The sequence below is a fragment of the Nocardiopsis chromatogenes YIM 90109 genome, from assembly GCF_000341185.1.
In the GTDB taxonomy this organism is placed as follows: domain Bacteria; phylum Actinomycetota; class Actinomycetes; order Streptosporangiales; family Streptosporangiaceae; genus Nocardiopsis_A; species Nocardiopsis_A chromatogenes.
Genome location: NZ_ANBH01000344.1, coordinates 1 through 41,921 on the forward strand (window position 1 = coordinate 1; position 41,921 = coordinate 41,921).

At 73.8% G+C, this 41,921-nt stretch carries 34 protein-coding genes and 1 pseudogene; 21 read left to right on the plus strand and 14 right to left on the minus strand.

Going from position 1 to position 41,921, the window contains the following annotated elements; translation table 11 throughout:
* Positions 1–529: 529 nt before the first annotated feature.
* The 4 genes from rimO to D476_RS0129455 all read left to right on the plus strand — a co-directional run bounded on the left by rimO (position 530) and on the right by D476_RS0129455 (position 3,556).
* The gene (gene rimO, locus D476_RS0129440) at positions 530–1,954 is read left to right on the plus strand and encodes a 30S ribosomal protein S12 methylthiotransferase RimO (RefSeq protein WP_017627468.1); all 1,425 of its coding nucleotides are present in this window, start codon (positions 530–532) and stop codon (positions 1,952–1,954) included.
* Positions 1,951–2,538 carry a CDP-diacylglycerol--glycerol-3-phosphate 3-phosphatidyltransferase gene (pgsA, locus tag D476_RS0129445; protein ID WP_017627469.1) on the plus strand — a complete coding sequence of 196 codons (588 nt, stop codon included), beginning with the start codon at positions 1,951–1,953 and terminating at the stop codon, positions 2,536–2,538. Before rimO ends, pgsA begins: the two co-directional genes overlap by 4 nt.
* Positions 2,539–2,588: 50 nt before the next feature.
* Positions 2,589–3,041 (plus strand): CinA family protein, encoded by a 453-nt coding sequence (locus tag D476_RS35045; RefSeq protein ID WP_017627470.1) that lies wholly within the window; start codon positions 2,589–2,591, stop codon positions 3,039–3,041.
* A 158-nt stretch (positions 3,042–3,199) separates the two neighbouring features.
* On the plus strand, positions 3,200–3,556 hold the full coding sequence (locus D476_RS0129455) for a helix-turn-helix domain-containing protein (RefSeq protein WP_017627471.1): 357 nt from the start codon (positions 3,200–3,202) through the stop codon (positions 3,554–3,556).
* Positions 3,557–3,629: 73 nt separating this feature from the next.
* On the opposite strand, the gene D476_RS0129460 is transcribed toward D476_RS0129455, so the two are convergent.
* The 5 genes from D476_RS0129460 to D476_RS0129480 form a co-directional block, all read right to left on the minus strand.
* Complete coding sequence (locus D476_RS0129460) at positions 3,630–4,082, minus strand: RrF2 family transcriptional regulator (protein ID WP_026123967.1); 453 nt, start codon at positions 4,080–4,082, stop codon at positions 3,630–3,632.
* Between the two features lie 260 nt (positions 4,083–4,342).
* Positions 4,343–5,812 carry a glycoside hydrolase family 3 N-terminal domain-containing protein gene (locus D476_RS0129465; protein ID WP_026123968.1) on the minus strand — a complete coding sequence of 490 codons (1,470 nt, stop codon included), beginning with the start codon at positions 5,810–5,812 and terminating at the stop codon, positions 4,343–4,345.
* Between the two features lie 118 nt (positions 5,813–5,930).
* Positions 5,931–6,860 (minus strand): carbohydrate ABC transporter permease, encoded by a 930-nt coding sequence (locus D476_RS0129470; protein ID WP_017627474.1) that lies wholly within the window; start codon positions 6,858–6,860, stop codon positions 5,931–5,933.
* Positions 6,857–7,855, minus strand: a complete 999-nt coding sequence (locus tag D476_RS0129475; RefSeq protein WP_017627475.1) for a carbohydrate ABC transporter permease — start codon at positions 7,853–7,855, stop codon at positions 6,857–6,859. Before D476_RS0129475 ends, D476_RS0129470 begins: the two co-directional genes overlap by 4 nt.
* Positions 7,856–7,977: 122 nt before the next feature.
* The gene (locus D476_RS0129480; RefSeq protein WP_017627476.1) at positions 7,978–9,264 is read right to left on the minus strand and encodes an extracellular solute-binding protein; all 1,287 of its coding nucleotides are present in this window, start codon (positions 9,262–9,264) and stop codon (positions 7,978–7,980) included.
* Between the two features lie 258 nt (positions 9,265–9,522).
* Here D476_RS0129480 and D476_RS0129485 point away from each other — a divergent pair, with 258 nt between their 5' ends.
* Positions 9,523–10,752: an ROK family transcriptional regulator gene (locus D476_RS0129485; RefSeq protein WP_017627477.1), complete on the plus strand. Its 1,230-nt coding sequence runs from the start codon at positions 9,523–9,525 to the stop codon at positions 10,750–10,752.
* A gap of 31 nt (positions 10,753–10,783) precedes the next feature.
* On the opposite strand, the gene D476_RS35050 is transcribed toward D476_RS0129485, so the two are convergent.
* Complete coding sequence (locus D476_RS35050; protein WP_017627478.1) at positions 10,784–11,215, minus strand: GNAT family N-acetyltransferase; 432 nt, start codon at positions 11,213–11,215, stop codon at positions 10,784–10,786.
* 1,720 nt (positions 11,216–12,935) lie between these two features.
* Positions 12,936–17,628, minus strand: a pseudogene (locus D476_RS35055) (ATP-dependent helicase).
* 233 nt (positions 17,629–17,861) lie between these two features.
* Between D476_RS35055 and D476_RS0129500 the strand changes: the two are divergent.
* The 5 genes from D476_RS0129500 to recX all read left to right on the plus strand — a co-directional run bounded on the left by D476_RS0129500 (position 17,862) and on the right by recX (position 21,789).
* On the plus strand, positions 17,862–18,095 hold the full coding sequence (locus tag D476_RS0129500) for a DUF5957 family protein (RefSeq protein WP_017627480.1): 234 nt from the start codon (positions 17,862–17,864) through the stop codon (positions 18,093–18,095).
* Positions 18,096–18,259: 164 nt separating this feature from the next.
* Complete coding sequence (locus D476_RS0129510) at positions 18,260–19,471, plus strand: MFS transporter (protein WP_026123969.1); 1,212 nt, start codon at positions 18,260–18,262, stop codon at positions 19,469–19,471.
* A gap of 5 nt (positions 19,472–19,476) precedes the next feature.
* A complete protein-coding gene (locus D476_RS36865; protein WP_083939693.1) occupies positions 19,477–19,671 on the plus strand; it encodes a DUF3046 domain-containing protein in 195 nt (64 codons plus the stop codon).
* Positions 19,672–19,979: 308 nt separating this feature from the next.
* Entirely contained in the window at positions 19,980–21,143 is a 1,164-nt protein-coding gene (recA, locus tag D476_RS0129520; RefSeq protein ID WP_026123970.1) for a recombinase RecA, read from the plus strand.
* On the plus strand, positions 21,136–21,789 hold the full coding sequence (gene recX / locus D476_RS35060) for a recombination regulator RecX (RefSeq protein ID WP_017627484.1): 654 nt from the start codon (positions 21,136–21,138) through the stop codon (positions 21,787–21,789). The genes recA and recX overlap by 8 nt, the downstream gene beginning before the upstream one ends.
* Before the next feature lie 468 nt (positions 21,790–22,257).
* On the opposite strand, the gene D476_RS0129530 is transcribed toward recX, so the two are convergent.
* Positions 22,258–24,450, minus strand: coding sequence for a S9 family peptidase (locus tag D476_RS0129530; RefSeq protein WP_017627485.1), 2,193 nt, complete (start codon positions 24,448–24,450; stop codon positions 22,258–22,260).
* A 512-nt stretch (positions 24,451–24,962) separates the two neighbouring features.
* Between D476_RS0129530 and D476_RS0129535 the strand changes: the two genes are divergently transcribed.
* The 4 genes from D476_RS0129535 to miaB all read left to right on the plus strand — a co-directional run bounded on the left by D476_RS0129535 (position 24,963) and on the right by miaB (position 30,317).
* Positions 24,963–25,922, plus strand: a complete 960-nt coding sequence (locus D476_RS0129535; protein WP_017627486.1) for a TAXI family TRAP transporter solute-binding subunit — start codon at positions 24,963–24,965, stop codon at positions 25,920–25,922.
* Between the two features lie 109 nt (positions 25,923–26,031).
* Positions 26,032–26,520 (plus strand): DUF1850 domain-containing protein, encoded by a 489-nt coding sequence (locus tag D476_RS0129540; RefSeq protein WP_017627487.1) that lies wholly within the window; start codon positions 26,032–26,034, stop codon positions 26,518–26,520.
* Complete coding sequence (locus D476_RS0129545) at positions 26,517–28,736, plus strand: TRAP transporter permease (protein WP_017627488.1); 2,220 nt, start codon at positions 26,517–26,519, stop codon at positions 28,734–28,736. Before D476_RS0129540 ends, D476_RS0129545 begins: the two co-directional genes overlap by 4 nt.
* A gap of 105 nt (positions 28,737–28,841) precedes the next feature.
* Entirely contained in the window at positions 28,842–30,317 is a 1,476-nt protein-coding gene (gene miaB, locus D476_RS0129550; RefSeq protein ID WP_026123972.1) for a tRNA (N6-isopentenyl adenosine(37)-C2)-methylthiotransferase MiaB, read from the plus strand.
* Positions 30,318–30,437: 120 nt separating this feature from the next.
* Here miaB and D476_RS0129555 read toward each other — a convergent pair whose 3' ends face one another.
* Together D476_RS0129555 and D476_RS0129560 are read right to left on the minus strand one after the other, a co-directional pair.
* Positions 30,438–31,715 carry a cytochrome P450 family protein gene (locus D476_RS0129555; protein ID WP_017627490.1) on the minus strand — a complete coding sequence of 426 codons (1,278 nt, stop codon included), beginning with the start codon at positions 31,713–31,715 and terminating at the stop codon, positions 30,438–30,440.
* Positions 31,716–31,779: 64 nt separating this feature from the next.
* Positions 31,780–32,514: a TetR/AcrR family transcriptional regulator gene (locus tag D476_RS0129560; protein ID WP_017627491.1), complete on the minus strand. Its 735-nt coding sequence runs from the start codon at positions 32,512–32,514 to the stop codon at positions 31,780–31,782.
* Between the two features lie 454 nt (positions 32,515–32,968).
* On the opposite strand from D476_RS0129560, the gene D476_RS0129565 reads away from it, so the two are divergent.
* Positions 32,969–33,655 (plus strand): class III extradiol dioxygenase subunit B-like domain-containing protein, encoded by a 687-nt coding sequence (locus D476_RS0129565; protein WP_017627492.1) that lies wholly within the window; start codon positions 32,969–32,971, stop codon positions 33,653–33,655.
* Between the two features lie 39 nt (positions 33,656–33,694).
* On the opposite strand, the gene miaA is transcribed toward D476_RS0129565, so the two are convergent.
* On the minus strand, positions 33,695–34,726 hold the full coding sequence (miaA, locus tag D476_RS0129570) for a tRNA (adenosine(37)-N6)-dimethylallyltransferase MiaA (protein ID WP_017627493.1): 1,032 nt from the start codon (positions 34,724–34,726) through the stop codon (positions 33,695–33,697).
* A 127-nt stretch (positions 34,727–34,853) separates the two neighbouring features.
* Here miaA and dapF point away from each other — a divergent pair, with 127 nt between their 5' ends.
* From dapF to D476_RS39485, 3 genes are all read left to right on the plus strand, one after another.
* Complete coding sequence (gene dapF / locus D476_RS0129575; protein ID WP_017627494.1) at positions 34,854–35,696, plus strand: diaminopimelate epimerase; 843 nt, start codon at positions 34,854–34,856, stop codon at positions 35,694–35,696.
* Positions 35,693–36,664, plus strand: a complete 972-nt coding sequence (locus D476_RS0129580; RefSeq protein WP_017627495.1) for an ABC transporter permease — start codon at positions 35,693–35,695, stop codon at positions 36,662–36,664. The genes dapF and D476_RS0129580 overlap by 4 nt, the downstream gene beginning before the upstream one ends.
* An 800-nt stretch (positions 36,665–37,464) precedes the next feature.
* Positions 37,465–38,490 carry an ABC transporter substrate-binding protein gene (locus tag D476_RS39485; protein WP_017627496.1) on the plus strand — a complete coding sequence of 342 codons (1,026 nt, stop codon included), beginning with the start codon at positions 37,465–37,467 and terminating at the stop codon, positions 38,488–38,490.
* 97 nt (positions 38,491–38,587) lie between these two features.
* On the opposite strand, the gene D476_RS0129590 is transcribed toward D476_RS39485, so the two are convergent.
* Complete coding sequence (locus tag D476_RS0129590) at positions 38,588–39,040, minus strand: ATP-binding protein (protein WP_017627497.1); 453 nt, start codon at positions 39,038–39,040, stop codon at positions 38,588–38,590.
* Between the two features lie 3 nt (positions 39,041–39,043).
* A complete protein-coding gene (locus D476_RS37740) occupies positions 39,044–39,397 on the minus strand; it encodes a hypothetical protein (protein ID WP_152529466.1) in 354 nt (117 codons plus the stop codon).
* Between the two features lie 243 nt (positions 39,398–39,640).
* On the opposite strand from D476_RS37740, the gene D476_RS0129595 reads away from it, so the two are divergent.
* The 3 genes from D476_RS0129595 (at position 39,641) to D476_RS0129605 (ending at position 40,937) form a co-directional block, all read left to right on the plus strand.
* Positions 39,641–40,486: a helix-turn-helix domain-containing protein gene (locus tag D476_RS0129595; RefSeq protein WP_017627498.1), complete on the plus strand. Its 846-nt coding sequence runs from the start codon at positions 39,641–39,643 to the stop codon at positions 40,484–40,486.
* A complete protein-coding gene (locus D476_RS35825; RefSeq protein ID WP_051061877.1) occupies positions 40,476–40,658 on the plus strand; it encodes a DUF397 domain-containing protein in 183 nt (60 codons plus the stop codon). The genes D476_RS0129595 and D476_RS35825 overlap by 11 nt, the downstream gene beginning before the upstream one ends.
* Positions 40,659–40,748: 90 nt before the next feature.
* A complete protein-coding gene (locus tag D476_RS0129605; RefSeq protein ID WP_017627500.1) occupies positions 40,749–40,937 on the plus strand; it encodes a DUF397 domain-containing protein in 189 nt (62 codons plus the stop codon).
* Between the two features lie 14 nt (positions 40,938–40,951).
* On the opposite strand, the gene D476_RS38080 is transcribed toward D476_RS0129605, so the two are convergent.
* Positions 40,952–41,921 (minus strand): hypothetical protein (locus tag D476_RS38080; RefSeq protein ID WP_160167459.1); only part of this gene is annotated, 970 nt, incomplete at its 5' end.

The window sequence follows — 41,921 nt, forward strand, 5'->3', positions numbered from 1 at the left end:
GGAACCGCCCGGCTCACCCCGTCGCCGCCCTCTGCCTCACACCCCGCCGACCAACCGCCCGGCCGGGGCCCATGAGCGGGGCACCTGCTGTGCCGTTGTTGCTGATCAGGGTGACCATCCACGCGCCGGGCGGCCGACAGCGCTGCCGGAAGGGGGCCTGGCCTTTCCTTGTCGTCGCCCTCTCCCTTGCACCCCGGCTGCCTGCCGACGGCCGGGGCCGGCGAACGGGGTACCTGCCGAGCCGTCGCCTTCCCGGGCTGTGAGGGGCCCGCGTTCCCGGGCTGTGCAGGGCCCGCGGTCCGGTCGTGGCCGGGCCGCGGGGGTCAGGTGTGGGGCGGGGGCGGAGGCGGCCGGGTGACCGGCCGGTTGGTGAGGGGGTGCGGGCAGGCCGTCGGGGGACCGGCGGGCCTCGCCGACCGGTCAGGGTCTTATGCTGTATGTGACAGGAGTCAACCGAACCGCCCGCGTTGGACACCTGTCGCGATCCGGCGACCCCGGACACGTGAGAATCCCTCGAACCTTGGAAGCCATGTCATCCCGACGTACCGTCTCTCTCGTCACCCTCGGTTGTGCGCGCAACGAGGTCGACTCCGAAGAAATCGCCGGCCGCCTCGCCGACGGGGGCTGGGAGCTCGTCGACGGTGATGGGGCCGACGTCGTCGTGGTGAACACCTGCGGCTTCATCGAGGCCGCGAAGCAGGACTCCATCGACGCCCTGCTGAGTGCCGCCGAAGGCGGGGCCAAGGTGGTCGCCGCGGGCTGCATGGCCGAGCGCTACGGCAAGGACCTGGCCGAGGCCATGCCCGAGGCGCAGGTGCTGAGCTTCGACGACTACGGCGAGATCTCCGGCCGCCTGGACGACGTCGTGCAGGGGCGCCCGCTGGTCCCGCACGACCCGCGCGACCGGCGCACACTGCTGCCGATCAGCCCTGCGCAACGGCAGGACTCCGATGTGCAGGTGCCCGGCCACGGCGGGTTCGAGCCGCTGCCCGAAGGGGTGGCCCCGGCGTCGGGCCCCCGGGTGCCCCGCAAGCGCCTGGCCGGGGGGCCGGTCGCGAACCTGAAGATCGCCTCCGGCTGCGACCGGCGCTGCACCTTCTGCGCCATCCCGGCCTTCCGCGGCGCCTACATCTCGCGGCGCCCCGACGACGTCCTGCGCGAGGCCGAATGGCTCGCCGGGCAGGGCGTCCGGGAGCTCTTCCTGGTCAGCGAGAACTCCACCTCCTACGGCAAGGACCTGGGGGACCTGCGCGCCCTGGAGTCGCTGCTGCCGCGCCTGGCGGGCGTCGAGGGCATCGAGCGGGTGCGGGTCAGCTACCTGCAGCCCGCCGAGGTCCGGCCCGGCCTGGTCGACGTGCTGACCGGCACGCCCGGCGTGGTCCCCTACTTCGACCTGTCCTTCCAGCACGCCAGCGGGCCGCTCCTGCGGCGGATGCGCCGCTTCGGCGACCGGGAGCGGTTCCTGGAGCTGCTGGGCGCCGTCCGCGCCCAGGCCCCCGAGGCCGGGGCCCGCTCCAACTTCATCGTCGGGTTCCCCGGCGAGACCGAGGAGGACTTCGCCGAGCTCACCGCCTTCCTCCAGGAGGCGCGGCTGGACGCCGTCGGCGTCTTCGGCTACTCCGACGAGGACGGCACCGAGGCCGCCGACCTGGACGGCAAGGTGCCCGAGGAGGTCGTCGCCGAGCGCGTCGACCGCCTCAACCGGCTGGCCGAGGAGCTCATGGCGCAGCGCTCCGAGGAGCGCGTCGGCACCCGCGTGGACGTGCTCATCGAGACCGACCTGGGCGACGGCACCTACGAGGGCCGCTCCGCCCACCAGGCGCCCGAGGTGGACGGGAGCACCCTGGTGCACGGCACCGGGCTCGCCCCGGGCGACATCGTGCCCGCCACCGTCGTCGAGGCCATGGGCGTGGACCTGGTCGCCGACGCCGCCGACCGTTCGGACGCCCGATGAACGCGCAGGAATCCGTGCCCGCCCCCGCACCGCCCGTGTGGAACATCGCCAACGTGCTCACCATGGTGCGGCTGGTGATGGTCCCGCTGTTCGTGGTGTTCATGTTCCTCCCGGAGACCGGGTGGCGCTACGCCGCGTTCGCGGTGTTCGTGGTGGCCGCCGTCACCGACCGCGTCGACGGCGAGCTGGCCCGGCGCCGGAACCTGGTCACCGACTTCGGCAAGATCGCCGACCCGATCGCCGACAAGGCCCTCACGGGCTCGGCCCTGGTGGTGCTGTCCCTGCTGGGCGACCTGTGGTGGTGGGTGACCATCGCCATCCTGGTGCGCGAGTTCGGCATCACCCTGCTGCGGTTCGCCGTCATCCGGTACGGGGTCATCCCCGCCAGCCGGGGCGGCAAGCTCAAGACGGTGCTCCAGGTCGTCGCCATCGCCGTCTACCTGTTCCCGCTGCCCGGCCCGCTGCAGATCGTGGCGCACATCATCATGGGCGCGGCCCTGGCGGTCACCCTGTGGACCGGCGGCGACTACGTCTTCCAGGCCCTCCGGCTGCGCCGCAGGACGCGCGCGGGGGAGCAGGACTGACCCCGGGCGACGGAGAGCTGTACGCGGCCGCCGAGGCCGCGCTCGCCGCCGTGGGCGGGGCCGGGGGGACGCTCGCCATCGCGGAGTCGCTGACGGGCGGCCTCATCGGCGCCTGCGTCACGGCGGTGCCCGGTGCCTCGGCCGTGTACCGGGGCGGGGTGGTCTCCTACGCCACCGGGGCCAAGGCCGGGCTCCTCGGGGTGCCCGCAGACCTGCTGGCACGGGAGGGGGCGGTGCACCCCGACGTGGCCGCCGCGATGGCCGAGGGCGTGCGCTCCGCCCTCGCGGCCGGATTCGGTCTCGCCGTCACCGGGGTCGCCGGACCCGAGCCGCAGGACGGCCGCCCGGTGGGCCGGGTGTACGCGGCCGTGGCCGTCCGCGGGGCCGTGACCAGGGTCGAACGCTTTGATCTGGACGGCGGCCGGGATGCGGTCCGGCGGTCCACCGCGCTGCTGGCACTGCGCGCCCTGACCGGCGCCGCCGAACGGGAACGGCCACAATAGGCGGCCTCCGGCCGTTCAAGACGCTTCAGCCGGGGAACAAACCGACACCAAGATCGTGTTACCCCTCCAGCGAACAAGCTGGCCGCGAGGTGCGACGATCAGGCAGCGGACAGGTACGGTGTTTTCATGATGGTCGCTACCGCTGGGAGGGAGCGCGAATGATGGTCCTGCTTCGTCACCTGCTCGGTGACGTGCTACGGCGGCTTCGGCAGCGACAGGGCCGCACCCTCCGCGAGGTGTCGGCAGAGGCCCGGGTCTCCCTCGGCTATCTCTCCGAGGTCGAACGCGGGCAGAAGGAGGCCTCCTCGGAGCTGCTCTCCTCGATCTGCACGGCCCTCGGCGTTCCCCTGTCCCAGGTGCTGCGGGAGGTCGCCGACCAGCTCGCGCTCGCCGAACTGCAGGAGGCGGCGATGCTCGGCGGTTCGGTCCCGGCAGAGCCCGTGCCCGACGACCGCCTCGACATCGAGCAGGTCCCCGACCGGGTCCCCGACGTCGTGGACATGGTCGGCGTCTGATCCCGCGCGTCCCCGACGTGATGACGGCGGCGCCCCCGAGGGGTCGGGGGCGCCGCCGTCGTGTGCGTTCGGGTCAGCTCATCCAGGCGTCGGGGTCCTCGGCCAGGCGGCGGACGCTGTCGGGGAGCTTGCCGGTGGACAGGTGCTCCAGGTTCACGCTCTCCAGGATCGACCGCTCGCTGGCGCGCAGCGCGATCCACACCATCTGCAGGCTGCGGGCCGCGCCGTCGTAGTCGACGTCCTCGGGGCGCTCCCCGCGCACGTTGGCCAGGGGGCCGTCCACCGCGCGGATGATGTCGGCCAGGGAGATCTCGGCCGCCGGGCGGGCCAGCCAGTACCCGCCGACGGGGCCGCGCTGGCTGCGCACCAGGCCGGCGCGGCGCAACTGGGTGAGGATGTTCTCAAGGAATTTTCCGGGTATGGCCTGGGAGCGCGCGAGCTGTTCGGCCGTCACCGGTCCGCCGCTGGCGGCGGAGAGTTCGGCTGCGGCGCGCAACGCGTAGTCGACCCGGGCAGAAAGGCGCATGCTGCGATTATGCCGTGAATCGCGGGGAGACCGGTTCAAAGGGGCGGCGGTGTGGCGCCGCCGCGGGCGTGGTCGGGGCCATGGGGCGCCTCCAGGGGTCGTCGTCGGGTCCGCGCCGACCGCGGGCGCGGTGGGGGCCCGGGGCGCGGTGCGGGACGGCCGGAGGGGCGTCTCAGGCCCGCGCACCGGAACCGGTCCGCATTCCACCCTAGCCGAGCCGCGGACCGGGCGAGGGGCCCCGGCCGGGCCCCCGCCGATGGTCAGCGGACCGGGGCCGGGACCCCGCCCAGCAGCTCGGCGACGCTCTGGCCGTTGACCCGGGCCGCGCCGTGGCTGCGGATGTGGGTGCGGCACTCGGGGCGCCAGACCGGCAGCCCCATCTCCACGACCACCGCGTCCGGCCGCTCACGGCACAGCGCCGCCACGAACTCCCGGGTGGCCGGGTAGCGGTGGGCGTCGCGCACCACGGCCACCAGGGGGTGCCCCGAGGCCCGGGCCAGCACCCGGGAGGGGGAGTCCTCCTCGGCCGTGATCCGCTCGGCCTGCGGGAACCACGGCGACAGGCCCCACGGCACCTCGCCCACGGCGATGCCGGGCGGGGCGTCCAGCTCGACCACGACCGGGTCGGCCAGGTCCGCGGGGGAGGGCGGCTCGCCCACCACCCGCACGGCGCGTCGCGCCCCATCCAGGCCCAGGTCGGAGGGGATCTGCGGGGGAGCCCCCCGGGCCGCGGTCCACCGGCGCACGGCCACCGTGCGCTCGGCGGCCTCCTCCAGCCGTTCGGCGGGCATCCGCCCCGAGCGCACCGCCTCGGTGATGGCCGCGCGCACCGCCGCCACCTCGTCGGCGTAGCTGTACCGCCCCAGGCACAGCAGGTCGCACCCGGCCTCCAGGGCGCGCACCGCCGCCTCGGGCATGCCGATCGGTCGGCGCACCCCGTCCATGTCCAGGGCGTCGCTGATGACCATGCCGGTGAAGCCGAGCTCGCCGCGGAGCACCTCCACCAGGGCCCGGCGGCTGAGCGTGGCCGGGCCGTCCACCCCCAGGGCGGGCAGGGTGATGTGCGCGGTGAGCACGGCCAGCGCGCCCGCCTCGACGGCCGCGCGGAACGGCCGCAGCTCCCGCTCGCGCAGCAGCTCGGCGGGGGCGTCCACGGACGGAAGGTCCAGGTGCGAGTCCAGCTCGGTGGCGCCGTGGCCGGGGAAGTGCTTGGCGGCGGCGGCCACCCCGGCCGCCTGCAGGCCCCGCACGGCGGCGGCGCCGTGCCGGGCCACCAGGGCGGCGTCGGAGCCGAACGAGCGGGTGCCGATCACCGGGTTGTCGGCGGCGGTGTTGACGTCCACCGACGGCGCCAGGTCCACGGTCAGGCCCAGCCCGCGCAGTTCGGCGCCGAGGGCGGTGTGCACCGCCTCGGTCAGCGCGGTGTCGTCCACGGCGCCCAGGGCGGCGTTGCCCGGGTAGCCGCTCCCGGCCGCCTGCCCGATGCGGGTGACGTCGCCGCCCTCCTCGTCCAGGGAGATCAGCGGGTCCCCGCCCGCCTCGGCCAGGGCGCGGGTGAGGCCTTTCAGCGCCTCCGGCCCGTCCGACAGGTCGATGTTGTTGTGGAACAGGCACACCCCGGCGATCCCGTCGGCCAGGCCGTCGAGCAGCCAGCGGGGGGCGGCCGTCGACTCGAAGGGCACCAGGAGGGTGGCGTTGGCGAGGCGGTCCAAGGTCGGATCCGCAGGCATGAGGGCTCCGTTCGTTGCGGGTGCGCCGCACGCGGGCGCGCAGAGTGAGCGGGTGCGGACAGGGGAGGGCGCCCGCGTGGGGCAGAGCCGCGCGGGCGCGGCCGGACGCGGCGGGGGGTCAGCCCTTGACCGCGCCCATGGTCAGGCCGGAGACCATGCGCCGCTGCACGAAGAGGAAGAAGACCATCACCGGGATGGTCAGCAGTGTGGAGGCGGCCATGATGGCGCCCCACTCGGTCCCGGTCCGCCCGAAGTAGTAGGACAGGGTGAGCGGGAGCGTGTAGTCGTCGGTGCTGCGCCCGAGGAACGTCAGCGCGACGATGAACTCGTTCCAGGCGGTGATGAAGGCGAAGATGCTGGCCGCCACCAGCCCCGGGGCCACCAGTGGCATCAGGATGCGCCAGAAGATCACCATGTTGGAGGCGCCGTCGATGGCCGCGGCCTCCTCCAGCTCCTTGGGCACGGCCGCGACGAACCCGCGCAGCATCATGATGGTGATCGGCAGGGCGACGGCGGTGTAGACGATGAGGATGCCGGTGAGGTTGCCGAGCATGGTCACCCCGGTGCCGTCCTGGATGCGCCGGAAGTTGATGAAGATGGAGATGATCATCGCCTCCATCGGCACCATCTGGATCACCATCAGCAGGATGATGAAGGCGGTGCGCAGCCGGAAGCGGAAGCGCGCCACGGCCACCGCGGCCAGCAGCGACAGCAGGGCCGCCACGGCCACCGACCCCAGGGTGACGGTCAGGCTGTTCACCAGGAACGTCCAGAAGCTCACCCCGGGCAGCAGCTCCCCGTTGACCACCCGGTCGAAGTGCTCCAGGGTCACGGTGCGGGGGAACACCGACTGGTCGCGGGAGAAGATCTCGCCCTGGGAGCGCAGCGCGGTGGCGACCATCCAGTAGACGGGGAAGACCGAGAAGAGCAGTACCGCCGTCCCGGCCAGGTACAGCCCGGCGCTGCGCAGGCGGGCCGCGGGCGAGCGGCGGCGCGGCGCCCGGCGGGTGCGGGGGGCGCTGGGTGCGCGGGTCGCGGTGGCGGTCATCGGGTCTCCCCCTGGCGGATCATGATGCGCAGGTAGTAGGCGGTGACGATGAGGATCATGACGGTCATCACCACCGCGATCGCCGAGCCCATGCCGTAGTTGGGCGGGCTGGCGCTGAAGCCCTGCTGGTAGATGTAGTAGCTGAGCAGGTAGACGGACTTGTTCTGGAAGCCGTTGGCGAGGATGTAGAGCTGGGTGAACACCCGCAGGTCCCAGATGATCTGCAGCACCAGCAGCAGCGCGAACAGCGGCCGCAGCATCGGGAAGGTGACGCTCCAGAAGCTGCGCCAGGGCCCGGCGCCGTCCACCCGGGCGGCCTCGTACAGCTCCGAGGGGATGCTCTTCAGCCCGGCCAGCACCGAGACCGCGATGAACGGGAACGACTGCCAGACGATCACCAGGATGAGCACGCTGAACAGCGACACCGGTTCGAGGAACCAGTTGTACTCCCGCCAGCCCGAGCCCACCAGCCAGTCGGGCAGCGCGTCCAGGGCGACGTTGACCAGGCCCCGGTCGGGCATGAACAGCCAGCGGAAGATCAGCGAGGCGCTGATGGCGGGGGTGGCCCAGGCGAGCATCATGCCGACCGCCACGACGGCGGAGAACCATTTGGGCAGCTTGTTCAGCAGGAGGCCCACCAGGGTGCCCAGCCCCATGGTGATACCGACCATCAGGACGGTCACCGCGACCGTGTTGCGCAGGATCGTCCAGAACTCCGGGTCCGACAGCAGCCGCCCGTAGTACTCCAGCCCCTTGAACTCGGGGGCGGGGGCGTTGGGCAGCAGGTGGCGGGTGGTGAACCCGTGCACCGAGTACCAGACCATCTGCACGATCGGCCAGAGCAGGACGATGGCGAGGATGACCAGGGTCGGGGCGATGAGCAGGTAGGGCGCGCCGATCCTGAGGCGCGGGCCGCGGCGGGGCCCGGACCCGGAGCGGGTCTCGGGCTCAGGCGCCCGGTCGTCGGGCGGCGCCGTTTTCACGGTCTGAGCCATGGCGGGACTTCTCGATTCGACGGTGGCGTGGCGGTCCGGGGCGGTGGGGCGGGGGTCGGCGGGGCGGCCGTGAGGGGTGGCNCCTGTGGGAGGGCCCATGCGGGCCCGGGAGGGCCGGGGCGCTACTCGACTTCCTCGTTGAGGGTCTCGGTCAGGTCGCTGTTGGCCTGCTCCATGACCTCGTCCACGTCACCGCCCTGGACGATCTCCAGCACCGCCGAGGGCAGGATCGCCTGGTCCTGGTCGGCGGCGTTCCAGCGCGGGGTGGCCGGGAAGAACTGGGTGTGCTCCATCTGCTGGGCGCCCGCGGCCTTGACGGGGTCCTCCTGGTAGGCCGGGTCGTCCAGCAGCTCCGGGTAGGCCGGGAAGTAGCCGGCGGCGTCGGCGTAGCCCTTGCCGCCCTCCTTGTCGCCCATCACCTTGAGCAGCTCGACGGCGTGCTCGGGGTACTCGGTGGTGGAGAACACGCCCAGGGCCGATCCGCCGGCGAAGGCGGGGGCGATGCCGTCGGCGCCGGGCATGGGGGCGGCGGAGATCTCCTCCAGCAGGGCCGGGTCCTCGGCCTGCTCCTCCATCTGGCCCATGGCCCAGCTGCCGTCGATGTACATGCCGAGTTCGCCGTTGGCCATGTCGGCCAGCGGGACCAGCTCGTTCTCACCGACGTAGGACTGCGGGGAGATCTCCCGCTCGGAGGTGAGCCCGGCGTAGAACTCGACGGCCTCCTTGGCCTCGTCGCTGGTGAGCTGCCCCTGCCACTCGCCGCCCTCCTGGGTGGCGATCTGGCCGCCGTTGCTCCAGATGAAGCTGGCGATGCCGTTGGTGAAGTCGGTGGGTGCGGCGAATCCGGGAACGCCCTGCTCCTCCTCGATGGCCTCGGCGACCTCGACGAGCTCGTCCCAGGTGGCGGGCGGCTCCATGTTCATGTCGCTGAGCCAGTCGGAGCGGTAGTACAGGGTGCGCACGCCGGCGAACCACGGGATGCCGTACTGGGCGCCGTCGTACTGGCCGTACTCCAGGGCGCCCTGGTCCAGGTCGCCGGTGGTCTCCCAGTCGGCGATGTGGTCGTCCAGCGCGAGCAGCGCGCCCTGCTGGGCCCAGTTGGAGGTCTGGTCGTTGCCGACCTCCAGGACGTCGGGGGCGTCGCCCCCGGCCATCGCGTTGGTGATGGACTCCTGCGCGTCCTCCCAAGGGACGAACTCCACCTCGACGGCGGTGTCGGGGTAGGTCTCCTGGTAGCGCTCCTCGATCCCGTCGAAGTACTCGACGAGGGGGTCCTGGGCGGTGCCCATGACCCACACGGTGAGGCTGTCGGGCGCCTCGGAGGGGTCGGCTCCGCCGTCGCCCCCTCCACCGCAGGCGGCCGCGAGGAGAACAACCGCCGGAACGGCTGCGATCTTCGGGAATCTCACTCGTACTCTCCCTTCACGCGTCGCCACGCGCGCGACGTGCGTCGAAGAAGACGCCCCCGGTCATCTCTGGGTCGGCTACGAACGCTGTGCGGGCTTCGTCCTGAGTGCAAGCTGGTATAGCTCTGATACGCCGTTCGGTCGCGTCCGGCTCCCGGCCCGCGGAGGTCCCGGGGACGGGGCGTGAACGAGACCTGGTTCACGTTGGCGATAAACTAACAGGAAACTTTCTTAACTAATAGGGATGGGGGTGTCACGGTTATGTCTCGACGCCCGGGGACCCCGCGGCTGCTGCGGCAGCTCAACGACCGTGCCGCGCTGGAGCTCCTCCTGACGTCGGGGCCGGTGACGCGCACCCAGCTCGGGCGGGAGACGGGGCTGTCCAAGGTGACCGCCTCGCAGTTGCTCTCCCGCCTGGAGGAGCGCGGCCTGGTGCGGGTCGCGGGGAGCAAGGCCGGCGGCCGCGGCCCCAACGCCGCGCTGTACGAGGCGGTGCCCTCCGCCGCCTACGCGGTCGCGCTGGAGGTGGGGGCCGCCGAGGCCACCGCCGCCGTCGCCGACATCACCGGCACGGTGGTGGAGCAGGGCAGCGTCGACCCCTCCACCGCCTCCGACCCGGTGGGGGCGGTGTGCGGCCTGGTGGCCAAGCTCGTGGAGAGCGCGGGCGTGCCGCCCGAGCGGCTCAACGCCTGCGTCATCGGCACGCCGGGCGTGGTCGATCCGCGCACCGGGGCCGTGCGGTTCTCCTTCGACCTGCACGCCTGGCTGGAAGGGGTGTTCGACGCGCTCGGCGCCGAGCTGGGGCGGCCGGTGCTGATCGAGAACGACGTCAACCTGGCCGCGATGGCCGAGCACGCCGAGGGGGCGGCCCGCGACGAGCGGGACTTCGCGCTGATGTGGCTGTCCGGCGGCGTGGGCATGGCGATCATGCTGGACGGGCGGATCCGCAGCGGCCGCTCGGGCGGCGCGGGCGAGATCGGGTACCTGCCGGTGCCCGGCGCCCCGCTCCCGCGCGAGGTGGGGCGGCCCGGCGGGTTCGCGTCGCTGCGCCTGCAGGACGGCGGCATCGACCACGGGTTCCAGTCACTGGTCGGCGGCCGCGAGATCGTGGCGCTGGCGGGCGAACACGGCCTCACCGGCGGCGGATCGGGGGCCGGGGCCGCCGAGGTGATCGCGGCGGCCCGCGCGTCGGCGGCCGAGGAGCCGGAGGGGCCCGGCGCGGCCTTCCTGGACGAGCTGGCCGACCGCATCGCGCGGGGCGTGGCGTCGGTGTGCGTGGTGCTGGACCCGGGGCTGGTGGTCCTGGGCGGGGAGGTGGCCCGCGCGGGCGGCGAGGAGCTGGCCCGCCGCGTCGCCGAGTCGGTCCCCGCGATCGGCCCGAACGCCCCCGAGGTCGGCGTCGGCCGCGTGGAGGACCCCGTCCTGCGCGGGGCGCTGCTGCTGGCCCTGGAGAACGCCCGGGAGGAGCTGTACACCGCCGTCGCCGAGTGAGGCCGCACCGGTCCCGATCGCGGCGGCGGGACTAGTGCCGGTCCAGGAGGCGCCGCATCGCGATGCGCGGGGCGACGAGGATCCCTGCCTCTTCCTCGGTCCGCCATTGCGCGGCGAGTTCGGGGCCCCACGCCTCGCGGGGCAGCTCGGAGAAGCCCCGGCGCGCGTACCAGGGGGCGTTCCACTCCAGGTCGCGGAAGGTGGTCAGGGTGAGCGCGCCGAACCCGGCGGCCCGGGCACGGGTGCAGGACGCCTCGAGGAGGGCCCCGCCGATCCCGCGCCGTCCGAGGTCGGGGCGGACGGCGATCTGCTCCAGGTGGGCGGCGCCGTCCACCTCGACGAGGGCGGCCAGACCGGCGACCCCGCCCCCGTTTCCGTCCCGGGCGCCGGAGGCCCCGGCGACGAGCACGGCCCCGAACCGTTCGGGCGCCCACCGGCCCCAGCACATGGTCGAGGAGTTCACGGGGGTCGTCCGGGGGCAGCGCGAGTCCGGCGTCGGCGAACATCCGGTCGGCGGCAAGGCTGACCTCGACGACCCGGGGGGCGTCGGCCTCGTTCATGTCCCGGACGGCGGGGGAGGGCGGGGTGGACACGGTGGTCGGCTCCTGTCGCTGCGGGGCGCGTTCACTACGGGCCGTGGCATGATCCCGCAGGGCGGGAGCCGGACGCACACCGTTTTCCGATGGCGTGGGCCGCCGGGGCATCGACGGGCGCGGAGGGGCGGCGACGACAAAGGTCGGCGGCCCGACCTGCAGCGCTGTCGGGTGGCGGGCGTGCGGATGGTCGGCGGAGAGGGCAGCGACGGCGAGAGCGGGGCGGTCCCCGGCCCCGCCTGCCGGGCGGCGGGCCGCCGGGATGTGAGGGGAGAAGGCGGCGACGACTGGCCGGGGCGGGGGTCCGGCCAGCCGCCGGGCGCATCTCGGCGGAGGCCGGTGCGCGTTCGGTCTCTGGACTCGCCCGGGAAGCGGACATACCGGGCGTGTGAGGGGTCTCCGGCGATCCTGCGTGGTGGAATCGACACATAATCGCTGATCAGGTGGTGGTTCCACCACGCAGGATGGCCCCGGGGCGCTTGCGGGGCCGGAAGGCAGGTTCCGGATCCGCCGTTACCGGCCCGGTGTTCGCCTCGCCCCGGTTTCCCGGCCGCCGGGACCCCTCCAGCGCGCTGTTCGGCGCCCCGGGCGGCCTGGCGGGCGGTGCGGGTGTGCGTTCATCGCGACCCGTGAGCCCGGTCCGGCCCCCGGAGGCCCTCAAACGGCACACTTGGGCCGTTTACCGGGCCCGGAGTCACCCTATGTAGCCGATTCCGGTCCAGTGCGGGGGTCTCGGTGGTCGGCGGGGGGTGCCTGGACGGCCTCACTCCCGCTTCCGTAGTCGACCGGAGCGCCCGAACAGGCATGAACCGGGCATTCCGTTTCCAGAACCTGTTCTGGAATCGTCGTGTTCGTCGCCCGAGGGCCTCCACGGGCGTCGAAGGGCGCGCATCCCGGCCCCGCCTGCACCTAACGCGGAGTGTTCGCCCAGGTCACGGTGCTAACGGGTGTCGTGGTGCGGGCCCGGCGGACGCCTCAGGTGTCGAAGACCGCGAACCCTGGCGCCACGCCGCCTGCCCGGACCGCCCGGGGCCCCGCCGGACGGCAGGCAGGGCCGGGGAAGCGCCCCCTTTCTCCGTCGCCGCCTGCCCCGGTGACCATGCACACGCGCTGCGGCCGACAGCGCTGCCGCGAGGGCCGCTGACCTCCGTCGTCGCTGCCTTCTTCCTCGCGCTCCGCCGACCTTCCGCCCGGCCCGGGGCCCGTAAGTGGGGTACCTGCCGAGCCGCCGCCTCTTCCTTGCGCTCCGGTGCCCCGGTGCCCGGCCGGGGTCGGTGAGTGGGGTACCAGCTGGGCCCGCCGATCACCTGGACTGCGAGTGGCCCGCCGGACGGCGGGCGGGGTCGGGGAAGCGCCCCGCTCTCACCGTTGTTGCCGAGCACATCGACCACGTACACGCCGGGCGGTCGACGGCGCTGCCGCAAGGGCCGCCGACCTTCGTCGTCGCCGCCCCTCCACCCCACACCCCACCGGCCCGTCGCCCGGCCGGGGCCCGTGGGTGGGGGACCGGCCGAGCCGCCGCCCGCCCGGGCCGCGAGCAATGCGCCGCCCCGCAGGCATTGCCGGGGAACCGACCCGCCACGCCACCGCCTACCTCAACCGCAGCCCCTTCGGGGTCGGGTGGAAACCTGCGCCCTTCAGGGCCGGTTCCAAAGGGGTCCCGAACACCTCGCCTCCATCCGCGCGTTCCACGGTCAGGGAGGCCAGACCGCCCTCGCGGACCGCCTCTGCCAGCGCCGATGCCGCCCTCTCCAAGGCCGCCTCCCCGGAGCCGAAGGTCACCGCCGTCCTCCCGCCGCGCTCCAGGTACAGTGCCGGCGCCCCGTCGTCCAGGACCACCATGGCCCCCGCCTTCCTCGACGGGCGGCCGCCCTCGCTCTCGGGCCACGCAAGCGCCGCACCGTACGGGTTCGCCGGGTCGGCGGCGGCCAGAACACGTGTGGATCCGTCACCGGGCGGGGGCCCGGATCCGTCCCTGGGCGGAGTCCCGGAGCCTTCGGGAGACGGCGCGGAGTCCCCGGCGTCACCGGCGAACGACCGCAGGCGGTCCACCGCCCCCGGCGGGGCGAACTGGGCCGCGCCCAGGCCCTCCACGAAGTAGCCGCGCCGCGCCTTGCCCGCCTCTTCGACGCCCCGCAGTACCGGGTACACCGCGCTGAACCCGCCGCCCGAGCGCTCTCCCGTGCGCCGCCGCACCTGCTCGGCCACCACCGGGCCGCGTGTGACCACCCCGTACCGGTCCAGCAGCGCCGTCGCCGCCGCCAGCCCCCGCCTGGTCGCGTCCGCCTCCCGTTCCGGCAGCCGCCACCACCGCCCCGCCACCGTCGGCGGCCCCATCCTGCTGGGCATCACCGGGCGCCGCGTCCGCCTCCGGTGGGCGGCCGAGCCCCCGGAGCCAGTACGACCCGGGCCCGAGCCCCCGGTGCCCGTGCCGCCCGCGCCCAGGAGCGCGCGCAGCGGGCCCAACGTGTCGTTGCCCAAGCGTCCCGCCCACACCAGGTCCCACACCGCCGCCACCAGGGCGGCGTCGGAGACCGCCGCCGTCCCCAGCGCGCGCTGGGCCCGGTCGGCGATGTCCCGGAAGAACAGGGCGCCGCCGCCGTCCAGTGCCTCCGCCACGGCGTCGTGCAGCGGCGACCCCTCCACATCCGCCGGGTCGGGCAGCAGCTCGGGCGCGTCCTCGGCCGGGACCAGGCACACCCACCCGTCCTTGCCGCCGATCGGGCCCACGCCCGCCCACACCACCTCGCCCGCGAGGGTCAGCTCGTCCAGCATCGGCGGCGTGTACCCGTGCACGCGCGCCGGGAGCACCAGGGTCTCCAGGGCGGACGCCGGAACCGGGCATCCGCGCAGCGACTCCACCGCCTCGAACACCGCGTCCGGTCCCCGCAGCGGCGACGACACGTGCTGCCACGCCGGAAGGAACCGCCCCAGCGCGCGCTGNCGGCACCGGCTCGGCCTCCTTGCGGAGCCGCAGCACCGACCCCTTGCGCAGGCGGCGCAGCACGCCCGTGTCGCACCACTCGCTCCCGCCGCCGCCCGGCCGGAACCCGCCCTCGACCACCCGGCCCTCGCCCGCCAGCCGCCGCAGCACCTCGCGCACCGCCGCCGGGCCCAGCCCGAAGCGGCGCGCCGCGTCCTCGGCGGTGAACGGCCCGTGCGTCCGCGCGAACCGGGACAGCAGGTCGCCGAGCGGGTCCTCGACCGGCCGGGTGAACGCGGCCGCGGTGTCGGGGAAGGGCGAGTCGGCCCCCAGCTCCAGCCAGTCGGGCAGCTCCGCTCCCAGGCCGTCGCGCAGGCGGGCCGCGTCCTCCACGGCCGCCCACCGCTCCTGTCCGGCCACCCGCACCCGGACCGCCCGCCGGGCCCGCTCCAAGTCCTCCAGCCACGCGGCCCGTGCCCCGCGCTCGGCCGCCTCCGCCCCGGTCAGCGGCCCCAGCTCGCGCAGCAGGTCGGCGGCGCCCTCCGGCCCGCGCCCGTCCACCCGCCGCTCGGGGGTGAGCCGCTGCAGCGCCGCCTCCACGTCGGCGAGCACCCCGGCGTCCAGCAGCTCCCGCAGGTCGGCCTGGCCCAGCAGCTCGGCCAGCAGCGCCGAGTCCAGGGTGAGCGCCTGCGCGCGCAGCTCCGCCAGCGGCGCGTCGCCCTCGTACAGGAACGCCGCCGTGTACCCGATCAGCAGCGACTGTGCGAAGGGGGAGGCGCGCGGCGTCTCCACCTCCACCACCCGCACCCGCCGCGCCCGCAGGTCGCCCATCAGCGCGGCCAGCCCCGGCACGTCGAACACGTCCCGCAGGCACTCGCGCACCGCCTCCAGCACGATCGGGAACGACCCGTACCGCCCGGCCACCGACAGCAGCTGGGCCGAGCGCTGCCGCTGCTGCCACAGCGGCATCCGGTGCCCCGGCCTGCGGCGCGGCAGCAGCAGGGACCGCGCCGCGCACTCCCGGAACCGGGCCGCGAACAGCGCCGAGCCGCCCAGCTCCGCCGCGACCGCGTCCTCGGCCTCCTCCGGCGGCAGGTACAGCAGGTCGGCGATGCGCAGCCGCTCGGCGTCGTCCACGTCCGGCAGCCGCAGCACGATCCCGTCGTCGCCGTGCACCACCTGGGCGTCCAGCCCGTAGCGCTCGCGGATGCGCGCGCCCAGCGCCAGCGCCCACGCCCCGTGCACCCGGGCGCCCAGCGGCGAGTGCACCACCACCCGCCAGTCGCCCAGCTCGTCCCGGAACCGCTCGACCACCACCGTGCGGTCGTCGGGCACCGCCCCGGTCGCCTCCCGCTGCTCCTCCAGGTACGCGGCGAGGTTGTCGGCCGCCCACGCGTCCAGCCCCAGACCGCGGGCGCGCTCCCGCGCCGCCTCGGGCCCGGCCTCCCCGAGCTCCCGGGCGAGTGCGCCGATGGCCCGCCCCAGCTCCGGCGGGCGCCCCGCCGCGTCGGCCTTCCAGAACGGCAGCCGCCCCGGGCGGCCCGGGGCGGGCGCCACCAGCACCCGGTCGGCGTCGATCGACTCGATCCGCCAGGCCGTGGCGCCCAGCACGAACACGTCGCCGACCCGCGACTCCTGCACCATCTCCTCGTCCAGCTCGCCCACCCGGGTGGGCCCCGAACCGGCCGCCCCCGCCAGGTGCACCGCGTAGGTGCCCCGGTCGGGGATGGTGCCGCCGCTGGTGACCGCCAGCCGCTGGGCCCCCGGGCGCCCGGACACCGTGCCCTCCTCCCGGTCCCACACCAGGCGCGGGCGCAGGTCGGCGAACTCATCGGACGGGTAGCGCCCGGAGAGCATGTCCAGCACCCCCGACAGCGCCGAGTCGGGCAGCGCGGCGAACGGCGCGGCCCGCCGCACCACGGCCGCCAGGTCCTCCACCCGCCACTCGTCCACCGACGCCATCGCCACGATCTGCTGGGCCAGGACGTCCAGCGGGTTGGCGGGAACGGCCAGCTCCTCGATGGCCCCGGCGCGCATCCGCTCGGCCACCACCGCCGACGCCAGCAGGTCGCCCCTGTACTTCGGGAAGAACACCCCGCGCGACACCTCGCCCACGCGGTGCCCCGCGCGCCCGACCCGCTGCAGCCCCCCGGCCACCGACGGCGGCGACTCCACCTGCACCACCAGGTCCACCGCGCCCATGTCGATGCCCAGTTCCAGGCTGGAGGTGGCCACCACGCAGGGCAGGCGCCCCTCCTTCAGGTCGGCCTCGATGGCGGCGCGCTCCTCCTTGGAGACCGACCCGTGGTGGGCGCGCGCGACCACCCGCTCCGCGCCCCGGCCCTGACCGGACTGCCCGGGTACCTCGGCGGGGGCCGCATCCGGCGGCAGCCCGCCCTGCGCGCGCTCGGTCGCCAGCTCGTTCAGCCGGGCGCACAGCCGCTCGGCGACGCGGCGCGAGTTGGTGAACACGATGGAGGAGCGGTGCTCCTCCACCAGGTCGAGCACCCGTTCCTCCACGTGCGGCCAGATGGAGGTGCGGGCCTTGGCGTCGGCCTCCCCGGTGCCTGCGGTGCCGCCCGTACGCCCCGGCGCGGCCGAGGCCGCCAGGTCGGCCATGTCCTCCACCGGCACGGTGATGCTCAGGTCCAGCCGGGGCGCCGACGGCGGCGCGACCACGGCGGCGGGGCGCGCCCCGCCCAGGAATCCGGCCACGGTCTCGTGCGGGCGCACGGTCGCCGACAGCCCGATGCGCTGGGCCCGCCGCCCCAGCAGCGCGTCCAGCCGCTCCAGGGACAGGGCCAGGTGCGCGCCGCGCTTGGTCCCGGCCACGGCGTGCACCTCGTCCACGATGACCGTCTCCACCCCGGCCAGTCCCGCGCGCGCCTGCGAGGTCAGCACCAGGAACAGCGACTCGGGCGTGGTGATGAGGATGTCCGGGGGAACGGCGGCCAGGCCGCGCCGCTCGCTCTGCGGGGTGTCCCCGGTGCGCATGCCGACCCGGATGTCCGGCACCTCGGCGCCGGAGCGCTCCGCCTCGCGCCGGATCCCCGACAAGGGGGCGCGAAGGTTGCGCTCGATGTCGGCCGCGAGCGCCTTGAGCGGCGACACGTACAGCACCCGGCAGCGCTTGGCGGGCTCCTCGGGCGGGGGAGTGGTGGCCAGCCGGTCCAGCGACCAGAGGAACGCCGCGAGCGTCTTGCCCGACCCGGTCGGGGCGACCAGCAGGGTGTCGCCGCGCTTCTCGATCTGGGTCCAGGCACCCTCCTGGGCGGGGGTGGCCCCGTCGGGGAAGGCGGACCGGAACCAGGCGCGGGTGGCGGGCGAGAACCGTTCGACCGGGTCGTGCGGGTGTGCCATGCCCCAAGTGTGCAACGCGGCCCCGACGGTTCTCCGGAGGCGGGCGGCGGGTCCCCGGGCGCCTCCCGCGGGGGACCGACCTTGGGACGCCCCTCGCGGCCGCCGCGTGCATCCGGGGATGTACACGGGTTCGGTCCCGCAGGCCGACGCGGTGCCCGGCACCTGCTCCGTACGGTCGCAGACGCCCGGGAGAACACGACTCGCGGGCGGCATGGAACCGCACAGAACGGACGATGACGATGAGGATCGCCGGGACCGCACTGCTCGGCCTGTTCGGAGGATGGGTCGTCGGCTTCGCCCTGTCGGCGCTGGTGCACATCCCGATGGGGATGCTCGGGGTGGACGACGCGGCGGCGTGGATGGTCGCCGTCGGACTGCTGCCCTACGCCTTGGCGCTGGTCGGCCTGGTGGCCGTGCCGATCATCGTGGCGCGCAGGGGGCGTGAGGACGCGGAAGGCGAGGGGTGAGACCGGCGGCGGGGCCCGATGCGGTCGGATTACGCCTTGCCCGGCGCAGGGCGCACGCTTAGGCTGCATTCATGACCTGGCGATGTTGACCTTCCCACCGGGCCCGGCTGGCGGGCAGCCTCTACCTGTACGCCTTCCTGGTCGAACTGATCCCGCTCTACCCGCTGTACGCGCTGCTCTTCGCCGACAGCGGGCTGTCCACCGCGCAGATCTCCACCCTGCTGATCATCTGGTCGCTCACGAGCGTGATCGTGGAGATCCCCTCCGGTGTGCTCGCCGACCTGGTCCCCAGGCGCCGCCTGCTGGGTGCGGCCCCGCTGCTGGCCGCCGCGGGCTTCGCCCTGTGGATCCTCGTACCGGCCTACCCCTCCTTCGCCGTCGGCTTCGTGCTGTGGGGCACCGGGCTCTCGTTCGCCTCGGGCGCGCTCCAGGCGCTGGTCTACGACGAACTCCTCCGTGCCGGGGCGGCCCGCGACTACGCCCGCCTCATCGGCCGCTCGCGCGCGCTGGGGACCGTCGCCATGGTGGTTGCGGGCGCCGCGGCCGCGCCGTTGATGGCGTTCGGGGGGTATACGGCCGTGGCGGCCGTGAGCATCGTGTCCGCCCTCGCGGCCGCCCCGCTCGGCTTCACCTTCCCTGAGGGGCCCCGCCCCACCGAGGATGCGCCCGCTGGGGACGCCCCTGCCGAGGACGCCCCCGCCGAGGACGTCCCTGCCGCGAAGAAGGCGGCGACCGGGACGGCGCCGGACCGGGGGCCGGGCCCCGGTCCACTCGCCCGAATCCTCGCTCCGCACATCGCGGTGGCCCGCACCGCGCTGACCGAGGTGCGCCGAGTGCCCGGCGCGCGCAGGGCCCTGCTCGCCTTCGCGGTGCTCACGGGCCTCACCGGCCTAGAGGAGTACCTGCCGTTCCTCGCCCGCTCCACCGCCGACGGCATCGGCGGCACGGCCCTCGTGCCCATCCTGCTGCTGCCCTTCTTCGCCGCGGTCGCGGCCGGGGAGTGGTTCGCCGGGCGCGGCACCCGCCACGCCGCCGTCCTGACCGCCGCGGGGGCGGTCCTGCTGGCCGCCGGGGCCCTCACCGGCCACCCCCTGGGCATGCTCCCGGTCGGAGCCGCCTTCGGGGTCCTGGCATGGGCGTCGGTGGCCGCGGAGACGCGCCTCCAGGACGCGGTGTCCAGCAGGGCGCGGGCCACGGTGCTGTCCATGTCCGGGCTCGGAGCCGAGACCGTGGGCATCGCGCTGTTCGCCGCCTACGGTCTCGGATCGGCGGTCGCCGGGCCCGGGACGCTGTTCGCCGCCGCGTCCCTCGGGCTCCTGGCCGTCGCCCCGGCCCTGCGCCGACGCGAACGCGGTCCCCGTGCAGGGCGATACTGAAGGGGATGAGACTGACGCTTTTCTGGGACCGCATGCACGAGCAGTTCGGCGAGTCGTATGCGGAGAGCCTCGCCAAGGACTACGTGATCGAAGGGCTGGGCTCGCGGACCGTCAACCAGGCCCTCGCCGAGGGCGCTTCGGCCAAGGAGGTGTGGCGGCGCGTCTGTGACGCCTTCGACCTGCCCGAATCCGTGCGCTGACCCCGCGCCCCGCACCGGCGGCGGGCCGCCGGGCGGACCCGCCCCGCGACACGCGTTCGAGGTGGCGGCCCCCCGCTCGAACAGAAGTTCGGGTAAGGTGGTCGGTGAGTCAGGGGTGCGCGGATGTGGCGCGCGATACCCCGAGGGCCGGGAAGGCCCGCCGGGACGCGGGAGCCGTCGGCCCCCGCGGTCAGGGGGACGGCGCGAGCCGTCCACAGTGCGGCCGGCGCCGTCGCGGAATGTCGCGGCGAGCGCATAGCGTCGCCTTCGAGATGAAGAAGAAGACACCGACCCAACAGGGGTTCCCCGTGGCAGCAGCAGACCGAGACAAGGCCCTCGAAACCGCGCTCGCGCAGATCGAGCGCCAGTTCGGCAAGGGCTCCGTGATGCGCCTGGGCGACGATGACCGCCCGCCGATCCAGTCGATCCCGACCGGCTCCATCTCGCTCGACGTGGCCCTGGGGATCGGGGGCATCCCGCGCGGCCGCATCGTCGAGATCTACGGCCCCGAGAGCAGCGGTAAGACCACGGTCGCCCTGCACGCGGTGGCCAACGCCCAGCGGGAGGGCGGCATCGCGGCGTTCATCGACGCCGAGCACGCGCTGGACCCCGAGTACGCCAAGAAGATCGGCGTCAACACCGACGACCTGCTGCTGTCCCAGCCCGACACCGGCGAGCAGGCCCTGGAGATCGCCGACATGCTGATCCGCTCCGGCGCGGTCTCCATCCTGGTGGTGGACTCGGTGGCGGCGCTGGTGCCGCGCGCCGAGATCGAGGGCGAGATGGGCGACAGCCACGTGGGCCTGCAGGCCCGGCTGATGTCGCAGGCCCTGCGCAAGATCGCCGGCGCCCTGCACCAGACCGGCACCACCGCGATCTTCATCAACCAGCTCCGCGAGAAGGTCGGCGTGATGTTCGGCTCGCCCGAGACCACCACCGGCGGCCGGGCCCTGAAGTTCTACTCCTCGGTGCGCTTGGACGTGCGCCGGATCGAGACGCTCAAGGACGGCACGGACGCGGTCGGCAACCGCACCCGCGTCAAGGTGGTCAAGAACAAGACCGCCCCGCCCTTCAAGCAGGCCGAGTTCGACATCCTCTACGGCGTGGGCATCTCCCGTGAGGGCAGCCTGATCGACCTGGGCGTGGAGAACGGCATCGTCCGCAAGTCCGGCGCCTGGTACACCTACGAGGGCACCCAGCTCGGCCAGGGCAAGGAGAACGCCCGCAACTTCCTGCGGGAGAACGCCGACATGGCCCTGGAGGTCGAGAAGAAGATCAAGGAGAAGCTGGGCGTGCCCATGAAGGGCGACGACGCCGCCGGGGCGGGTGCCGCGCCCGACGCCGCCGACCCGGCCAAGGACGCCTCCGCCAAGGGCGCCGCCGCCGGTGCGCCCGCGGACGCGTCCACGGCCAAGGAGCCCGCCGCCAAGCGCACCGCCAAGGCCAAGAGCGCCGCCGCCACCGATGCTTGACCCTGGGGGCCCCGGCACCGCCCGGGGGCCGCACGACCCGGGTCCGGACGCCGCCGCGGCGCCCGACCCCCGCTCCCCGGAGGAGCGGGCCGCCGGCGACCCGTCCGGCCCGTGGGGGCCGGACGGGGAGAGCGCCGGGGCCCCGGACCAGGACCCCGAGTCCTACGCCCGCACCGTCTGCCTGCGCCTGCTCACCGTCGCCCCGCGCACCCGCGCCCAGCTCGCCGAGGCGCTGCGCACGCGGGGCGTTGAGGAGCCGGTGGCCGAGACGGTGCTGGAGCGCTTCGGCGAGGTGGGCCTCATCGACGACGCCGCGTTCTCCGCCGCGTGGGTGGAGTCCCGGCACGCCGGGCGCGGCCTGGGACGCCGCGCCCTCGCGGGGGAGCTGCGGCGGCGCGGCGTGGACGAGGAGACCGTGCGCGACGCGGTCGACGACATCAGCGCCGACCAGGAGGAGGCCACCGCCCGCGACCTGGTCCGGCGCAAGCTCGCGGCCACCCGGGGCCGCGAGGACACCGTCCGCGTCCGCCGCGCCATGGGCATGCTCGCCCGAAAGGGCTACCCCGCCGGTCTCGCCTACCGCGTCATCCGCGAGGAGCTTGAGGCCGAGGGCTCCGACCTGGAGCTGCCCGACCCCGACCTGTGACCGCGCGTGCCACGGGCACCGCCGGCGGATCCGGACGACAGGGGCGGTGCATCCGCCCCCTCGCGCCCGAGCACGCGGCGGAACCACGCTCCCGATGCACGTCCGCCGAGACGGTGTGACCGCCGTCCGACCAGGCCGGTCAGTGCGACCGCCGCGACGCCGCGGGCGGGCCTTCCCGCCTGCGTCAGTGTCCCGACCGGCCCGTCGGCGGGCCGCCCGACCCCCACGGGGTCCAGGTGTGCCGGGCGTAGGGGAGCGGTCCGGGCGGCCGGGGCTGCTTCGTCCGCCTGAAGGGGGAAGAGGCGGTATCGCCCTCGCCCTCGCCCTCAATCGCCCCGGAGCGCCTGCGGGGACGTGGACCCGGCGCCCGGCGAGCGCGCCTCCGGGTTCTCCGGCAGCCTTGAGGAAGGCCCCCGTCCCGCACGGTCCGGGCCGCCCCGTGGACCCTGTGACCGGCCGCGACGGTGCTCAGGGGTGCGGGCGGTCCCTCTCCCGGCCCTGGGAGCCGTCGGTCGGCTCCGTCCAGGGGATCAGGTCCGGTTCGGCGTCCTGCCGGGCGGCGGGGGCCGACTCCGGGGCCGGTCCCCCGGACGGCGGGCCCGCCTCCGCCGCTGCGCCCTGCGGGGCGCTCCCCTCCGCCGCCGGTGCGTGCGCGGCCCGGGGGCCGGTGTCCTCCAGCTCCGGCAGCGGTTCGGCCTCCAGCTCCGGGTCGGGGTACTCGGTCACCAGCTCGATTCCGGGAACCCCCGGCGGGGAGAAGCCGAACACCTCCCCGTAGAAGGCCAGCTCCGCCTCCAGCCCCCGCTCGATGGACTCGGCCGAGCCGAACCCGTGGCCCTCGCCCTCGAACTCCAGCACCGCGTGGCGCACCCCGTGGTCCGCCAGCGCCTTGGCGAACTCCCGCGTCTGCTCCTTGGGGACCACGTGGTCCTCCGTGCCCTGCAGCAGCAGCACGGGCACCCGAATCCGGTCCGCCTTGCCGATCGGCGAACGCTCCCGGTAGGTCGCCTTATAGCCGGGCAGCGGCCCCACCAGCGTGTCCAGGTAGTGCGACTCGTAGTCGTGCGAGGTCGCGGCCATCTGCAGCAGGTCCGCCACCCCGAACAGCGACATCGCGCAGGCGAACGTGTCACCGGCGGCCGCCAGCAGGGCGGTGTACCCGCCCGCGCTCGCGCCGCGCACCGCCAGCCGCCCGGGGTCGGCCTCACCCGACTCCACCAGCGCGCGCGCCACGGCCTCGACGTCCTCCACGTCGACCACGCCCCACATGCCCGCGATCCGCTCGCGGTAGGTGCGGCCGAACCCCAGCGACCCGCTGTAGTTGACGTCCACGATGCCGATGCCGCGACTGGTGAAGTACGCCTTCAGCAGGTCCAGCCCGCTGGTGGCGCGCCCCACCGGGCCGCCGTGCACCCACACCGCGTACGGCGCCGGGCCGTCCGCCGCCCCCTGCGGATCGGTCGGCGGGTACACGTTGGCGTGTACGGCTGCGCCGTACTTGCCGGAGAACTCCACCTGCCGGGGCACCGGCAGCAGCCCGGCGTCGGGGACCCGCTCCCGGCTGGAGCGGACCACCTGCGTCCTGCCGGTGGCCGGGTCCAGCCGCACCAGGCTCTGCGGGGCCCGCGGCCCCGACGCGATCCCGACGACCTGCTCGCCGCCGCCGCCGAGCGTCTCCCAGGTGGTGAACGCACCGGTGTCCAGAGGGGTGAGTTCCAACGTGTCCGGGTCGTACACGGCGGGCGCCAGGTCGGCGCCGCCCTGCAGCACCACCAGGCGCCCGTCGGCGAGCGGCACGCAGGAGCACACGCCCAGCCGTGACGGCCCCGGGGTGAACTCGCGCTCGTCGGGGTAGAGCGCGACCGCCTGCCCGGTCAGGCCGATCTCGTACAGGTTCCACCAGCCCGACCAGTCCGACACGAAGCGCAGCCGCGAGGGGCCGCTCCACACCGGCTGCAGCACCGACTCGTCCACCCCGCCCTTGAGGGTGTAGGGGCGGTCCACGCCGTCGGCGCCCAGCGCGCCCACGCGCAGCTCGGTGCCGTCCCAGGGCATGCGCGGGTGGCTCCACGACACCCAGGCCAGGTGCTCCCCGTCGGGGGAGGGCGTGGGCGAGGCGAAGAAGTGGGCGCCGGTGACCAGTTCCGTCACAGCGGACGGGTCCTCGGCGGCCCGACCGGACAGCGGGACCGCCACGATGGCCCGGTCCACCGTGCCGTCCTCGGCGTGCCGCTCGCGCACGCACACCACCCGGCGCCCGTCGGGGGACAGCGCGGGGTCGGCGTAGCGCAGGGCTCCGGGGAAGGGCGGGGCGGGGGTGATCGGCCGGGGCTCGCGCGCGCCCCGCTCCAGCAGGTAGAGCCGCTGGTCGCTCGCCTCGGCGAAGACGATGCCGTAGCGGGTGAGGGCCTTGTCGTCGCGTCGGGGGACCGGCAGGGAGGGGGGGGNGCTCCAGGGGGCCTCCAGGAGCTCGGTGGGGGCGCCGTCCGGGCCGCACCGCATCACCGTGGTACGGCCGCCCTCCTCGGGGCGCGCCTCCTCCCACCAGACCTCGCCGTCGGCGGTCGCGGGAAACCCCAGGCGGCGGGTGCCTCGGGCGACGTCGCTCGCTGAGATCGGCGATGGCCAGGCGCCGTGGGGGGCCGTCACGCGGTCGGTCATAAGAGGATCTCTGCGTTCGCGGGGACTTTGTGTGGCATGTCGACCTTAGTCCCCCGGGGGAGCGGCGGACGAGATGCGTAGGCCATCCCCTGCGGTTTCGGAACTCCGGCGTCCGGCAGGGCGGCGCTCCCGGAGCCCGCCCCGGGGCGTCGCTGTGCGTGATCACCCGCGGCCTGCGTGTGCGCCCGCCCGTGCCCGCCTGCGCGCACGTGTGCCCCCGATCGCGGGCCGCGGCCGGATGCGGCGCCCCCGGTCCGGGTTGTCCGCGGTTCTCAGGGGGAATGCCGTCGGCCAGACGAGGCGGGAGTGGGCATTTGTTCCCCACTTGTGACCGCGCAGGAGCGGCGGTGTATTCGCCCGCGTGTCTATAGTCCCTGTCCACGCTCAGTGATCTGCTCAGTGAGCAAGCGACATTCATCGCGCGAGGAGGACGCTCGGAATGACGACGAGATTCACGGCCAAGCGGTTCGCAGCCGTTACCGCTGTGGCGGGTGGGGGGGGGGTAANNGGGCGTGATAGCGGCCGCAGGGTGCGGCGGCGGGAGCGTCCCCGGCGCGGGCGGCGGTGACGAGGAGGTCACCGGTGGCGACCTGACCCTGGGCACCGGCAGCACCGGCGGCACCTACTACCCGCTCGGCGGCGAGATCGCGCAGATCTGGTCGGACAACATCGAGGACGTGAACGTCTCCACCCAGTCCACCGGGGCCTCGGTGGAGAACATGCGCCTGCTCGACCAGGGCGAGATCGACGTCGGCATGGCGATCAACGGTGTGGCCGGGGACGCGGTCAACAGCGAGAACGACTTCGCCGACGACCCGATCGAGAACGGCGACGACGTGTTCATGCTGGGCAACGTCTACCCGGAGGTCCTGCAGATCGTCGCCACCGAGGACTCGGGCATCGAGACGGTGGAGGACCTGGAGGGCAAGCGCGTGGACATCGGCCCGCCCGGCAGCGGCACCGCGCTGGCCGCCGAGGCGGTGCTCGGGGCCTACGGCATCAGCATGGACGACATCGAGCCGTTCAACAGCACCTTCGAGGACGCGGCCACCAAGCTGGGCGACGGGCAGACCGATGCGGCCTTCGCGGTCCTCGCGGTCCCGGCCGGCAGCATCGAGCAGGTGGCCACGACCAGCGACGTCCGGCTCGTGCAGTTCGGCGGCGACGGCCTGGAGCAGCTCCAGGAGGACAACCCGTCCTACAGCCCCCTGGACATCCCGGCCGACACCTACAACGGTCAGGACGAGGACGTCACCACGGTGACCAACTGGGCGACCATGTACGTGCGCGGCAGCATGAGCGACGACCTCGCCTACAACCTCACCAAGGAGATGTACGAGCGTGCCGGCGAGATCGGCCACGACGTCGGCGAGCAGGTCCAGCTCGACACCGCCCTGGAGGGCCAGGGCGCTGTGGACCTGCACCCCGGCGCCGAGCGCTTCTACGAGGAGGAAGGCGTCCTGGGGGGCTGACGCCCCGGGCGGCACAGGGACGCGGGCGGCGCACCGGGACGATCCCGGGCGCCGCCGCTTCCTACGCGCCGGAGCGGCGGCCGCCGCCGGGGCGCTCCTGGCCGCGGCCGTGCACGGCGGTGCCGAGGCGGCCGGGGCGCGCTTCGAGGTGGCCGACCTGTCGGCCGGGCGGCTGCTGCTGTCCCGGCCGGTCCGGGAGGGCGACCGGATCCTGATGGTGCACATCCACTCCATCGCCAAGCGCCCGGTGGAGGAGGAGTTCTCCGTCCGCGGTGGGGTGCTGTCCATGGAGGAGATGCGCTTCGACACCTTCGGGGCCAACCTGCCGGTCGGCCCCGAGCACGTCGGCGGGACCACCACCGAGTTCCTGCGCGAGGAGGACGGGTACCGGGTGCTGCACCACGGGCGCCCGCTGGGCGCCGTGCAGGTGATGGTGGGCGGCCCCGAGGTGGACCACACCCTCACCCTGCCGGGGGGAGGGCGCGTGCGCCTGCTCGACCTGACGCGGCGGGGCGCACGCGTTGAACTGCGCGTCCGAGGCGGGGGGCGACCCCGCCCCGCAGGGGCGCCTGACACGAAGATGGGGATGGGGCGATGACGAGCGACCCGAAGCCCGCCACTCCCGCGCCCGAGGACGCCGAGGTCCTCCGGGAGCTGGAGAAGGACGTCGCCGAGCTGGAGCAGCACGACGCGGCGGAGGAGACCGCGGGCACGCGGAAGGACATGCGGGGCCTGTGGCGGTGGGCGGTCTTCTCGGTCGGCCTCGTGCTGAGCCTCTTCCACCTGTACACCGGGTACTTCGGCACCCTCCCGGGGCTGCAGCAGCGCGGCGTGCACCTGGCCCTGGGCCTGGGCCTGGTGTTCCTGCTGTACCCGGCCAAGGAGCAGGACACCCGTAACCAGCGGCTCTACGGGTGGGGGCTGACCGCCGCGGGCGTGGGCATCCTGGTCTACCTGGCGGCGTTCCAGATCGCCGACGTGTACGTGCTGGGCCCGGCGGTGGGGGTGCTGCTGCTCGTGCAGGCGGCCCGCTACGTGCCCTGGCGCCCGCTGGGCATGCCCGCGGCCGACGTGGTGCTCGCCCTGCTGGGCATCGGCTCGGGCCTGTTCCTGGTGGCGAACTACCAGGACATCATCCTGTCGGCCGGGCGGATCACCCCCGAGTACGTCACCGTGGGCACGGTGGGCATCCTGCTGGTGCTGGTGGCCGCCCAGCGGACGCTGGGCACCGCGCTGGTGTTCCTGGCCTCCCTGATGCTGGCCTACGCGCTGTTCGGGCCGCTCATGCCCGGTTTCCTGCACCACGGCGGCTACACCGTCGACCGCATCGTCTCCACGATGTTCCTGGGGACCGAGGGCGTGTTCGGCACACCGCTGGCGATCTCCTCGACCTTCATCTTCCTGTTCCTGGTCTTCGCCTCCATGCTCACCCGGACCGGCATGGAGCGCTTCTTCACCGACCTGGCCCTGGGCAGCACCGGGTGGGCGACCGGCGGCACCGCCAAGGTCGGCATCGTCACCAGCGCCTTCTCCGGCACCATCACCGGCAGCTCGGTGGCCAACACCGTCTCCAACGGCGCCTTCACCATCCCGATGATGAAGAAGTCGGGCTACAAGCCCGAGTACGCCGGTGCGGTGGAGGCCGCCTCCTCCACGGGCGGGCAGATCGCCCCGCCGATCATGGGCGCCGCGGCGTTCATCATGATCGAGTTCACCGGCGTGCCCTACCTGGAGATCATCAAGGCGGCGATCGTCCCGGCGATCCTGTTCTTCGTGGCCCAGTTCGTCGTCGTCCACTACGACTCCAAGAGGCTGGGCATCCGCGGCATCCCCAAGCGGCTGCTGCCCAGCGTGCGCCGCCTGATGGTCACCCGCGGCTACATGCTCATCCCGATCGTCGGGCTGTTCGTGCTGCTGTCCATGGGCTACTCGCCGATCTTCTCGGCGATGGGCGCCATCGCCATCACCATCGGCATGAACATCGTGGTGCAGCTCGTCTTCCTGCTGCTGGGCCGCTGGAAGGACATGCCCGACCGGCTCGGCCCGTGGGGGCTGCTCGACGGCCTGGTGAACGCGGCCCGGGTGGCGGTGCCGATCATCGTGGCCACCGCCACCGCCGGGATCATCGCCGGGGTGATCACCCTGACCGGGCTGGGGCTCAAGCTCAGCGGCGGGCTGGTCGCGCTGGCCGGGGGCCAGCTGCTGCCGACCATGGTGCTGTCCATGCTGGCCTGCCTGATCCTGGGCATCGGCGTGCCGACCACGGCGAACTACGTCATCACCGCCACGCTGGCCGCCCCTGCGATCATCACCATCCTGCAGGGCGACCTGGAGGCGCCCACCGTGGCGATGCTGCTGACCGCGCACATGTTCGTCTACTACTTCGGCGTGATGGCCGACATCACCCCGCCGGTGTGCCTGGCGGCCTACGCGGCGTCCGGCATCTCCGGGGGCAATCCGATCATGACGGGCGTGCAGTCGGTGCGCATCGCGGTGTCGGGCTTCGTGGTGCCGTTCATGTTCGTGCTCTCGCCCGAACTGCTGCTCCAGGAGACCACGCTGGCGACCGGCCTGATGGCGGCGGTCACCGGCATCCTGGGCGCCTCCGTCGTGGGTGTGGCGGTCGTCGGGTTCATCAACACCCGCATCGGCTGGTACCTGCGGATCCCGATGGCGGCGGCCGGGATCGCGCTGCTGCACTACGGTTGGGAGACCGACCTGGCCGGGCTGGTGGTCGCCGGTGCGGTCTTCGGCTACCAGTGGTACCGGTACCGCCCTGCGGCCGCTCCGGCCCAGGCCGCCGCGGCCGCCTGACCGCGAAGGTCCCCGGCGCGGGGCCGGCCGCCTCCGATCGGCGGGGGGGCCCNGCCCCGTATGGCCACTAGCCTGGGACATGTGAGCCAGAGTCGTACTTACCAGGTGCGGACCTACGGCTGCCAGATGAACGTGCACGACTCCGAGCGCCTGTCCGGCCTGCTGGAGGACGCGGGGTACGAGCGCGCAGCCGAAGGCAGCACCGCAGACGTCATCGTTTTCAACACGTGCGCGGTCCGGGAGAACGCCGACAACCGCCTCTACGGCAACCTCGGGCACCTGCGCCCCGTCAAGGACGCGCACCCGGGGATGCAGATCGCCGTGGGCGGGTGCCTGGCGCAGAAGGACCGCGGCGAGATCGTGCGCCGGGCCCCGTGGGTGGACGTGGTGTTCGGGACCCACAACATCGGCTCGCTGCCGGTCCTGCTGGACCGCGCGCGGGTGCAGCACGAGGCCCAGGTGGAGATCGAGGAGTCGCTGCAGACCTTCCCCTCCACGCTGCCCACGCGCCGCGAGTCGCCCTACGCCGCCTGGGTGTCGGTCTCGGTCGGCTGCAACAACACGTGCACCTTCTGCATCGTGCCGCAGCTGCGCGGCAAGGAGAAGGACCGCCGCCCGGGCGACGTCCTGTCCGAGGTGCGCGCCCTGGTCGACCAGGGCGTGGTCGAGGTGACCCTGCTGGGGCAGAACGTCAACGCCTACGGGGCCGAGTTCGGCGACCGCCGGGCCTTCTCCAAGCTGCTGCGCGCCTGCGGCGACATCGAGGGCCTGGAGCGCGTGCGCTTCACCTCCCCGCACCCGCGCGACTTCACCGACGACGTGATCGAGGCGATGGCCGAGACGCCCAACGTCATGCCGCAGCTGCACATGCCGCTGCAGTCGGGCTCCAGCCGGGTCCTCAAGGCGATGCGCCGCTCCTACCGCCAGGAGCGGTTCCTGGGCATCGTGGAGAAGGTGCGCGCGGCCATGCCGGAGGCCGCCATCACCACCGACATCATCGTCGGCTTCCCGGGCGAGACCGAGGAGGACTTCGAGGAGACGCTGCACGTGGTGCGCGAGTCCCGGTTCTCCTCGGCGTTCACCTTCCAGTACTCCAAGCGGCCCGGAACGCCCGCCGCCGAGATGGAGGGGCAGCTCCCCAAGGAGGTCGTCCAGGAGCGCTACGAGCGCCTCGTGGCCCTGCAGGAGAGCATCTCCGAGGAGGAGAACGCCAAGCTCGTCGGGCGCGAGGTGGAGCTGCTGGTCGCCGAGGGCGAAGGCCGCAAGGACGGCGAGCGGCGCCGCCTGTCGGGCCGGGCGCCCGACAACCGCCTCGTCCACTTCGCCGTGGAGGAGGGCGCCGAGGAGCCCCGGCCCGGCGACATGGTCACCGTCGGGGTCACCTACGCCGCCCCGCACCACCTGGTGGCCGACTCGGGCGTGCGCGCGTTGCGCCGCACCCGCGCGGGCGACGCCTGGGCGGCGCGCAACGGCAAGGCCGAGGGTGCCGACGGCGGGCAGGCGGGCGTCATGCTCGGCATGCCGTCGGTGGGGGCGCCCGCCCCGCAGCCCGCCGCCACCGGGGGCTGCTGCGACGCCTGAGCACCGACCCCGGGCGCACTGACGACGATCGCGGCCCCGGCCCCCGGGTGAAGGGGGCCGGGGCCGCGTGTGCGTTCCGGGCCGTACGGGCGCCGCCCGGCGTGCGCCCGCGCGCGGAAGTCAGCCCAGGCGCACCGGAAGCGCCTTGAGGCGCCAGAAGAGGGGGAACGGCTCGCGCTCCAGCTCCTCGTGGCCGACCGCCAGGGACAGGTCCGGGTAGCGCTCGAAGAGCCGGGTGAACGCCACCTCGCCTTCCTGGCGCGCCAGCGCCGCCCCCAGGCAGTAGTGGATGCCGTGCCCGAAGCCGACGTGGGACTCGCGCCGCCCGGCGGGCTCGCGGGCCAGATCCAGGCGGTCGGGCTCGGGGAAGACGTCCGGGTCGGTGTTGGCGCCGCCGAGCACGGCGAAGACCACGTCGCCGCGCCTGAAGCGCATGCCGCCGACCTCCATGTCCTCGGAGGCGTAGCGCATCCGGGTGCCCTGCACGGGGCCGTGCCGCCGCATCAGCTCGTGCGTGGCGCGCGGTCCCAGCTCCGGGTCCTCCTTGAGCAGCCGGAGCTGGTCGGGGTGGTCGAGCAGGGCGAGCGTGCCGTTGGCGATGAGGTGCGCGGTGGTCTCGTGCCCGGCCAGGATCAGGGTCAGCACGATCGAGACCAGCTCGATGTCGGAGAGCCGGTCCCCGTCCTCCTCGTGGGTGCGGATCAGCGCGGTGATCAGGTCGTCGGCGGGGGTGCGGCGCCGCTCCTCGATCAGTGCGCGGGTGTGGGCGACCAGCCCCTCCATCGCGTCCATCTGCCCGCCGGTGATCGCCGACTGGATGAGGCGGCGGCCCCAGTCCCGCCACTGCATCCGCTGCTCCTCGGGCACCCCCACCAGCTCGCAGATCACCGTGATCGGCAGCGGGTAGGCGAAGTGCTCGGACAGGTCCACCACGCCGTCCTCGGCGTGGTCGGCGAGTTCGGCCAGCAGCCGGTCGGTGATCTCCTCCACCCGCGGGCGCAGCGCGTTGACCCGCTTGACGGTGAAGGCGCGCGAGACGTGCTTGCGCATGCGGGTGTGGTCGTCGCCGTCCATGTCCAGGATGCTGGCGTCCACCAGGTAGCGGGCCTGCTCCCGGCTCAGGCCCAGGTCCATCAGGCGCTTGACGCGCACGTTCTGCACGTCGCCCCCGGCGATGGAGGCGGGGTTGTTGACGAACCGGCGGTCGGACAGCACGGCGCGCACGCCCTCGTAGCGCGAGACCAGCAGCACCGGCTGCTCCACACCGGGGAAGGAGGCCGGGACGGGCTGCTCGCGGCGGTGCAGCTCGGCGAAGAAGCCGTGCGGGTCGGACTGCAGGCGGGGGTCGGTTAGGTCGACCGCGGCGCCGCTCGCGCCGGTGTCGGCGGTGGCTGTCATGTCGCATCCTCTCTCGTCGGGCCCGGCGGCTCGCCACCGCTGCCGGGCCCGGCCCCGCAGGGGGTCAGGTGAGCTTGAGCCGCGCGATCTCCTCCCGCATCGCCCCCAGCACGCCGGTGAAGGCCTCGGCGACGCGCGGCGCGACGGCGCGGACCGCCGCGGGGTCGGGGTCGGGTGCGGGTTCGAAGGCGTTGCGCACGGTGGTGGCGAGCATCCCGGCCAGCGTCTCCGCGTCGGAGCCTTCGGCGCTCAGCAGCGGCCCGGAGGTCAGGAAGCCGGTCACCACGATGGCGTAGCAGCGGCGTTGGTCGTCGAGTGGGCTGTCGGTGCGCAGCAGGCCGTTCTCGCGCAGCAGGGCGAAGTGGCCGCGCTGCGCCTCGCGGCGGCGTTCGATGAGGTCGCCGAGGACGCGCCGGGCCTCGCGGGTGAGGATGCCGAGCGTCTCGGAGTTGCCGATCAGCACCGCGTGCAGGACCGGGTCGGCGTCGGCGCCGAGGTAGGTGGAGCGGGCGGAGCGGTGGGGCAGGACCGCCATGGGGTCGGTGCGGATCTCGGCGATCAGCCGCTCGGCCAGGGCCGCCTGCGCCCGGAGCATCACGGTCAAAAACAGCGCCTCCTTGGTGGGGAAGTGCAGGTAGACCGTGCCCTTGCCGACGTCGGCGCGGTGCGCGACCTCGCTGACGGACACGCGGCGGTAGCCGTGCGCCGCCAGGAGGTCCGCGGCGGCGTCGAGGATGCGCTCGGCGCGCAGGTCCTTTTCGGCGTCGCTGGTGTCGGCTTCGCGTGTTCGCCCCGCCATTCCCGTCCGCTCCTCCTCGCCCGTGCGGTGCCCCGGCGGGCGGATGCCGTGCCGGACCGCGTCGTCTCGTGACCAAATTGTCAAAACCGGTCATCTGGTCATGCCGTCACGGTAGTCCGGCCGGTGCCCGACGGCAAGAGGGCGCGAAGAGCTCTTCCGCAGAACGTCCGATCTCCGGCCTCTTCGGCGTCGACCGACCTCCCATTCCGCTCGGCCGAGGAGCATCGGGACGGCGTCCTCTGGAGTGGCGTGGCTCTCGGCGGCCATGGCCGGTCGGCCGAAGACCGGCCGCCGACAGGCAGGGCGCCGGTCAGGGAACCGGCGCAGAGGCAGGGCCGCCCCGAGGCCGTGACGATCGCATCGGCCTGGTCGGACGGAGAATCCGCGGACGTGGCCGGCGCCGTCCGCAGGCGTTCCCGAGGTGGACCGGAAGAACGGTCTAGGGTGGGGAGCCATGCTGACCGCCGCCGCAGTGTGCCCGTTTCCGCCCCTGCTCGTCCCCGAGGTGGCCGGTGGGGCCGCCGCGGAGCTGGAGCCGCTGAGGCGTGAGTGCGGCGCGGTGGTCGGGGCCCTGAACACCTGCGGCGCGGACCGCCTCGTCGTCGTCGGACCGGGGGAGCGGACGCTCCGCCACGGGCCCGACAGCGGGGGAGACCTGGCGCCCTACGGCGTGCCGTTCCCCGTCGGCCCGCAGCCGCCGGTGCTGCCGCTGTCGCTGACCATCGGCCGAAGGCTCGCCGAGTGCGAGGGCGCGGCCCCGGACGCCTACGTCGAGGTGGCCTCCGACGCCGCGCCGGAGGAATGCCTCGCGCTCGGGGCGGAGCTGGCGGTCGAGGCGTCGGCCGTGGCCCTGCTGGTGATGGGCGACGGAAGCGCGCGCCGCCCGCCGTCCTCGCCCGGCAGGCCGGACGAACGGGCGCCCGCCTTCGACGAGGAGGTGGCGTCGGCCCTGGCGCGCGCCGACGCCGACGCGCTGGCCCGGATCGACCCGGCCCTGGCCCGGGAGCTGATGGCCGCAGGACGGCCCGCCTGGCAGGTCCTCGCCGGTGCGGCGGGTGGGGAGGCCGTGAAGGGGGAGCTCCTCGCCCACCAGGCGCCGTACGGCGTCGGCTACTTCGTGGCCCGCTGGACCCGCGATTGACCGCTGCCCCCCGTCGCCGGTCCCGGGGAGCGCGCAGCGTCAGGGGGTGTGTGCGGAGCCGAGGCCGGTGCCCTTCCTGATGCCCTCCTCCACCAGCGCAAGCGCGCGCTCGGTCAGGTCGGGGGCGTCATAGGGGAGCCACCGCACGCGCGGGTCGCGGCGGAACCACGACTCCTGGCGTCGGGCGAAGCGGCGGGTGGCGCGGACGGTCTCCTCGCGCGCCTCCTCCTCGGTGCACTCCCCGCGCAGGAACCGCAACACCTGGGCGTAGCCCAGCGCGCGCGGCGCCGTCCTCCCCTCGGACAGGCCGTGCGCATCCAGGGCGCGGACCTCCTCCACCAGGCCCGCCTGCCACATCCGGTCCACGCGAAGTTCGATGCGCTCGTCCAGCGCGGGGCGCGGCACCCCCAGGCCGACCTGGACCGACGGGTAGGAGGAGGCATGGTCGGGCAGGGTGGCCGTGAACGGGCGGCCGGTCAGCTCGATCACCTCCAGCGCGCGCACGATGCGGCGCCCGTTGCTCGGCAGGATGGCCTCGGCGGCCGCGGGGTCGCGCTCGGCCAGGCGCGCGTGCAGCGGGCCCGGACCGGACTCGTCCAGCTCGGCCTCCAGGCGCGCGCGCACCTGCGGGTCGGTGCCGGGGAACTCCAGATTGTCCAGGACGGCGCGCACGTACAGGCCCGAGCCCCCGACGAGGACCGGCACGGCGCCCTGGAAGCGCAGGCGGTCGACGATCCCGCGCGCGAGGTGCTGGAACCGGGCGACGTCGGCGGGCTCGGTCACGTCCCAGATGTCGAGCAGGTGGTGCTCGACCCCGCGCCGCTCCTCCTCGGCCATCTTGGCGGTGCCGATGTCCATGCCGCGGTAGAGCTGCATGGAGTCGGCGTTGATGATCTCCGCGTGGCGGCCGGAGGCGCGCAGGCGCAGCGCGATATCGACGGCGAGGTCGGACTTCCCGGCCGCGGTGGGGCCGACGACGGACACGACCGGCACCCCGGTCCGCCCCTCCGCGGCGCCCTCACCCGCGGTGTCGCCGAACCTGGTCCCGTCGTTGTCCGTGCTCGTGCCCATTCCTCCAGTTTGGCAGCGGGCGGCGACCCGATCGGACGCCCGCGCGGCCTCCCCGGGACCGGCGGCGCATGGGCGGTGGCGGGCCTGTCGTCCGGTACGGCTACGAGGTCGCCGATGGAGTCATAAGATGATCTCCATGCGTTTCGCCAAAGGCCACGGCACCGAGAACGACTTCGTCATCCTCCCCGATCCGGACGGTGCCCTGGACCTCGGTGCCGGTCTCGTGGCGCGGCTGTGCGACCGCCGCGCCGGGATCGGCGGGGACGGCGTGCTGCGGGTCGTCCGCACGCGCGCGCTCGGCGAGGCGCTCACCGGCGCCGCCGCATCCTCCGAGGCCGCCGAGTGGTTCATGGACTACCGCAACGCCGACGGCAGCATCGCCGAGATGTGCGGCAACGGCGTGCGGGTCTTCGCCCGCTACCTCCTGCACGCGGGCCTGGCCGAGGGGCGGAGCATCGACGTCGGCACGCGCGCGGGCCTGCGCACGGTCGCGATCGAGGACAACGGCGACGTCACCGTGGACATGGGGCGCCCGGAGGTCTTCGGCGACGGCGGCGCGCGGCTGGCCGACGGCCGCGAGGTGCGCGGGCTGCGCGTCTCCGTCGGCAACCCCCACCTGGCCTGCGTGGTCGACGGCCCGGTCGCCGACCTCGACCTGACCGCCGCCCCGGTGCTCGACCAGGCGGCCTTTCCCGAGGGCGGCAACGTCGAGGTGGTCGCCCCGGCGGGTGAGGGCGTGCTGGACATGCGCGTGTACGAGCGCGGGTCGGGGGAGACGCGCTCCTGCGGCACCGGCATCGTCGCCGCCGCCGTCGCGGCCACCCGCGCCGCCGGGGCCGCCCCCGACCAGGGCGCCACCTGGCGGGTCCGGGTCCCCGGGGGCGAGTGCCTGGTCCTGCTCGACGCCAGGGGCGCCCGCCTGCGCGGCCCCGCCGCCATCATCGCGGAAGGCCAGGTCCGTCTGGGGTGAGCCGGGCGGCGCTGTTCCTGCTGCGCCGGCTGGCGGGGTACGCCCTCCTGCTGGCGGCGGCCTCCAGCTGTGCCTACCTGCTCAGCGCCGCGGTGCTCGACCCCACCGGCAACTACGCGGCGCAGCAGCCGCCCCCGCCCCCGCAGGCGGTGGAGCGCCAGCTCGCCGAGCGCAACCTCGACCCCGAGGTGCCGCTGGCCCGGCGCTACCTGGTGTGGGCCTCCGGCGCGGTCACCGGCGACCTCGGGCAGACCTGGGACGGCCGCCCGGTCGGGGCCGAACTGGCCGACCGTGCGGGGGCCAGCACCCGCCTGCTCCTGTTGGGCGCGGTCGTGGGGTCGGCCGCCGGGGTGGCCTGGGGCGCCTGGGCGGGGGCGCGCAAGGACGGGGCGGGCGACACGGCGGCCACCCTCGGGGCGGTGGTGCTGATCTCGGTGCCGCCGCTGGTGGTGGCGGTCGTCCTGCAGACCCTGGCGATCGGGCTCAACACGGCCTCGGGGGAGGCGCTGCTGCGCACCGCCGGGGAGGCGCCGCCGGGGGCCGGGCTCGCCGACCGGGTCCGCTACATGGTGCTGCCGACGGTGGCGCTGGCCCTGCCGCTGGCCGCGGTGGTCAGCCGGTACCAGCGGGGCCTGATGGCCGGCGAGGCCGGTGCGGACTACGTGCGCACCGCCCGCGCCAAGGGGCTCACCCGCGGGCGGGCGCTGCGCGGGCACGCCCTGCGCACCAGCCTCGTCCCGGCCTCCACCTATGTGGCCTACACCGCCGCGGCCATGTTCACCGGCGCCGTCTTCGTCGAGCGGGTGTTCGGGCGGCACGGTGTGGGCGGGATGCTGGTGGAGGCGGTGGAGGCCGGGGACGTGAACGCGGCGGCCGCGGCGTGCGCCTTCGGCGCGGTGTGCGTGATCGCCGCGGGTGCGCTGTCCGACACGGTGCGCGTCGTGCTCGATCCGCGGGTCCGAAGCTGAGGCGCCGGGGGCGGAACCGCAGTAGTATTTCCGGATTGTTCCAATCGTGGCTTTCGTCCGCGACGAGCCCCCCGGCCGCCCCTCGGCCGTCGGGAACCGTCCGAAAGGGGTGCACGTGGGAGAGGGACGTGCCCGGCGCGGCGCCGTGCTGCTGTGCGCGCTCGCCGTCGGCGCCGCGGCCTGCTCGCCCGTGGAGGAGGGCGCCGGATCCCGGCCCGCTGCCGCGGGGGGCGTGGACGTGGGCGCCGCCGACCGCGCCGACCTCGAACCCGGCGGCACCCTCGACTGGGGGATCAACGAGTTCCCCGCGCAGTGGAACCCCCACCACGCCGACGGCAACCTGGCCACGGTGCGCACCGTCACCGACGCCGTGCTGCCCACCCCCTTCGAGGTGGACGCGGAGGAGGGGCCCCGGCCCGACCCCGACTACCTGCTCGGCGCCGAGGTGCGCGAGGCCGGGCCGGACCGCCCGCAGACGGTGGTCCTGCGCCTCAATCCCGAGGCGCACTGGTCCGACGGCACCCCCATCACCTGGCGGGACTACCGGGCCACGGCCGAAGCACTGGACGGCGGGGACGACGGCTACCGGGTGCGCGGCGAGGTCGGCTACGACCGCATCGCCCGCGTGCGGCAGGGCGCCGACGAGTTCGAGGCGGTCGTGGAGTTCTCCGAGCCGTTCTCGGAGTACCCGTCGCTGTTCGCCCCGCTGCTGCCCGAGCCGGTGGCGGGGGGCCCCGAGGNCCGAGGCGTTCAACGGCGACTACAAGGGCGACATCCCGCTGACCGCCGGGCCGTTCGAGGTGGCCGGGGTCGACGAGGGCGCCCGCCGGGTGGAGCTTCGGCGCTCGGAGGACTGGTGGGGCGACCCCGCGGTGCTCGACGGGATCGTGTTCACCGCCATGGACCAGGAGGGGCTGGACAGCGCGTTCCTGGACGGCGGCATCGACACCTACGCGCTGCCCGTGGACGCCGGGTCCTTCGCGCGGGCGAACTCCGCCGGGGACGGGGAGGTGCGCGTCGCCCTGGGGCCGGACTACCGGCACATCACCCTGAACGGTGAGAGCCCCCTGCTGCGGGACCGGCGGGTGCGGCACGCGGTGTTCCTCGGGGTGAACCGGCAGGCCCTGGCGGACGCGGCACTGAGCGGCCTGGGGATGGACGCCGAGCCGCTGGGCAACCACTTCCTGCTGGAGGGGCAGCCCGGTTTCACCGACAACAGCGGCCGGTGGGGGCGGCACGACCCGGAGCGCGCCGCCGCGCTGTTGGACGAGGCCGGGTGGGAGCCCGGCGCCGACGGCATCCGCGAGAAGGACGGGACCCCGCTCGAACTGCGCTACCTGGTCCCCCGCGGATTCCGCCCGGCCCAGGACGAGGCGGAGATGGTGCAGGCCATGCTCGGCGAGGCGGGCATCGGCGTCGACATCGAGCAGGTGGGCGGGGACGTACTGTTCTCGCGCTACGTGCTGCCGGGCGACTACGACATGGTCGCGTTCGTCAACACCGGCGGCCGGTTCCCGATCTCCAACTCGCTCCCGCAGTGGGCGTCCCCGGCCGAGGGGCCCGACGGCGAGGAGTGGCGCTCCAACGTGGGCCGCATCGCCTCCGAGGAGATCGACACGGCGATGGACGAGGCGCTGGAGACCCTCGACGAGGAGGCGTCCCTGCGAGCGGTGAACCGCGCCGACGAGGCCCTGTGGCAGGAGGGCCACACGTTGCCGCTGTACCAGCGCCCCCAACTGGTGGCGGTCCGGACGAACCTGGCCAACATCGGAGCCCCGGGCTTCGGGACCTACGACTACGAGGACATCGGCTACCTGAAGGGGTGAGGCGGCACGCCGTGCGCCGCTGTCCGCGTGGACCCCGCCCCCGCCCCGAGGAGGCGGCGAGGGCGGGGTCCACGCGCAGGTGTCGGTGGCTCCGGCATCAGGTCGGCAGTGGTGCGGGTGTCCTGTCGGGTGTGAGCAGGGTGAGGGACAGGCATCCGCCGCGGGGCGTGCCGAAGTAGAGCCAGTGGGCGGTGAGGGCGTCGATGAGGAACATCCCCCTCCCGCACTCGGCGTCCAGGTCGGCGCCTGCGGAGCCCGGTCGAACCCTGGGCCGGTCTGCGGGGTTCAGCGGCCCGGCGTCGGTGAGGTCGATGTAGAGGGGGCCGTCCGCCGTGGCGTAGAGGGCCAGGAGGACGGTTCCCCCTTCGAGGCCGCTGCGGGTGTGGCGCCGGGCGTTGCAGAAGGCCTCATCGACGCACAGTTCGGCGTCGTCGACCAGGGAGTCGGCCCAGAGTGGGCGCAGGCGCACGCGGGTGATCGCGCGAGCGATACGGAGGCCGTCGTAGTCACAGGGGAGTTCTTCCCGCACGTTGAGGGCGAGGCGGCTCATGGCTCATGCCACCGCCTTGATGCGCGCCCGGCGTCGGAGGACATCGCTGAGGCTTATGGGGGGCGGTTCCCGGAGAAGGACCTCCGCCGCGGTGGCCGGGTCGTTGGCATCGCACTCCAGTCCGGGGCCGACGAGGCTCCACCCGCTGACGGTCTCGGCGGCGACGACGCAGACGGTTCCTCGTCGAAGCGCTACGTACAGGACGGGTGCGCCTTCCAGCGGGAGTGTGATCAGGCAGCGAACACCCCACCTGGTGAGCTGTTCGGCAAGAGCCTGGAGGCTGCGTCGTTTAGCAGCGTGCCTCGCCTCTTCCGGGGAAGTCGAGTGTTGATGGGTCGTCTGGTTAACATCGGACATGTCTTCACCTCTTGGACAGGTGCGGGCCGTGCCCCGGGGCCGTGCCAGCGGTCGCCGGGGTTTCTCCAATTCAGGCCGTCCGAAAGTTCCCGCTGACGCGATCGTGTGTCTACGAGGGCGGCAGGAGATGCAGGTGAGGCCTGGTTTCCTTCACTGTCAACACTGCATGTGCTCGATGATGGTGCCTAGTCTGTTGTCAGGTTCGACAGGAAAATGAAGAAACAGGTAGCACGTTGAAGCCACATGTGGTTCTTTGAAGCCATGAAGCCGGTCGTCGCCCCCGAAGACCAAGCGGCCACTGTCCAGTTCGGTGCAGAACTTCAACGGCTGCGTGAGATGGCGGGACTGTCGCAGCGTGGGCTTGGGAAGGCCGTCGGCATCTCCGGCCAGCAGGTAGGCGCGGTGGAGCGAGCGACACGCAACCCCTCAAGGGAACTTGCGGAGAGCGCAGACCGTGTGCTCGGTGCAAACGGATCGCTACTCGCCTTGTGGCCACGGGCGCGCCGTACCCCACACCGCTGGCTGGAGGACTATGTCGAGCTAGAAGCCAAGGCACATTCGATTCGCGTCTTCCATTGCCAGATCGTGCCCGGCCTCCTCCAGACCGCCGACTACGCTGGCCAGATCCTGAGAGCGACGTGGCCGCCGCACACAGAGGCCCAGATTGACGCGCACGTAGAGGCACGCATGCGGCGCCAGGAGATATTCGAGCGTGCGGTGCCCCCGATGGTCTCCGTGGTCTTGGACGAGGCGGCGCTCATGCGCGGCGCTGGGGACTCCGCTGTGATGAAGCAGCAGGTGGAGCGCTTGATGCTGATGGCACAGCGGCCGTTCGTCAGCATCCAGGTTCTTCCGATGTCCGCAGGTCCCCATGCGGCGACCGAAGGGTCGTTCATCGTCCTTGACCTGACGCAGACCGAGAGCGTCGTGTACGTCGAGCCTGTGGGACCTGGGCAATTGCTCACGGACGTCGAGATCGTGGGAAACTCCGGCCGGAGATTCGGGTCCTTGCAGGGACAGGCCATGTCGCCTGCGGAGAGCCTGGTCTACTTGGAGTCGCTACATGGAGGAGGCCGTGATGGACCGTAGGCCCTGGCATAAGTCCAGCTACAGCGGTGGGCAAGGAGGCGAGTGTGTTGAGGTGGCCGAGGGCCTGAGAACCGCCGTCCGCGACACGCAGCACCGCCACCTCGGCCGTCTGGAGTTCCCCGTCTCTGAATGGGAAGGGTTCCTGCGCTCCCTCAAGCAGCAGAAGCTCTGACCACAGTGACCCTCCCTTGCCCATTCGACGCGTCCCTCCCGCCGGTAGCGTCGCGGGCGCTCGTCGAGAAGATCAAGAAGGAGTACGGCAGTGATCAGTGCGCAGTGGGCGAAGGCCAGCTACAGCCAGAAGGGGATGGACAACTGCGTCGAGTGCCGGTCTGCCCCGGGACATGGTGTGCTGGTTCGCGACACGCAGCACCGCCGCCTCGGCCATCTTGAGTTCCCGGTCTCCGAATGGGAAGGGTTCCTGCGCTCCCTCAAGCAGCGGAAGCTCTGACCTCCGCCGTTCGGTCACCCGGCGGGGAAGACCACGTCGGCGCGGTCTTCTACGGCCTCCTCTCCGTCGTTCAGGAGCGCGATGCGGCCGTCGCCGTAGCGGGCGGTCCAGCCCTCGCCGAGGTCGAATTCGCGGAGTCCGCCTCCCTCCACGGGGGCCCAGGCTTCGGCATCCGGCCCCAGGGCGTAGCCGCGGGGTTCGGCGGATTCGTCGTAGACGCAGTTCCCGTCGAATTCGGCCTCGGAGGCGTAGTCCGAGTCGGGGCCCCAGGGCATGAAGACGGCCCTGGCCCTGCCCTCCTCGTCGAACCAGGCCGCGCTCAGGTTCCGGGCATCGCTGTCCTGCACCTCGGCCTGCACCGACCCGTCGGTGAAGTCGACCACGTGGACCCGCGACGCCGGGGCGCACGGGGACGTCGACACGCCGAAGAAATGGGTGACGACCATGCCGCGGGTGCCGTCCGGGCTTACTGCGGTGACCACCTCCGTGCTGAACTCCTCGTTGTCGGTCTCGACCACACGGCGGGCCTCCTCCGGGGAGAGGATCTCGTACACGGTGGTGCGGAGGGGAGTGTCCGGAGCATCCCTGTCGTGGGCGTAGGTGCGCAGTTCGCCTCCGCTCCACATCGACGCGAGCTCGATGTTCGGTGTGGAGTCCAGGGGAGGGCCGTCAGGGATCTGGGGGATGTCGTGGCCGGTGGGGTCGCCGCCGTCGTCGGGGTAGGCGAGCAGGTCGTCCTCGGAGCCCGTGGAGACGAGCGTGTCACCGAGGAAGCCGATGGTGCACCAGTCGCAGGTCCACGTCTGTTCCTCGCCACCGGCCAGGTCGCGCAGGTGGATGGTCCCTCCGGTGGCGGGCGCGCCTGTCTCATCCAGTTCGATCCACGCGACCTTGGAGCCGTCGGCCGACCACCTCACCGCTCCCGGGGCCACCTCTTCTTCGAGGACCTCCACCTCGCCTCCCGGCCCGGTGACGGCTTTGAGC

Excerpts from the sequence above, each read along its gene's own strand:
- rimO (WP_017627468.1), top strand. The coding sequence starts at position 530 with ATGTCATCCCGACGTACCGTCTCTCTCGTCACCCTCGGTTGTGCGCGC.
- pgsA (WP_017627469.1), top strand. The coding sequence starts at position 1,951 with ATGAACGCGCAGGAATCCGTGCCCGCCCCCGCACCGCCCGTGTGGAAC.
- D476_RS0129455 (WP_017627471.1), top strand. The coding sequence starts at position 3,200 with ATGATGGTCCTGCTTCGTCACCTGCTCGGTGACGTGCTACGGCGGCTT.
- D476_RS0129460 (WP_026123967.1), bottom strand. The coding sequence starts at position 4,082 with ATGCGCCTTTCTGCCCGGGTCGACTACGCGTTGCGCGCCGCAGCCGAA.
- D476_RS0129465 (WP_026123968.1), bottom strand. The coding sequence starts at position 5,812 with ATGCCTGCGGATCCGACCTTGGACCGCCTCGCCAACGCCACCCTCCTG.
- D476_RS0129470 (WP_017627474.1), bottom strand. The coding sequence starts at position 6,860 with ATGACCGCCACCGCGACCCGCGCACCCAGCGCCCCCCGCACCCGCCGG.
- D476_RS0129475 (WP_017627475.1), bottom strand. The coding sequence starts at position 7,855 with ATGGCTCAGACCGTGAAAACGGCGCCGCCCGACGACCGGGCGCCTGAG.
- D476_RS0129485 (WP_017627477.1), top strand. The coding sequence starts at position 9,523 with ATGTCTCGACGCCCGGGGACCCCGCGGCTGCTGCGGCAGCTCAACGAC.
- D476_RS0129500 (WP_017627480.1), top strand. The coding sequence starts at position 17,862 with ATGACGATGAGGATCGCCGGGACCGCACTGCTCGGCCTGTTCGGAGGA.
- D476_RS36865 (WP_083939693.1), top strand. The coding sequence starts at position 19,477 with ATGAGACTGACGCTTTTCTGGGACCGCATGCACGAGCAGTTCGGCGAG.
- recX (WP_017627484.1), top strand. The coding sequence starts at position 21,136 with ATGCTTGACCCTGGGGGCCCCGGCACCGCCCGGGGGCCGCACGACCCG.
- D476_RS0129545 (WP_017627488.1), top strand. The coding sequence starts at position 26,517 with ATGACGAGCGACCCGAAGCCCGCCACTCCCGCGCCCGAGGACGCCGAG.
- D476_RS0129555 (WP_017627490.1), bottom strand. The coding sequence starts at position 31,715 with ATGACAGCCACCGCCGACACCGGCGCGAGCGGCGCCGCGGTCGACCTA.
- D476_RS0129560 (WP_017627491.1), bottom strand. The coding sequence starts at position 32,514 with ATGGCGGGGCGAACACGCGAAGCCGACACCAGCGACGCCGAAAAGGAC.
- D476_RS0129565 (WP_017627492.1), top strand. The coding sequence starts at position 32,969 with ATGCTGACCGCCGCCGCAGTGTGCCCGTTTCCGCCCCTGCTCGTCCCC.
- miaA (WP_017627493.1), bottom strand. The coding sequence starts at position 34,726 with ATGGGCACGAGCACGGACAACGACGGGACCAGGTTCGGCGACACCGCG.
- dapF (WP_017627494.1), top strand. The coding sequence starts at position 34,854 with ATGATCTCCATGCGTTTCGCCAAAGGCCACGGCACCGAGAACGACTTC.
- D476_RS0129590 (WP_017627497.1), bottom strand. The coding sequence starts at position 39,040 with ATGAGCCGCCTCGCCCTCAACGTGCGGGAAGAACTCCCCTGTGACTAC.
- D476_RS37740 (WP_152529466.1), bottom strand. The coding sequence starts at position 39,397 with ATGTCCGATGTTAACCAGACGACCCATCAACACTCGACTTCCCCGGAA.
- D476_RS0129595 (WP_017627498.1), top strand. The coding sequence starts at position 39,641 with ATGTGGTTCTTTGAAGCCATGAAGCCGGTCGTCGCCCCCGAAGACCAA.
- D476_RS35825 (WP_051061877.1), top strand. The coding sequence starts at position 40,476 with ATGGACCGTAGGCCCTGGCATAAGTCCAGCTACAGCGGTGGGCAAGGA.